Annotated in this window: 44 protein-coding genes and 2 tRNA genes (2 of these 46 only partly in view); 13 read left to right on the top strand and 33 right to left on the bottom strand. The window is 56.2% G+C overall.

Features of this window, described 5'->3' with window-relative positions; genetic code table 11:
* Positions 1 to 355, bottom strand: partial view of a DUF4442 domain-containing protein gene (locus N2M06_RS06755; RefSeq protein WP_026344918.1) — the 5' portion only. Its footprint begins 119 nt before the window's first position; 355 of the gene's 474 nt are visible here — the first part of the coding sequence; the start codon lies at positions 353 to 355; the stop codon falls past the left edge of the window.
* A 146-nt stretch (positions 356 to 501) separates the two neighbouring features.
* On the opposite strand from N2M06_RS06755, the gene fur reads away from it, so the two are divergent.
* Positions 502 to 933, top strand: a complete 432-nt coding sequence (gene fur / locus N2M06_RS06750; protein WP_019935705.1) for a ferric iron uptake transcriptional regulator — start codon at positions 502 to 504, stop codon at positions 931 to 933.
* A gap of 37 nt (positions 934 to 970) precedes the next feature.
* Here fur and glnS read toward each other — a convergent pair whose 3' ends face one another.
* From glnS to phbB, 5 genes are all read right to left on the bottom strand, one after another.
* The gene (gene glnS, locus N2M06_RS06745; protein ID WP_346352007.1) at positions 971 to 2,635 is read right to left on the bottom strand and encodes a glutamine--tRNA ligase; all 1,665 of its coding nucleotides are present in this window, start codon (positions 2,633 to 2,635) and stop codon (positions 971 to 973) included.
* Between the two features lie 155 nt (positions 2,636 to 2,790).
* A complete protein-coding gene (phaC, locus tag N2M06_RS06740) occupies positions 2,791 to 4,569 on the bottom strand; it encodes a class I poly(R)-hydroxyalkanoic acid synthase (protein WP_346352006.1) in 1,779 nt (592 codons plus the stop codon).
* Between the two features lie 103 nt (positions 4,570 to 4,672).
* Positions 4,673 to 5,008: a phasin family protein gene (locus tag N2M06_RS06735; protein WP_346352005.1), complete on the bottom strand. Its 336-nt coding sequence runs from the start codon at positions 5,006 to 5,008 to the stop codon at positions 4,673 to 4,675.
* Positions 5,009 to 5,021: 13 nt separating this feature from the next.
* Positions 5,022 to 6,236 carry an acetyl-CoA C-acetyltransferase gene (locus tag N2M06_RS06730; protein WP_317075372.1) on the bottom strand — a complete coding sequence of 405 codons (1,215 nt, stop codon included), beginning with the start codon at positions 6,234 to 6,236 and terminating at the stop codon, positions 5,022 to 5,024.
* A gap of 30 nt (positions 6,237 to 6,266) precedes the next feature.
* Positions 6,267 to 7,013: an acetoacetyl-CoA reductase gene (gene phbB / locus N2M06_RS06725; RefSeq protein WP_019935700.1), complete on the bottom strand. Its 747-nt coding sequence runs from the start codon at positions 7,011 to 7,013 to the stop codon at positions 6,267 to 6,269.
* A 638-nt stretch (positions 7,014 to 7,651) separates the two neighbouring features.
* On the opposite strand from phbB, the gene N2M06_RS06720 reads away from it, so the two are divergent.
* From N2M06_RS06720 to N2M06_RS06710, 3 genes are all read left to right on the top strand, one after another.
* Positions 7,652 to 7,727, top strand: a tRNA-Asn gene (locus tag N2M06_RS06720).
* 15 nt (positions 7,728 to 7,742) lie between these two features.
* Positions 7,743 to 7,818 (top strand) — tRNA-Asn (locus N2M06_RS06715).
* 159 nt (positions 7,819 to 7,977) lie between these two features.
* Positions 7,978 to 9,603 carry a GGDEF domain-containing protein gene (locus tag N2M06_RS06710; protein WP_019933918.1) on the top strand — a complete coding sequence of 542 codons (1,626 nt, stop codon included), beginning with the start codon at positions 7,978 to 7,980 and terminating at the stop codon, positions 9,601 to 9,603.
* On the opposite strand, the gene N2M06_RS06705 is transcribed toward N2M06_RS06710, so the two are convergent.
* On the bottom strand, positions 9,578 to 10,072 hold the full coding sequence (locus N2M06_RS06705; protein WP_346352004.1) for a hypothetical protein: 495 nt from the start codon (positions 10,070 to 10,072) through the stop codon (positions 9,578 to 9,580). The genes N2M06_RS06710 and N2M06_RS06705 overlap by 26 nt on opposite strands.
* A 137-nt stretch (positions 10,073 to 10,209) precedes the next feature.
* Here N2M06_RS06705 and N2M06_RS06700 point away from each other — a divergent pair, with 137 nt between their 5' ends.
* Complete coding sequence (locus N2M06_RS06700; RefSeq protein WP_019933920.1) at positions 10,210 to 10,605, top strand: MerR family DNA-binding transcriptional regulator; 396 nt, start codon at positions 10,210 to 10,212, stop codon at positions 10,603 to 10,605.
* A 149-nt stretch (positions 10,606 to 10,754) separates the two neighbouring features.
* Here the strand turns inward: N2M06_RS06700 and aroA are convergent, their stop codons facing one another.
* The 4 genes from aroA to gyrA all read right to left on the bottom strand — a co-directional run bounded on the left by aroA (position 10,755) and on the right by gyrA (position 17,452).
* A complete protein-coding gene (aroA, locus tag N2M06_RS06695; RefSeq protein WP_346352003.1) occupies positions 10,755 to 12,035 on the bottom strand; it encodes a 3-phosphoshikimate 1-carboxyvinyltransferase in 1,281 nt (426 codons plus the stop codon).
* A gap of 82 nt (positions 12,036 to 12,117) precedes the next feature.
* The gene (hisC, locus tag N2M06_RS06690) at positions 12,118 to 13,218 is read right to left on the bottom strand and encodes a histidinol-phosphate transaminase (RefSeq protein WP_317074248.1); all 1,101 of its coding nucleotides are present in this window, start codon (positions 13,216 to 13,218) and stop codon (positions 12,118 to 12,120) included.
* Between the two features lie 408 nt (positions 13,219 to 13,626).
* Entirely contained in the window at positions 13,627 to 14,712 is a 1,086-nt protein-coding gene (gene serC, locus N2M06_RS06685; protein ID WP_346352002.1) for a 3-phosphoserine/phosphohydroxythreonine transaminase, read from the bottom strand.
* 133 nt (positions 14,713 to 14,845) lie between these two features.
* Positions 14,846 to 17,452, bottom strand: coding sequence for a DNA topoisomerase (ATP-hydrolyzing) subunit A (gyrA, locus tag N2M06_RS06680; protein WP_346352001.1), 2,607 nt, complete (start codon positions 17,450 to 17,452; stop codon positions 14,846 to 14,848).
* Between the two features lie 177 nt (positions 17,453 to 17,629).
* Here gyrA and ubiG point away from each other — a divergent pair, with 177 nt between their 5' ends.
* The 4 genes from ubiG (at position 17,630) to yfaE (ending at position 22,530) form a co-directional block, all read left to right on the top strand.
* Positions 17,630 to 18,328 carry a bifunctional 2-polyprenyl-6-hydroxyphenol methylase/3-demethylubiquinol 3-O-methyltransferase UbiG gene (gene ubiG / locus N2M06_RS06675; protein ID WP_346352000.1) on the top strand — a complete coding sequence of 233 codons (699 nt, stop codon included), beginning with the start codon at positions 17,630 to 17,632 and terminating at the stop codon, positions 18,326 to 18,328.
* Positions 18,329 to 18,766: 438 nt separating this feature from the next.
* Positions 18,767 to 21,040 carry a class 1a ribonucleoside-diphosphate reductase subunit alpha gene (gene nrdA, locus N2M06_RS06670; protein ID WP_019933926.1) on the top strand — a complete coding sequence of 758 codons (2,274 nt, stop codon included), beginning with the start codon at positions 18,767 to 18,769 and terminating at the stop codon, positions 21,038 to 21,040.
* Between the two features lie 87 nt (positions 21,041 to 21,127).
* Positions 21,128 to 22,261, top strand: a complete 1,134-nt coding sequence (nrdB, locus tag N2M06_RS06665) for a class Ia ribonucleoside-diphosphate reductase subunit beta (protein ID WP_019933927.1) — start codon at positions 21,128 to 21,130, stop codon at positions 22,259 to 22,261.
* Positions 22,258 to 22,530, top strand: coding sequence for a class I ribonucleotide reductase maintenance protein YfaE (gene yfaE, locus N2M06_RS06660; RefSeq protein WP_019933928.1), 273 nt, complete (start codon positions 22,258 to 22,260; stop codon positions 22,528 to 22,530). The genes nrdB and yfaE overlap by 4 nt, the downstream gene beginning before the upstream one ends.
* A 1-nt stretch (position 22,531) precedes the next feature.
* Here the strand turns inward: yfaE and N2M06_RS06655 are convergent, their stop codons facing one another.
* Positions 22,532 to 22,792, bottom strand: a complete 261-nt coding sequence (locus tag N2M06_RS06655; RefSeq protein WP_245541378.1) for a DUF1496 domain-containing protein — start codon at positions 22,790 to 22,792, stop codon at positions 22,532 to 22,534.
* 410 nt (positions 22,793 to 23,202) lie between these two features.
* A complete protein-coding gene (locus N2M06_RS06650) occupies positions 23,203 to 23,676 on the bottom strand; it encodes a hypothetical protein (protein ID WP_019933931.1) in 474 nt (157 codons plus the stop codon).
* 90 nt (positions 23,677 to 23,766) lie between these two features.
* On the opposite strand from N2M06_RS06650, the gene N2M06_RS06645 reads away from it, so the two are divergent.
* Together N2M06_RS06645 and N2M06_RS06640 are read left to right on the top strand one after the other, a co-directional pair.
* The gene (locus N2M06_RS06645) at positions 23,767 to 25,071 is read left to right on the top strand and encodes an AarF/ABC1/UbiB kinase family protein (protein WP_346351999.1); all 1,305 of its coding nucleotides are present in this window, start codon (positions 23,767 to 23,769) and stop codon (positions 25,069 to 25,071) included.
* 121 nt (positions 25,072 to 25,192) lie between these two features.
* Positions 25,193 to 27,664 carry an EAL domain-containing protein gene (locus tag N2M06_RS06640; RefSeq protein ID WP_346351998.1) on the top strand — a complete coding sequence of 824 codons (2,472 nt, stop codon included), beginning with the start codon at positions 25,193 to 25,195 and terminating at the stop codon, positions 27,662 to 27,664.
* A gap of 8 nt (positions 27,665 to 27,672) precedes the next feature.
* Here N2M06_RS06640 and N2M06_RS06635 read toward each other — a convergent pair whose 3' ends face one another.
* From N2M06_RS06635 to recC, 4 genes are read right to left on the bottom strand one after another with little or no spacing between them, the layout of a single operon-like run.
* The gene (locus N2M06_RS06635; RefSeq protein WP_346351997.1) at positions 27,673 to 28,338 is read right to left on the bottom strand and encodes an anti-sigma factor; all 666 of its coding nucleotides are present in this window, start codon (positions 28,336 to 28,338) and stop codon (positions 27,673 to 27,675) included.
* A gap of 43 nt (positions 28,339 to 28,381) precedes the next feature.
* Positions 28,382 to 30,379, bottom strand: coding sequence for an exodeoxyribonuclease V subunit alpha (recD, locus tag N2M06_RS06630; protein ID WP_346351996.1), 1,998 nt, complete (start codon positions 30,377 to 30,379; stop codon positions 28,382 to 28,384).
* Positions 30,376 to 33,990, bottom strand: a complete 3,615-nt coding sequence (recB, locus tag N2M06_RS06625; protein WP_019933938.1) for an exodeoxyribonuclease V subunit beta — start codon at positions 33,988 to 33,990, stop codon at positions 30,376 to 30,378. Before recB ends, recD begins: the two co-directional genes overlap by 4 nt.
* Positions 33,987 to 37,394: an exodeoxyribonuclease V subunit gamma gene (gene recC, locus N2M06_RS06620; RefSeq protein WP_346351995.1), complete on the bottom strand. Its 3,408-nt coding sequence runs from the start codon at positions 37,392 to 37,394 to the stop codon at positions 33,987 to 33,989. The genes recB and recC overlap by 4 nt, the downstream gene beginning before the upstream one ends.
* A gap of 211 nt (positions 37,395 to 37,605) precedes the next feature.
* On the opposite strand from recC, the gene N2M06_RS06615 reads away from it, so the two are divergent.
* Positions 37,606 to 39,390, top strand: coding sequence for a BCCT family transporter (locus N2M06_RS06615; protein ID WP_346351994.1), 1,785 nt, complete (start codon positions 37,606 to 37,608; stop codon positions 39,388 to 39,390).
* Between the two features lie 4 nt (positions 39,391 to 39,394).
* On the opposite strand, the gene N2M06_RS06610 is transcribed toward N2M06_RS06615, so the two are convergent.
* From N2M06_RS06610 to N2M06_RS06595, 4 genes are all read right to left on the bottom strand, one after another.
* Entirely contained in the window at positions 39,395 to 40,216 is an 822-nt protein-coding gene (locus N2M06_RS06610) for a mechanosensitive ion channel domain-containing protein (protein ID WP_346351993.1), read from the bottom strand.
* A gap of 13 nt (positions 40,217 to 40,229) precedes the next feature.
* Entirely contained in the window at positions 40,230 to 41,207 is a 978-nt protein-coding gene (locus N2M06_RS06605) for a hypothetical protein (RefSeq protein WP_346351992.1), read from the bottom strand.
* 72 nt (positions 41,208 to 41,279) lie between these two features.
* Positions 41,280 to 41,630, bottom strand: a complete 351-nt coding sequence (locus N2M06_RS06600; RefSeq protein ID WP_019933943.1) for a GlpM family protein — start codon at positions 41,628 to 41,630, stop codon at positions 41,280 to 41,282.
* 36 nt (positions 41,631 to 41,666) lie between these two features.
* Complete coding sequence (locus N2M06_RS06595; protein WP_019933944.1) at positions 41,667 to 42,173, bottom strand: DUF3087 domain-containing protein; 507 nt, start codon at positions 42,171 to 42,173, stop codon at positions 41,667 to 41,669.
* A gap of 128 nt (positions 42,174 to 42,301) precedes the next feature.
* Between N2M06_RS06595 and yegD the strand changes: the two genes are divergently transcribed.
* The gene (yegD, locus tag N2M06_RS06590; RefSeq protein WP_346351991.1) at positions 42,302 to 43,660 is read left to right on the top strand and encodes a molecular chaperone; all 1,359 of its coding nucleotides are present in this window, start codon (positions 42,302 to 42,304) and stop codon (positions 43,658 to 43,660) included.
* A gap of 13 nt (positions 43,661 to 43,673) precedes the next feature.
* On the opposite strand, the gene N2M06_RS06585 is transcribed toward yegD, so the two are convergent.
* From N2M06_RS06585 to ectB, 12 genes are all read right to left on the bottom strand, one after another.
* Positions 43,674 to 44,399, bottom strand: a complete 726-nt coding sequence (locus N2M06_RS06585) for a methyl-accepting chemotaxis protein (protein ID WP_346351990.1) — start codon at positions 44,397 to 44,399, stop codon at positions 43,674 to 43,676.
* A gap of 10 nt (positions 44,400 to 44,409) precedes the next feature.
* A complete protein-coding gene (locus tag N2M06_RS06580) occupies positions 44,410 to 44,616 on the bottom strand; it encodes a hypothetical protein (RefSeq protein ID WP_346351989.1) in 207 nt (68 codons plus the stop codon).
* Positions 44,617 to 44,763: 147 nt separating this feature from the next.
* Entirely contained in the window at positions 44,764 to 45,051 is a 288-nt protein-coding gene (gene rplY / locus N2M06_RS06575) for a 50S ribosomal protein L25 (protein WP_317052883.1), read from the bottom strand.
* A gap of 373 nt (positions 45,052 to 45,424) precedes the next feature.
* A complete protein-coding gene (gene hrpA / locus N2M06_RS06570; RefSeq protein WP_346351988.1) occupies positions 45,425 to 49,300 on the bottom strand; it encodes an ATP-dependent RNA helicase HrpA in 3,876 nt (1,291 codons plus the stop codon).
* 681 nt (positions 49,301 to 49,981) lie between these two features.
* The gene (locus tag N2M06_RS06565; RefSeq protein WP_019933949.1) at positions 49,982 to 50,455 is read right to left on the bottom strand and encodes a glycine zipper 2TM domain-containing protein; all 474 of its coding nucleotides are present in this window, start codon (positions 50,453 to 50,455) and stop codon (positions 49,982 to 49,984) included.
* A 73-nt stretch (positions 50,456 to 50,528) separates the two neighbouring features.
* Positions 50,529 to 51,668: an MFS transporter gene (locus tag N2M06_RS06560; RefSeq protein WP_317074664.1), complete on the bottom strand. Its 1,140-nt coding sequence runs from the start codon at positions 51,666 to 51,668 to the stop codon at positions 50,529 to 50,531.
* A gap of 93 nt (positions 51,669 to 51,761) precedes the next feature.
* Positions 51,762 to 52,490: a hypothetical protein gene (locus tag N2M06_RS06555; RefSeq protein WP_346351987.1), complete on the bottom strand. Its 729-nt coding sequence runs from the start codon at positions 52,488 to 52,490 to the stop codon at positions 51,762 to 51,764.
* Between the two features lie 31 nt (positions 52,491 to 52,521).
* Positions 52,522 to 54,144: a DUF2813 domain-containing protein gene (locus N2M06_RS06550; RefSeq protein ID WP_019933952.1), complete on the bottom strand. Its 1,623-nt coding sequence runs from the start codon at positions 54,142 to 54,144 to the stop codon at positions 52,522 to 52,524.
* 27 nt (positions 54,145 to 54,171) lie between these two features.
* Complete coding sequence (gene ppiC / locus N2M06_RS06545) at positions 54,172 to 54,453, bottom strand: peptidylprolyl isomerase PpiC (protein ID WP_346351986.1); 282 nt, start codon at positions 54,451 to 54,453, stop codon at positions 54,172 to 54,174.
* 108 nt (positions 54,454 to 54,561) lie between these two features.
* Positions 54,562 to 55,998: an aspartate kinase gene (locus N2M06_RS06540; RefSeq protein WP_346351985.1), complete on the bottom strand. Its 1,437-nt coding sequence runs from the start codon at positions 55,996 to 55,998 to the stop codon at positions 54,562 to 54,564.
* A gap of 200 nt (positions 55,999 to 56,198) precedes the next feature.
* Entirely contained in the window at positions 56,199 to 56,606 is a 408-nt protein-coding gene (locus tag N2M06_RS06535; protein ID WP_019933955.1) for an ectoine synthase, read from the bottom strand.
* Between the two features lie 93 nt (positions 56,607 to 56,699).
* On the bottom strand, positions 56,700 to 57,671 hold the 3' portion of the coding sequence (gene ectB / locus N2M06_RS06530; protein WP_346351984.1) for a diaminobutyrate--2-oxoglutarate transaminase. Its footprint extends 300 nt past the window's final position; only the last 972 of its 1,272 coding nucleotides appear in the window; its start codon lies beyond the right edge, outside the window — the gene reads right to left on this strand; the stop codon is at positions 56,700 to 56,702.

Here is a 57,671-nt window from a genome sequence, read left to right as displayed (position 1 = left end):
CCGTGCTACGTCGGATTTCGTCGAGTCTGTCACGATTCAGATAAACTTCTGCATAAACACGACCTCGTCCGGGCTTTAAAAACGTAATACGAGACGCCCTGTCCCATACCTGATAACCAGGCCCCAGCGTGGCCATCAGCATCATGGAGTACAGCGGATCTGTCATCGAAAACAGACTGCCGCCATACTGAGTCCCGTTGGCATTTTTATTCCACCAGCGTAAAACCAGTGACGCACGGCAGTAACTGTAGTCACGACTGATATGCTCAAGCCGAATGCCCGCCCCCCAAAAAGGGGGCCACAGATTCATTAAGCGGCGCAATAGCCAGGGCCGGGAAAGGATAACCGTTACCATTTACTGTTACTCCGCGCCGTAAAAGTACTCAAATGATAACCCTTACATGACGGTTTTGTCACCGCCCGGGAATTCGGGTTGCCTTTGAAGGCAGGAAGACGCAGAATTAACACTAATACCCAAATGAAATGTGAATCGTTGATTTTATGGCCGATAACAATCAAGCACTGAAGAAAGCAGGACTCAAGGTCACACTCCCCCGGATCAAGATTCTGGAGTTGTTACAGCAACCGGATACCCAGCATGTCAGTGCGGAAGAACTCTACAAATTGCTCATCGACCAGGGCGAAGAAATTGGTCTGGCTACCGTTTATCGGGTACTGAACCAGTTTGACGATGCCGGCATCGTTACTCGGCATCATTTTGAGGGTGGCAAGTCTGTTTTTGAGCTGGCTACCCAGGAACATCACGATCATCTGGTCTGCCTTGACTGCGGCAAGGTTATTGAATTTCATGATGAAGTCATTGAAGAACGGCAGCGCGTTATTGCCGGCCAGTTTAATATCAAGCTGACCAATCACAGCCTTTATTTATATGGTCACTGCAATAATGACGAATGTAACCATAACGATGAATAATTAAAAAAAGCCGCAGTGACTGCGGCTTTTTTTGTTGTTATGCGCCTTCCTTGCTACCCCAGGAATCACGCAATGCAACAGTCAGGTTAAATACCAGCGCGTCAGACTCGCTGTCACGGCAGAAGTACCCTTCACGCTCAAACTGATACGCATGTTCGGCACTCGCACTGGCCAGAGAGGCTTCAACCACAGCGTGTTTGAGCACCTGCAACGAGTCCGGATTGAGAGCTGCCTCAAAAGACTCAGCGGCTCCGGGGTTGGGAATGCTGAACAAACGATCGTACAGGCGAACCTCCGCCGGTACACCGCGAGCAGCAGAAACCCAGTGGATCACGCCTTTGACCTTTCGCCCGTCTGCCGGATCCTTGCCCAGAGTATCGGGATCGTAGCTGCAGTAAATGGTGGTGATGTTACCGTTGTTGTCTTTTTCCACACGTTCGGCCTTGATCACATAGGCATTGCGCAGACGCACTTCCTTGCCCAGTACCAGCCGTTTGTATTTCTTGTTGGCCTCTTCACGAAAGTCTGCCTCATCAATGAAGATTTCACGAGTAAACGCCAGCTCACGCTCCCCCATTTCAGGTTTGCTGGGATGATTGGGGGCTTTCAGTGTTTCTTCATGGCCTTCAGGCAGATTTTCAATGATTAATCGTACCGGACGCAGCACTGCCATGGCACGAGGTGCATTTTCATTGAGATCATCACGAATACAGGCCTCAAGCATCCCCATCTCTACCGTATTGTCTTGTTTGGTCACGCCAATACGACGACAAAACTCACGAATGGCAGCGGGTGTGTAACCGCGGCGGCGCAGACCGGAAATGGTGGGCATACGCGGATCATTCCAGCCTTCCACATGGCCGTCGGTCACCAGCTGGTTAAGCTTTCGCTTGGACATGACGGTGTATTCCAGATTAAGCCGGGAAAACTCATACTGGCGCGGATGACAGTCAATGCTGATGTTATCGAGCACCCAGTCATAGAGGCGGCGGTTGTCCTGAAACTCAAGGGTACAAAGAGAGTGGGTAATGCCTTCCAGCGCATCGGAAATGCAGTGGGTGAAGTCGTACATGGGGTAAATGCACCACTGCTCACCGGTCTGGTGGTGGTGGGCAAAACGCACCCGGTAGATGACGGGATCACGCATCACCATAAAGGAAGACGCCATATCGATTTTGGCCCGCAGGCAGGCAGTGCCTTCCTTGAACTCACCGTTGCGCATGCGCGCGAACAACGCCAGGTTTTCTGCTACCGGCCGGTCCCGGTACGGGCTGTTGTGGCCCGGACTGGTCAGGGTGCCACGGTATTCGCGGATCTGCTCGGGGGTAAGCTCATCCACATAGGCCAGGCCTTTTTCAATCAGCTCAACGGCATAACCATACAATTTTTCAAAGTAGTCGGAGGAGTAACGAATATCGCCGCTCCACTCAAAACCCAGCCATTGTACGTCGCGCTTGATGGACTCGACATATTCCACGCTTTCCTTTTCGGGGTTGGTATCATCAAAGCGCAGATTACATTTGCCCTGATAGTCTTTGGCAATGCCAAAGTTCAGACAAATGGATTTCGCATGGCCAATGTGCAGATAGCCGTTGGGCTCCGGTGGAAAACGGGTCTGCACCGCCTGATGCTTGCCGCTGGCCAGATCTTCATCAATGATCTGACGAATGAAATTGCTGGGACTGTGGTCCGCCTGACTCATTCAATGCACCTCGAAAGTGGAAAATGGTGAAATAGCGTAAAGTCTCCATGATCCATGATTCCGGCACAGTGCTCAATAGCACCGCCACTATATTGCTGCCAAAAGTAAAAAAGCCGCTCGAAAGCGGCGTTAACTGATGATAAAGCAGACAGGCATTATCCTTCTACCGGCAGCGTTTGCTGTACATAGCGGCCCGGTGCCGGCATCAGCGGCGGGCATTCCTCATTGCCAACATCACGGGCCGGCACCGGTTTGCCCAGATGCGGAGTGACCCACTGCTGCCAATGCGGCCACCAGGAGCCACTTTCCCGTCGGGCCGCAGCCAGCCATTGATCAGCAGACTCAAAACCCTGCTCGTTTAGCCAGTAGCCGTACTTATTCCTGTCAGGCGGATTAACCACACCGGCCACATGACCAGACTCACCCAATACCAGAGTTTTGTCTCCGCCCAGCAGACCAGCGCCTTTAAAGGTAGCATCCCACAGCGCAATATGATCGTCTTTGGTAGACAGAAAATAACTGGGCGTCTCAACCTTGGACAAGTCTACGCCAAAGTTACCGACTTTTACTTCACCCTTGCCGAGCTTGTTATCAAGATAGAGATCCCGCAGCAGAAAACTGGCACAGGTAGCACTGAGGTTGGTGCTGTCACTGTTCCAGTACAGAATATCAAACTCGGTGGGCTCTTCGCCTTTCAGATAGTTATCAATGTAATAGTTCCAGTAGAGACTGTTTTCTCGCAGCAAACTGAAGGTCACTGCCATCTGGCGGCCGTCAAAATATCCCTGAGCATCGTTCATCTGCTCCATGGCACTGACCACGGGGTCGTTAATGAAAACCCCTACTTCTCCCGGCTGAGTAAAGTCGAGCAGTGTGGTCAGGAAGGTAGCACTTTTGACTCTGGGCTTCATGCGCCGGGCTGCATACAGCGCCATGGTGCTGGCCAGCAGAGTACCGCCAATACAATAACCGATAGCATTGACTTCCTTTTCGCCGGTGATGCGCTCCATTACCCGTATGGCTTCCATGGTGCCTGAATTGATCAGGTCCTGAAAACCAATACTGGCCTGCTCTTTGCCCGGATTTCGCCAGGACATCAGGAAGACCGTATGCCCCTGATCCCGCAACCAGCGCACAAAGGAATTTTGCTCTCGCAAATCAAGAATATAGAACTTGTTGATAAAGGGCGGTATCACCAGCAAGGGGGTTTTGTGCACCTGACTGGTCGTGGCCTGATACTGGATCAGTTCGAAAATATCGTTACGAAATACCACCTCACCGGGTGTGGTGGCCAGATCCTTGCCAAGCTCAAACGCCGACTGACGGGTCATGCGAATTTTAAGCAGGTTGGCACTGTTGGCCAGATCTTCCTGAAACAGATGAATCCCCTTGACCAGGTTGGCACCTTTTTCCTCCAGGGTACGGTGCAGCAACTCCGGGTTACTCCAGATAAAATTGCTGGGTGACAAGGCGTTAATGGTCTGGCGAAAAAAGAAGATAAGACGCTGGCGCACCGGATCAGGCAGTCCTTCCACTACCTCCAGGGTCTGCATTAATGAATTGGAAAAATGCAGATATGACTGGCGTAGAAAATCAAAATTAGGATCTTCCTTCCAGCCCGCATATTTAAAACGGCGATCGCCGGGCGGATCGGCAATCACACTGTCAGCACTGCGGTCAATCGCCCGTACCATGCTGTTCTGACAGATGGCCAGCTGGCCCTGCCACCACTGCATCTGCATTTCCATCAGCCGTACAGGGTTACTGGCCACCACATCATAAAAAACCTTCAGATCCTCTGCGTTCACCCGGGACAGCGCCTGAGTAACAAGGTTATCTCCCAGGCTGGACTTCTGAATATCGGACCAGACAGTTTCGTTCCAGGCAAAAAACTGACGAACCGGATCACTGCCTTCAAATATATTCTGCTGCATTATTTCCCCTCCCTGCATGAAAAGGCCACAGCCGTATTGTACAAACAGAAAGGGGCCGCCATGGCCCCTTTCCCTTGTTAAACAAGCACGGTCAAGATAGGGCTCAGGCTTTGTTGGCCTTGGCAGCCAGTTCATCCAGACCCGCTTTAAACTCCTGGGCCAGCTCAGACAGCTTTTTACCGTCTTCCATCATTTGCTGACTGATGCGGGTCATGGTTTCCAGCTGTTTGGCACCGCAGGTAACCAGGCCCTGAACGTCTTTAATCTGGCTGTTAATCTGCAGCTGCGCCAGACCAATGTCAGCATACTGACGAGCGGCTTCCAGCTGCAGGTTGGTAAGCGCAGTGAAGTTTTTGGCGACCAGCTGATTGTACTGATACAGAGGACCAAAGGTTTTTTCGGTCTGATCGTTAAAGGTTTTGAAAATGTCCGTGTACATAATGATGTCCTTATTAAGAAACTGACTTCAGAATTACCGCTGTACCCATGCCGCCGCCCACGCAAAGGGACGCCAGCCCCAACTTGCTGTTGCTGCGCTGCAGCTCATACAGCAGAGTGACCATAATACGGTTGCCGGAGGCTCCCAGCGGGTGACCCAATGCAATGGCACCACCGTTCTTATTGGTTTTTTCAAGCAGCACCTGCTCGGCGATGTCGTGCCGGGCTGACAGCTGACGCACCACGCCCAGTGCCTGGCCGGCAAAGGCTTCATTCAGCTCAAAACGCTCAATGTCAGCCAGCTTAAGGCCGGCTTTGTCCAGCGCCTGAGCAATGGCAGGCACCGGGCCCAACCCCATGATCTCGGGATCGATACCGCCCTGGCCGTAACTGACAACCTCTGCCAGTGGCGTCAGGCCCAGGCGCTCAACAGCAGACTTGCTGGCCACGATAATGGCACTGCCGCCGTCATTGATGCCGGACGCATTACCGGCGGTGACCGAGCCACCATCACGCTTGAATGCCGGGCGCAGCTTGGCCAGCGCGTCGGTGGTTGTGCCGGCCTTGGGATATTCATCGGTATCAATGCTCAGCACTTCTTTACGGGTTTTCACTTCCACCGGCACAATTTCATCTTTAAAGAAGCCTGCTTCAATGGCTGCTACCGCTTTTGACTGGCTGGCAGCGGCCAGTGCGTCCTGCTGTTCACGGCTGATATTTTCCTGTGCCACCACATTTTCGGCGGTGACTCCCATATGATACTGATTGAATACGTCGGTCAGACCGTCGCTCAGCAACAGATCGGACAGTGTCATGTCACCCATCTTCTGACCATTGCGCAGATCGCCTTTCACTACATGAGGAATCTGCGACATGTTTTCACAGCCGGCAGCCACCACCACCTCAGCGTCACCGGCTTTAATATGAGCACAGGCATCCATCAGGGTTTTCATGCCGCTGCCACACACCATGTTCAGGGTGTAGGCAGGAATACCGGCGGGAATGCCCGCTGCCATGGCAGCCTGACGTCCGACCCCCATGCCCTGACCTGCGCTAATCACGTTGCCAACGATTACTTCATTAACATCATTACCGGACAGCTGCGCCTGCTCCAGCGCACCTTTAATGGCGGCCGCTGCCAGATCGGCAGGAGAGACGGTTTTAAGTGAGCCCAAAAAGGCACCGATGGGCGTGCGCTTGGCGGCAACAATATATACTGGTTCAGACATGACTTTTTCTCCGTAAATAAAAATACAGCATTACTGCATGTACAGGCCGCCGTTAACAGACAGGGTTTCACCGGTAACATAACCGCCATATTCGCCAGCCAGATAAAGTACAGCCCCGGCCACTTCTTCGGTGGTGGCAAGACGTTTAAGCGGAATAGTGGCTTTAATGGAGTCCAGTACGTCTTCACGAATGGCAGTTACCATGGGCGTGGCAGTATAACCGGGGGCCACGGCATTAACGGTCACACCAAAACGGGCTCCCTCAGCGGCAAGCGCCTTGGTAAAGCCGATCATGCCGGCCTTGGCCGCAGAATAGTTGGCCTGACCAAACTGACCTTTAAGACCATTTACAGAAGAAATATTAATAATGCGGCCACTGCCTTGTTCGCACATATTGTTGAAAATTGGCTGTGTTACGCTGAACAGACTGTTCAGGTTAGTGTCCATTACCTCTTTCCATTGATCCCACGACATTCTCTTGAAGGTGGCATCACGGGTAATGCCGGCATTGTTGACCAGCACATCAATGTGACCCATTTCGCGTAAGGTATCAGCAAGTACTGTCGCAGTGGCTTCATGATCGGCCACATTCAGCGCCAGCAACTTGATATCCTGACCGGCCAGGCCTTCATCCTGCAGCCATGCAGCAGCTTGCTGCTCTTTGCCCGGACGGTGAGTAGCCAGTACTTTATAGTCATTATTTAAAAATAAACGACATACTTCTGTACCAATTCCGCCAGCTGCACCGGTTACCAACGCGATTTTTTTGTCGGTCATGAACACTCTACTCCATGTATATACAATAAAAAGAAAGCAAAAATTAAAATTGTGTACATTAACGGTCAGCTTTGCCGACAATGACATCAACACATTCGTTTTCCAGGTACCGCACCTGAACCAGCTCCATGCTCAGGTATTCACACTATACCCTTATTGTTATGACAAATGCATTAAAATAATGGCTGCCAGCAAATGCAATCAGCAAAAAGGATAAGTCACAGCGGCAAGTTTATCTGCAGGCATCAAATTTATAACTTTAAAGTCAGAATAATAAAACGTTAAATAGATGCATGATGATTTTTATGACAATTTTATTACTCACTGCCTGTCAGGCCGGTTATTTTCTGGTTTTTTTTATTTATTAAAACAGGAATGTAAAATTTACATAAATTTTACATTCAAAAGGTTCGTAGCGTTAATACTCTCTTCCGGGCCTGCCGCCTGGCGCTGCCAAGCCGCTGCCTTCTGTTTGGTCTGCTTTAAACTCGAACAGCCATTGCCCCACGCCGTTGACTTTTAAGCCGTTTCGATCACATTTTCAGCAAACAAACTGATTACTCAGGGAAATTGCGTTTCGGTGTTGACAGCTTTCAGAGCAGCCTTTAACATGCGCCTCGCATTGAAGAGATGCCTCTTCCCCCTTAGTTCAGTCGGTAGAACGGCGGACTGTTAATCCGTATGTCGCTGGTTCAAGTCCAGCAGGGGGAGCCAGTTTCAAAAAGTTGTTCCCCCTTAGTTCAGTCGGTAGAACGGCGGACTGTTAATCCGTATGTCGCTGGTTCAAGTCCAGCAGGGGGAGCCAGTTTCAAAAAGCCGGCCTTGTGCCGGCTTTTTTGTATCTAATCTTCTCTTGTCCCGTTATTGCCTTGTGGCCAGTCTTGTTATTGCTGCGCGCTTGAATCATGATAGTAATCAAGTATGTAGCATCAGCTACTGGTTCCGTTTAACAAGGATGCCAATCATGCGGGGAACCCCTTCCTTTACTACTGCCCTGCTGTCTGTCGCTGTGGTGTTAATCCTGCTGAGCTTCATATTGCCATGGCAATGGGCCCACTGGTCTCTGGCTCAGCAATTGCCCTATCCCTGGCTGATGATAGCAGTGCCGTTCGCTTTGCTCAGTTTGTTGTCTTGTGGCTGGCTGTATATTCGCTACCGCCGGCAACAACACGCATTTCAGCAACATGTGCAGTCATTGCTGCATGCTCCTGAAGAGATCATGCCTGATAGTACTGAGCTGCTGGCTCAGGATGTGCTGGCGCTTTTTCAGCGACTGCAGGCGCAACAGACAGAGCTTCAGCAAAAACTGGAAGAAGCCAGACTGCAGAGCCAGCGCGACAGCCTGACCACCCTGGGAAATCGCTTTGCGTTCCGACACCAGCTAAGTGAGCTGCTGGCCAGTGATAACCGTCTGGCGACGACAACATTAATGCTGATCCGTGCCAGCGCACTTCAGGATATCAACAGCCGTCATGGCTTTCAGGCCGGTGATCAATACCTGCAGGATATCTCCCGGCTGATCCGTAAAGTCATTCAGTCGCGCATGGGTGCGCAGGCTTATCGTATCAGTGGCAGTGATATCGCTGTGCTTGTTCCCGGACAGTGTGAGCCCCTGGCCCATACCATGGGCAATGAGTTACGCCAGGAGCTGTTCCACTATCAGGATGTACATGAGCTGGACTGTGTCGCTTATATTGGCTTTACTCAGCTGTTGCCGGGTCAGTCCCCGGAAAGCATTCTCATTCGTGCCGACTCCGCGCTGGCGCAGGCGCAAAGCGGTGAACCCAATAGCTGGCGTATGGTGCTGAAAAACAGTGACGACGAAGACATGGGTGAAAGTCAGTGGCGACAGCGTCTGCAGAGCATGCTGGATAACGATCGCATTCTGCTGGTGGTACAGCCGGCCAGACTGTTGAAACCGGCGCTGCCTGGTTATAACGAAATTTTTACCCACTTTCCAAATGAAAGTGGTGGTGTCTATCCGGCTTCTACCGTCTTTGCCATGTTACAGCGACTGGGCATGTCCATGCTGTTTGAACAAAAAATCATTGAGATGATTCTGGATCAGGTAGCAAAATGCGATCTTTCCGGACAACGCTGGGCCATTAATCTGACACCCGCAAGCCTGCAACAGGGTGCTTTTATCATCTGGCTGGAACGAGTATTGATGCGTCATCAGCACATCACCGCCAACCTGGTTTTTGAGCTGGATGAACATGTACTGGAACATCAGTTGGGCAATGGCAAGCGGCTGCTTGAAATGATCCGTCGCAGTGGGGCCCGCTCGGCCATCAGCCGTTTCGGTCATGGCTATGGCTCTTTCCGGCTGTTAAAAGACATTAAGCCTGACTATGTCAAACTGGATCCGGAGCTGGTACGTCAGCTGAAAGATGACAATGCCAACCAGCAATTCGTGCGAATGATCATCGATCTGGCTCAGCGACTGGGCTGCCATGTGGTGGCAGAAGGGGTAGAAACCGAAGAGCAGAAGCAGATCCTGGAAACCATGTATGTAGACGGAGTTCAGGGCTACCTGGTAAGCAAGCCCCTGCCCCTTGCAGAGTTTAAAGGTCTGGTGTCTTCAGTTTAAGCAGGTAATTAATCAGCTCACCCAAATGACGGTAGCGGGTGAGCTCTTCTGCACTGTAGCGAGTAGACATGGTAGACGGATTATTGCGGTGTTTCAGGTAGCGCATTATCTGCAGGCGGTTAAAACCACCTACTTTATATACCAACTGTAACAACTCCTGTACCTGTTCACTATCAAGTCCGCTCAGGGTGCCATAACCCTGCTCCAGCGGCGTATGAACTGTCACCTCCACTTCCTTCAGCTGGCCCTGCTCCTGCAGATAGTCCAGCCATTGCTCCACATCCATGGGCTTGGCACCGGAAAGCAGCTCAAAGTGCCCGCGCCCGCTACGGCAATCGGACAGCAGGATCACGGCCAGCGCGTCATTATCGGCGCTGAATGTCACCTCACCCTGTTCGCTCCAGTCCAACGCCTGTATACGAATATGGGCTTGATGACCCTCGCCGTCCCTGACCTTAAAATTAAACACGCCGTCTCCGCCGGTTGCCTTAAAACATCAATCTTGGCGTAATAGCCTGTGTGAGTCAAAGCCGGACTTCACAGCCCGCCGCCATGGGTGTAAGGTTCGCCGCTCAGACTTGTTTTTATGTTGTAGCAGGAGTTGTCATGATGCCCAATAAGGAAGTTACCTACACTATCTCCGAGCTGGCTGACGAGTTTGATATCACCCCCCGTACTCTTCGTCATTATGAAGAACTGGGCCTGATTATGCCCAAGCGCAAAGGTAATACCCGCATATACAGTCATAAGGATCGTATTCGTCTCACTCTGACTCTGCGCGGCCGGCGTTTGGGCTTCAGTCTGGCGGAAATGGGTGAGTTGTTTGAACTCTATGATGCCGAGCACAGTACCCGGCCCCAGCTGCATTCCATGGTGGCCATGATCGCAGAAAAACGCATTATGCTGCAGCAACAGCAGGACGATATTGAAAAGGTGCTGGCCGAGCTCGACGCCGCCGATATCAAGGCCAAGGAAGCGCTGGAGAAAATGAAACACCACTAACTAAAAGACAGCTGTAAGTGGTGTGCTCTGAAGATGCTGAGCTGTGCCTGCAGGTATGGCCTCGTGCCTGCAGGCAACGCAGAATAACTTACCGCTGACAGCTTATGGCTTACAGCTCAAAAGCGCCCCGCTTTTGCAGGGCGCTTTGATTAGTGGCTGATACTGTCGAGCTTGTCAAAGTAATCCGGAAACGTCTTGGAGGTACAGCCCGGGTCAAGAATGATCACCGGCGTGTCACTCAGCGCCACCAGCGAGAAACACATGGCAATGCGGTGATCGTTATAAGTGGCAATCTCCGCTTCCTGCAGCTGAGCAGCCGGATTGACCACCAGGTAATCTTCACCTTCTTCCACCTCTACCCCCAGCTTTTTCAGCTCGGTGGCCATGGCATACAGCCTATCGGTTTCCTTTACCCGCCAGTTGTAAATATTACGAATACGGGTGGTCCCTTCGGCAAACAGCGCGGCGGTGGCAATGGTCATGGCCGCATCGGGAATATGGTTCATGTCCATGTCTACCGCCTGCAGCGCACCGGCATGCTCGGCCTCGATAAAGTCATCACCCCAGGTGATTTTCGCGCCCATGGCTTCCAGCACATCGGCAAAGCGAATATCACCCTGAATGCTGTCGCGGCCGATACCGGTTACCCGCACTTTGCCCTTGATGGCACCGGCGGCCAGGAAGTAAGACGCAGAAGACGCATCCCCTTCCACCAGAAAGTCACCCGGTGACACATAGGTCTGGTTACCGGTGATGTAAAAGGTCTGGTAGTTATCGTGCTCTATCACCACCCCGAATTGTTTCATGATGTGAAGGGTAATATCGATATAGGGCTTGGAAACCAGCTCACCTTTAATATGAATGCGGGTATCACCGGAGGCCATGGGAGCCGCCATTAAGAAGGCAGTCAGAAACTGGCTGGAGACGGAGCCGTCAATGTGCACATCCCCCCCCCACAGGCCCTTGCCGTTAATGAATACCGGCGGATAACCATCGGTTTTGAGGTAGCTGATATCAGCACCGGCTTCCCGCAATGCATCCACCAGATGACCAATGGGACGCTCCCACATGCGCGGCTCCCCGGTGAGGGTAAATTCACCTGAACCAAGACACAAGGCGGCACAGAGCGGTCGCATGGCGGTGCCGGCATTGCCCAGAAACAGCGACAAGGGCTCATTGGCACTGAAGGCCCGGCCCAGACCGTGTACCACACATTTGGTCTTGTCGTCCGACAGCTCATACTGCACACCCAGTTGTTTAAGGGCATCCAGCATGTGACGAATGTCATCACTGTCGAGCAGGTTGGTCAGGCGGGTAGTACCTTGCGCCAGCGCGGCCAGCAACAGGGCCCGGTTGGATACCGACTTGGAGCCGGGCAGGTTAACCGTGCCCTCCACCCGGGCAATGGGGAATAGTTTAAGGCGTTCCATAATCTTCCTGAAGATGGGATAAAACATTAGAGGCTGTCCTGACGTTATCAGGACAGCGTCATCAGGGCAAGCAGCGTGCCTGTCAGCCCAGTACCTTGCTGAGCGCTGCTATACAGCGCCGGTTTTCGGCTTCAAGACCAATGCTGATACGCAGACAGGTGGGCAAGCCGTAGCCGGCAATGGGCCGCACTATCACGCCTTCCCGCAGCAGGGCTTCATACACGGGGCCGGCATTGCGTTCCAGATCCAGGGTAATAAAGTTGCCTTTTGAGGGAATATACTTAAGACCACGTTCGTTAAAGAAAGCTTCATACATGGCCATGCCCTGATTATTAAGAGCAACTGCTTCGGCCAGATAAGCCTCATCAGCCAGGGCTGCTTCCGCCGCCGCCAGCGCCAGACTGTTGCAGTTAAAGGGCTCACGCACCCGGTTCAGTACCGACACCAGCTCGGGATGACACACCATGTAACCGACCCGCAGCCCCGCCAGACCATAGGCCTTGGAGAAGGTACGGGACACAATCAGGTTCGGATATGCACTCAGCCAGTCAATGGACGGCAGCCGCTCTTCCTCGGCCACATATTCGGTATAGGCCTCATCCAGTACCACCAGTACCGTTTCCGGCACGCGGTCCATAAAGGCTTTCACCTCATCCTTGGAAAGAAAGGTGCCTGTGGGGTTGTTGGGATTGGTAATGCACACCAGCCGGGTGGCCGGGGTAATGGCCGCTGCCATGGCGTCGAGATCGTGACCGCAGTTCACCGCCGGCACTTCCACCGCTTTGGCACCATGAGCCTGAGTGGCCATGGCATACACAATAAAGGTGTACTGGGAATAAATCACTTCCTGCTCTCGCCCCACAAAGGTGTGGAACAGCAGATCAATCAGCTCGTTCGAGCCGTTGCCCAAAATAAGTTGATCGGTGTTTACCTTCAGCTTGTGGGCCAGCGCCGTTTTCAGGGCAAAGCCGTTGGCATCGGGGTAACGGGCCAGCTCCGGCAGCGCTTTCTGAATGGCAGCAATGGCCTTGGGGCCCGGACCCAGCGGGTTTTCGTTCGAGGCCAGCTTGACGCTATGACTGATGCCAAGCTCCCGCTCCAGCTCTTCTACCGGCTTGCCCGGCTGATAAGGATGCAGACCCGGCACCCCCGGGTTGGCCAGGGCCAGAAAATCAATACTCACGTTGGCTCCTTGTATGTGCTCTGATGACCTGTTTCTTGGTCAGAATTTTTTGCCGCTTGCTGAACCGTGCACTTCCGTCGGACAAAGCGCACTGCTTCTCCGGCACGCCGTGAATACCTCCCTGTAGGCTCCACTGCGCCATCCATGGCGCAGAGGGCGCGGCGAAGCAGACACCCTTTGCCCTCCTGGGTTCAGCACGGTGTTGTCTGCCGATTTTAAACAGCCAACACCGAAGCTTCACGAAGCAGCAGTGGGGATTGCCGGAGCCGACCATAAAATGCCATGGATGGCATTTTCGAGCGCCCCATGGATGGGCTTGAAGCGTGTCGGCGGAGCGCAACCGCGCTGCTGCTTCGCATTACGAGTTCACAGCAATTCGTGACTTAAAGACTGCTTAAGACTTAACGCTTATTTCGCGTGCTGCTTGGCGAAGTCGTCCATAAAGTCGACCAGCGCCTGTACGCCCTCAATGGGCATGGCGTTGTATACGCTGGCACGCATGCCGCCCACAATGCGGTGACCCTTGAGCGCCAGCAGGCCGGCTTCCTTTGATTCCTTCAGGAAGGCCTCGTTCAGTGACTCATCCTTCAGCTGGAACGGAATGTTCATCCAGGAACGGGCACTGGGGTGAACCCGGTTCTCATAAAAGTCGCTGGCATCCACATAGCCGTACAGCAGTTCGGCCTTGGCCTGATTCTGCTTGCCAATGGCTTCCACACCACCTTTTTCCTTCAGCCACTGGAATACCAGACCAGCCAGGTACCAAGCATAGGTAGGCGGCGTGTTAAGCATGGAATCGGCCTTGGCCATGGCGGCGTAGTCCATAATGGCCGGCACATTCGGGCATGCCTGGCTGAGCAAGTCATCACGTACGATCACCACCGCCAGGCCGGACGGGCCTATGTTCTTCTGAGCGCCGGCATAGATGATGCCGAACTTGCTCACGTCCACCGGGCGGGAAAGAATGGTAGAGGACATGTCCGCCACCAGGGGCACGTCACCGGTGTCGGGAATAAAGTCATACTCTATGCCTTCCACGGTTTCGTTCGGGCAGTAGTGCACATAGGCAGCGGTGGGATCCAGATCCCAGCTTTTGGCCAGTTTGCGCGGGCCTTCACCGGCCTCAAAGCCGTCCAGCACCCGTACGGTTCCCACTTTTTCCGCCTCGGCCACTGCCGAGCGGGACCACTGACCGGTCACGATATAGTCGGCTTTGGCGTTTTTGCCCATCAGGTTCAGCGCTACAGCGGCAAACTGGCCGCGACCACCGCCCTGCAGAAACAGTACCTTGTAATTGTCGGGGATGCGCATCAGCTCACGCAGATCCCGTTCGGCCTGCTCCGCTACTGCAATATAGTCGGCACCCCGGTGGCTTAGCTCCATCACCGACACACCCAGGCCGTTAAAGTCGCGAAACTCGGCCTGTGCCTTTTGCATCACCTCAACCGGCAGCATGGCCGGACCTGCGCTGAAGTTGTAAACCATCTTTCCCATTTTCCCTGAATTAACCTGCTAATGTTGAGCGTCTGAATCTTGACGCCTATTCGTTTTACACGCCACCACAGCGCCAAGTCAAAACCAAATATGACTCTGCGCACAAAAAAGAGGCCCGCAGGCCTCATTCTGATTACTCTTCACTGGCCGGCTCAGCATCACTGGCGTCACCGGATTCCTGACCTTCTTCCCCTTCTATGGGCTCGTCGTCTTCCGGCTCTTCAATGCGCTGCAGACCTACTACCTGCTCGTCTTCTCCGGTACGGATCAAACGCACGCCGGCGGTGTTACGTCCTACCAGGCTGACTTCCGACACCCGGGTGCGCACCAGAATGCCACCATTGGTGATCAGCATAATTTCATTACTGTCATCCACCTGAATGGCCCCCACCACGGCACCGTTGCGGTCGCTCACCTTGATGGACACTACACCCAGTGTAGCCCGGCTCTTGGTCGGATATTCCTCAAGGGAAGTGCGCTTGCCGTAGCCGTTGGCGGTGGCGGTCAGAATGGCACCCTCGCCGCGGGGCACTATCAGTGATACCACACTGTCCTGCTCGCCCAGACGAATACCGCGCACCCCGGTGGCGGTGCGGCCCATGGAGCGCACCTGATCTTCATGGAAGCGCACCACCTTGCCCGCATCAGAGAACAACATGATTTCGTTGTCACCATCGGTAATGTCCACGCCAATCAGTTCATCCCCTTCGGTCAGATTGATGGCGCGAATGCCCGAGGCCAGCGGCCGGCTGAAGGCAGTCAGCTCGGTTTTCTTCACAGTGCCGTGGCGGGTGGCAAAGAATACCGCCTTGTCATCGGCATATTCCTTCACCGGCAAAATGGCGGTAATACGCTCATGCTCACCCAGCGGCAGCAGATTGACGATGGGCCGTCCGCGGGCGGTGCGGCTGGCTTCCGGCAGCTGATAGACCTTGAGCCAGTACACCTTGCCAGCAGTAGAGAAGCACAGAATGGTGTCGTGAGTGTTGGCCACCAGCAGCCGCTCGACGAAGTCTTCTTCCTTCATGCGGGTGGCCGACTTGCCACGGCCACCGCGACGCTGGGCCTCGTAGTCGGTCAGCGGCTGATACTTGACGTAGCCCTGATGCGACAGGGTCACCACCACATCTTCCTGGGTGATCAGGTCTTCCAGGTTGATCTCGGCGCTGGAAGTGGTGATCTCGGTGCGGCGCTGATCGCCAAACTGCTCCTTGATCGCTTCCAGCTCTTCGCGGATCACTTCCATCAGGCGGGACGGGCTGTTCAGAATGTGCAGCAGCTCGGCAATCTGCTCCAGCAGCGCCTGGTATTCTTCCAGGATCTTCTCATGCTCAAGACCGGTCAGACGGTGCAGACGCAGCTCCAGAATGGCCTGAGCCTGCTGCTCGGTCAGGTAGTACTGGCCATCGCGAATACCGAATTCCGGCTCCAGCCATTCAGGGCGGGCGGCGTCGTCACCGGCACGTTCCAGCATGCTGGCCACATTACCCAGCTCCCAGCCCTGAGCCAGCAGGCCGGCTTTGGCTTCCGCCGGAGTCGGTGAGCGACGGATCAGCTCAATCACAGGATCAATATTGGCCAGCGCAATGGCCAGACCTTCCAGGATATGGGCCCGGTCCCGCGCCTTGCGCAATTCAAACACGGTGCGGCGGGTAACCACTTCGCGCCGGTGCTGAATAAAGCATTCCAGCATGTCTTTCAGATTGAAGGTGCGCGGCTGGTTGTTGTCCAGCGCCACCATGTTGATGCCGAACACAGTCTGCATCTGGGTCTGGGCATACAGGTTGTTGAGGATCACCTCGCCCACTTCGCCCCGGCGTACTTCAATTACAATACGCATGCCGTCTTTATCGGACTCATCACGCAGGGCGGAGATGCCCTCAATGCGCTTTTCCTTGACCAGCTCGGCGATTTTTTCAATCAGGCGCGCCTTGTTTACCTGGTAAGGCAGCTCGGAGACGATAATGGTCTCACGATTGGTTTTTTCGTCTACTTCTATATCAGCCAGGGCGCGCACGTAGATCTTGCCACGGCCGGTGCGGTAGGCATCGAGAATGCCCGATTTGCCGTTAATGATGCCGCCGGTAGGAAAGTCCGGACCGGGGATCAGCTCAATCAGCTGATCAATGCTGATGTGCTCATCGTCAATCAGTGCCAGGCAGCCATCCACCACTTCATTGAGGTTATGGGGCGGAATATTGGTGGCCATGCCCACAGCAATACCGGAAGAGCCGTTCACCAGCAGGTTAGGCACCTTGGTGGGCATCACCGCCGGAATCATTTCGGTACCGTCGTAGTTGGCTACCCAGTCAACGGTCTCTTTATCGAGATCCGCCAGCAGCTCATGAGCAATTTTATCCATGCGTACTTCGGTATAACGCATGGCGGCAGCAGAGTCGCCGTCTACCGAGCCGAAGTTACCCTGGCCGTCGACCAGGGTATAACGCATGGAAAAATCCTGAGCCATGCGCACTATGGTGTCATAAACCGCGATGTCGCCGTGGGGGTGATATTTACCTATTACGTCACCCACTACACGGGCCGACTTTTTATAGGGTTTGTTCCAGTCGTTGCCGAGCTCGTTCATAGCGAACAGCACGCGGCGATGCACCGGCTTCAGGCCGTCTCTAACATCAGGAAGCGCACGCCCCACGATCACGCTCATGGCGTAATCGAGGTAGGAGCGTTTCAGCTCTTCCTCAATGTTGATCGGCATGATTTCTCGGGCCAAATCGGTCATAGCAAGCCTTGTCCCCAGGTTATTGATTATATGGCTTTAAAAAGCGTGCCATTCTAGCACAGTTCCGGCCCGACGGGAGCACGTCATCGTGACGCCGGCTTTTTCACGGCTGGCGGCTGCCCGCTGCTTGGTTATAATGGCGGCCTTAATACCTTCGGCATGTAAGGCAGCTAGCTCATGAATGTAGATCAACAGGAAATCGAAAAATTTGAGGCCATGGCGTCCCGCTGGTGGGATCTGGACGGCGACTTCAAGCCCCTGCATCAAATCAATCCCCTGCGCCTGGGCTGGATTGCCGACAAGGCAGATGGCCTGTTTGGCAAACAGGTGATCGACATTGGCTGTGGTGGCGGCATTCTCAGCGAAAGCATGGCGCAGGAAGGGGCCGAAGTGACCGGTGTTGATATGGGGCAGGAGCCGCTGGCGGTGGCCCGGCTGCACGCGCTGGAAAGCGGCGTCAGCGTTAACTATCGCCAGGCCACCGCCGAGCAGATGGCGGGCGAGCAACCCGGCCAGTTTGATGTGGTTACCTGTATGGAAATGCTGGAACACGTGCCCGAACCCGCTTCAGTGGTGGCCGCCTGCGCGCAACTGGCCAAACCCGGTGCCAACCTGGTGTTTTCCACCATCAACCGCAACCCCAAGGCCTGGCTGCTGATGATAGCGGCGGCAGAAAACCTGTTCAAAATGGTACCCAAGGGCACCCATGATCACCGCAAGTTTATTCGCCCCGCCGAGCTGTGCCGCTTTATTGAGGCCGCCGGCCTGGTAGTCAAGGACATTCAGGGGGTGGTGTACCAGCCGCTGCTGGGCGATTTCAAACTCAGCCCCGACGCCGGCGTAAACTATATGGTTCACGCCATCAAACCGGTGTAACGAGACGCTGCCGCTCTCAATGCCTTGCTTTTTGTTCGGTCACATCGGGCGCTGTCAGGCATTGACTCCTGAGTTAAAATCGGCCTTCGTAGCCTGCTGCTGAAAGATCCTGCGGATCCCAACACGGGCTGTTTTTGCAAGCCAAATATTTAAAAAAAGTTTTTTTGCAGGCCATAAAAAGACCACTGTTTTGCTAACGCCAGAATGCCAACGGCACAGAAGTTAGTGAACACACACATAAGACTTGTGCCCACAGATTATCCACAAGGCAGTGGTCTTTTTCATGGGTTGAGAATACCGCCTCAACCCACTATATTGTGCCCATTCCAACGACGACAACTATATGTTGTGTTTTTCTGGTCAGGTAACCACACTATATAGTGTGGCCTGCCGGCACGAAAAATTGCGCCACAACATCACCGGGAGAAGGTTCACCTTATGAACAAACATTTGCTGGTTACCAAACGCGACGGCAACAAGGAGCCTATTGATCTGGACAAGATCCATAGAGTGATCACCTGGGCTGCCGAAGGCCTCGATAATGTTTCTGTTTCTCAGGTGGAGCTGCGCTCTCATATTCAGTTTTACGATGGTATTCGCACCGAAGACATTCATGAAACCATCATCAAAGCGGCAGCCGATCTGATCTCCGAGCAGACTCCCGATTACCAGTATCTGGCGGCCCGCCTGGCCATGTTCCATCTGCGCAAGAAGGCTTATGGCCGTTTTGAGCCGCCCCACTTTTACGATCATGTGGTGCGCCTGACCGAAATGGGAAAATACGACCAGCATATTCTGGCAGACTACAGCCGGGCCGAGCTGGAAACCCTGAACGATCGCCTGCATCACGATCGGGACATGAACTTCTCCTATGCCGCCATCAAGCAGCTGGAAGGCAAATACCTGGTACAGAACCGGGTAACCGGCGATATCTATGAAAGCCCCCAGTTCCTGTACATGCTGGTGGCCGCCTGCCTGTTCTCCAAATACCCGAAAGAGACCAGGCTGGACTATGTGACCCGCTTCTATGATGCCGTGTCCACCTTCAAGATTTCTCTGCCCACGCCCATTATGTCCGGGGTGCGCACCCCTACCCGCCAGTTCAGCTCCTGCGTGCTGATCGAGTGCGGTGACAGCCTCGACTCCATCAACGCCACTTCCGGTGCCATAGTGCGTTATGTGTCCCAGCGTGCCGGCATCGGCATCAACGCCGGTCGTATTCGCGCCCTGGGCAGCCCCATTCGTGGTGGTGAGGCTTTTCATACCGGCTGCATTCCCTTCTACAAGCACTTTCAGACTGCGGTTAAATGCTGCTCTCAGGGCGGTGTGCGCGGTGGTGCCGCGACTTTGTTCTACCCCATGTGGCACCTGGAAGTGGAATCGCTGCTGGTACTGAAAAACAACCGCGGCGTGGAAGAAAACCGCGTACGGCACATGGACTATGGCGTGCAGATTAACCGCCTGATGTATCAGCGCCTGATCAAGGGCGGTGATATCACCCTGTTCAGCCCGTCTGACGTGCCCGGCCTGTATGATGCCTTCTTTGAAGATCAGGCAAAATTTGAACAGCTCTATGTTAAATATGAAGCCGATGACAGCATTCGCAAACGTACCGTCAAGGCCATTGAGCTGTTTTCGCTGATGATGCAGGAGCGTGCCGGCACCGGTCGTATCTACATACAAAACGTGGATCACTGTAATACCCACAGCCCGTTCGATCCTGCCGTGGCACCGGTACGTCAGAGCAACCTGTGTCTGGAAATTGCGCTGCCCACCAAGCCGCTCACCGACATCAACGACGAAGAGGGTGAAATTGCCCTCTGTACCCTGTCAGCCTTTAACCTGGGTGCCATCGACAAGCTGGACGATCTGGAAGGCCTGGCCGATCTGGCCGTGCGTGCCCTTGACGCCCTGCTCGATTATCAGGACTACCCTCTGCTGGCAGCACAGAAAGGCTCCATGAACCGCCGTACTCTGGGCATTGGCGTGATCAACTATGCCTATTACCTGGCAAAAAACGGCGTAAAATACTCAGACGGCAGTGCCATCGGCCTGACTCACAAAACCTTTGAAGCCATTCAGTACTATCTGCTGAAAGCGTCGGTACAGCTGGCCAAAGAGTTTGGCCCCTGCCCGGCCTTTAATGAAACCACCTATGCTCAGGGCATTTTACCCATCGATACCTATAAGAAGGATCTCGATGTCATCTGCCAGGAGCCGCTGCATCTGGACTGGGAGGCGCTGCGGGAAGAGATCAAAACCACAGGCCTGCGCAACAGTACCCTGACAGCCCTGATGCCGTCCGAGACCTCCAGCCAGATCTCCAATGCCACCAACGGCATAGAGCCGCCCCGTGGTCTGGTGTCGGTCAAGGCGTCCAAAGACGGTATTCTCAAGCAGGTGGTGCCGGAATATGAGCGCCTCAAGGGTCAGTATGAGCTGCTGTGGCAGATGCCCGCCAACGACGGCTACCTGCAACTGGTGGGCGTGATGCAAAAGTTTGTGGATCAGGCCATTTCTGCCAATACCAACTATGATCCGTCGCGCTTTGAGGGCGGCCGTGTGCCCATGAAGCAACTGCTTAAAGATCTGCTCACGGCTTATAAATTTGGCCTCAAGACCCTGTATTACCATAACACCCGTGATGGTGCCGCTGACGCCCAGAACGATATGCAGGAAGATGATTGTGCCGGTGGTGCCTGCAAGATTTAAGGCGTCATCACTGTCAACTTATCAAGGCGGGAATCATTCCCGCCTCTTGTGCGCAGCCTGTGCGCCTTGGATTGCGGAACGAGAAAAATGTCTTACACCACTTTCAGTCAAATTCAGAATGATCATATGAAAGAGCCCATGTTCTTCGGTAACCCGGTGAACGTGGCCCGTTATGATCAACAAAAATATGAAATTTTTGAAAAGCTGATCGAAAAACAGCTGTCTTTTTTCTGGCGTCCGGAAGAAGTGGATGTATCTCAGGACAGAATCGACTACCAGGCACTGCCGGATCATGAGAAACATATTTTTATCAGCAACCTGAAATATCAGACGCTGCTTGACTCCATTCAGGGCCGCAGCCCTAACGTGGCCATGTTGCCACTGGTATCTATTCCTGAGCTTGAGACCTGGATTGAAACCTGGGCTTTCTCCGAAACCATTCACTCCCGCTCTTACACCCATATTATTCGTAATATCGTTAACGATCCGGCCAAGGTGTTTGATGATATCGTTGCCAACGAACACATTCAGAAACGTGCCAAAGATATTGCCCGCTATTACGACGAGCTGATTGAGTACACCAACTTTTACCATCTTTATGGTGAAGGCGAGCACGAGATTAAAGGCCAGAAAGTACAGGTTAACTTGTATGAGCTGAAGAAAAAGCTCTATCTGTGTCTGATGTGCGTCAATGCCCTGGAAGCCATTCGCTTTTACGTCAGCTTTGCCTGTTCGTTTGCCTTTGCCGAGCGTGAGCTGATGGAAGGCAACGCCAAAATCATCAAGCTGATTGCACGGGACGAAGCGCTGCACCTGACCGGCACTCAGCATATGCTCAATATTCTGCGCAGCGGCGATGACGATCCTGACATGGCGCAGGTAGCCAAAGACTGCGAGCAGGAGTGTTTTGATCTGTTCAAGGCTGCCGCCATTCAGGAAAAGGAATGGGCCGCCTATTTGTTTAAAGATGGCTCCATGATAGGCCTGAACAAAGACATTCTGTGCCAGTATGTGGAATACATCACCAACCTGCGCATGCAGGCGGTAGGACTGGAGCCGGCCTTTGAGGGTGCCAAGCAAAACCCTATTCCCTGGATTAATGCCTGGTTGTCGTCTGATAACGTACAGGTGGCTCCTCAGGAGGTAGAAGTCAGCTCCTATCTGGTGGGTCAGATTGACTCACACGTCAGCCATGACGATCTGGGTGATTTTGAGCTGTGAGCAAGGTACACACTCAAGACATCTGTTTTGAACTGCAAGCAGGGGAAACCCTGCTTGACGGCCTTGAGCGCACCGGTCACGCCATTGAATATCAGTGTCGGGGTGGTTATTGCGGCTCCTGCCGTACTTCTCTGATCACAGGCCGGGTGCGCTATCAGCAAACACCGCTGGCTTTTGTGGCCAGTGGTGAAATACTGCCCTGCTGCTGCCGGCCTGAAGGCGAAATTCAGCTGGATGTTGCCTTGGCCTGTGTTAAAAAACAGGCCTGACTCAGTTCTGCTGCGAACGCTCTTGCGGCGCAAATGGATGCCAGCTCAGCCGGCCGTTCTGTTCAAAGGACTTTTCCCGTTCACACACAAACCAGTGCCCGCCCATTTCAATCACAGCGCCCTTTGAATAGCGCTTGTCTTCAAAATAACACACCGGCTCGGTGCCCGTGGCCAGATTCAGCTCCACCGGTACGCTGGTGGTTGAAATAGTATTGGCCAGCGCCATTACCGGCAGCAGCGCACTCAGTATCATCCATTTCATGATGTTTTCCCCGTTACTGTATCACGGCTTTTATTCTAACATTGCTTTCCGGGCCAACGCTTGCTTTTCCGGTTTGCCTTGGCTAGGGTACTGAATATTATATTTTTTCACTTTGGGTTGGTTTGTTTTGTTGGTACTGCCGGTGGCAGCTGATAAAGGAGACATTGCCTTGAAGTAATTTTTTCGCCGTGACCATGTTGTAACTCTCGTCATCACGACATGTTTGCGCCGGCAAAAGGGAAAACGGCACCTTTTTGCAGGCGGGAATTAACGGAGCCAAATCATGAGCAAGGAAAAAGTAAAAAAGAAGGCCCAGAAAACCCTGAAAGAGAAACGTCAGGAAAAACGCGATAAGCGCAATAACGCAGAATAATATCAGTAAAGGGCACTTACAGTGCCCTTTTTACCTTTCAGTCAAAATACCACTCCCAACGCAGCGTCTTGATCAGCCCTTGCTGCCATTCCACGGTCACTGTCTCGGTTGTTTCCACTGAACCATATTGCCAGCGCCGGTGATCACGACTGGCCGGCTTGCCTAAATGCTGTGTCATGCCGTGACCATCGGAGCCGGGCTGCAAAAATTCAGGTAACGCGGGATGCGGTTTGCTTACCAGCAAATAAATGGGCATGCCATCAGGACGCGACGCTTTACTGGATAAATAAACCTGAGCTTCAAGCCCCGGGCAAGACACTGTTTCAATCTCGTCAATCAGTCCGGGAACATGCGGATTTTCCAGCTGCCGGTAAGTCAATACCGGCTGTGCACAGGGTAAGCTGAGCACTCTGCCGGCCACCTCATCCAACCGGCTTAACGCGCGCTCCTGAGAGCTGGCGCAACCGGTCAGCAACAGTACAAAAACTGTGCCGCAGCAGAATGCATGCATAAGTCTGTCTCCTCGAAAATAAAGGGGCTGATCTGAATATAAATGTCTTTTTAGCGGTCTGTGTGGCCATTATAGAAAGAGGGTGCATCCATGAGTAATGACAAAGGGCATAAAGTGCCCGGACACCGCCTGGCCCGAATCGGCCACCTGGCATCTCTGGCAACCCGGGTAGCCGGTGGCATGTTGGGTGAAGGGGCGAGGCAATGGTCCCGGGGTCAGCGCCCCAGTGCCCGGGATCTGCTGCTTACGCCGGCCAATGCCCGCCGGGTAGGTGATCAGCTGGCCCGGCTGAGGGGAGCTGCCATGAAAGTGGGACAGCTGCTGTCGATGGATGCCGGCGATCTGCTGCCACCGGAGCTGGCCGATATTCTGGCCCGGCTGCGGGCTGAGGGCACTCCCATGCCTGCATCACAGCTGGCACAGGTACTTAAGCATGAGCTGGGAGAGGACTGGCAACGCCATTTCAGTCACTTTGAATTTCGCCCCATGGCTGCTGCATCCATTGGTCAGGTGCATCAGGCCTGGGCTGATGACGGCGAACATCTGGCGGTAAAAATTCAGTATCCGGGCATTGCCGGCAGCATTGACAGTGATGTGAGTAATGTCGCAACCTTGCTGCGCATCAGTGGTCTGGTGCCCGAGGGAGTAAATTATCAGCAACTGCTTGATGAAGCCAGACAGCAGCTGCATGCTGAAGCCGACTATGTTCTTGAAGCTCGTCAGCTTGAGCGCTTTAATCAGCTGCTGGCGGGTGATGAACGTTTCATTCTGCCCAGGGCTCGTACTGATATCAGCACAGAGCGGCTGCTGGCCATGAGCTTTGTGGATGGTAAACCTGTTGAGTCTCTCGGGAATGAACCGTTAGAAAGACGCAACCATATTATGGCATTGCTGTTTGAGTTGCTGTTTCGCGAATTATTTGAATTTAACCTGGTGCAAACCGATCCCAACTTTGCCAATTTTCAATATCAGGATGAACGCCTGGTACTGCTCGATTTCGGTGCAACCCGTGAATATGCCCCGTCATTTGGTGACGGCTACCGCCGTCTGTTCTGTGCTGCCCTTGACCATAATGAGCAGGCCATGACAGCCGCGCTTACCGATATCGGTTTTTTCAGTCAGCAGATTATTCCCGAACAGAAACAGGCGATCATTCACATGGTGCAGCTGGCCTGCGAACCCTTGCAGCAGAACGCGCCTTTTGATTTTGGCAACAGCACCCTGGCCCAGCGACTGCGTGATGCAGGCACAGCCATCAGCATGCAGCAAAACTACTGGCACAGCCCCCCTGCCGATGCATTGTTCTTGCATCGCAAGATTGGCGGCCTCTATTTACTGGCGGCCAGACTGGGAGCCAAAGTGAATGTAAGGCAACAATTACAATCCTGGCTATAAATGCATAACAAGATAATTGCCAAGTACTATATCCACAGATAGAGTGAGAAATTAAATGCTTTACCTGGTCTGAACATAAGTGACGGATATCTCGCCAAACCCAGTACTGATAGAAAGGCTGATGCATACCGGCCTGCTTACCTGCAGCCCGGACACTCCCCTGCGTGAGGCAGCAGAGCGAATGGCATCCCGTCGCTGCAGCTCCATTCTGGTACTGGAGCACAATGTTGCCGTGGGCATCTGGACCGAACGGGACAGCCTCAAGCTGGATTTAAGCACCTCTGCCAGTCTGGATGTGCCCATTCGCAAAGTCATGAGTCAGCCAGTGCGCAGCCTGCCCCAGACCACGCCGGTAAAAGAAGTTGAGCAGTGGTTCAGAAATCATCAGTGCCGGCACTTATTAATTACCGACGACAGTGGCCTGCCGGCCGGCATGGTGTCACAAACCGATATAGCCCTGAAACAGGGTCTTGAGCCTTATCTTGGTTTACGCCGGGTAAACGATGCCATGAATACCACCCCGCTGGTATTGCCGGGCATCATGTCTTTGGCAGCTGCTGCCGGTGAGTTACTCAGACACCAGCAGGACGCCGCCGTCATCACCTGCTCGGCGGTGCAACTGGGTATTATTACCGAGCGTGATATGGTGAGGGTCATTGCTCGCCATGCCGGTAATACACCGGTGGGAGAACTGGCCAGTAAACCGCTGTTTTCTGTTGCTCCGGGTGATACGCTGCTGCACGCACGGGACCTGATGATAGATAATCAGGTACGGCATCTGGCAGTACTGGAAAACAATAAAGTAGTGGGGCTGCTGGGTTTTCGGGAAATCATAAATGGGGTTGAATACCGCTACCTCAAAGAAATGCAGCAATTGTTGCAGGAGCGGGATCAGGCGCTTAATACCTCGCGGCTGAATTTGCAGCTGGCGGAACGAGTGATAGAAGCGTCGCTGGAAAGCATAGTGATTACCGACGCTGAAAACCGCATCGTGTTTGTCAACCCCTCCTTTACTCACACCACTGGCTACAGCGCCGAAGAAGTAATAGGCCGTACCCCGGCCATGCTGTCTTCCGGCCGGCACGATGCTGCTTTTTATCGTGACATGTGGAAAACCATTAATGAGCGCGGGTACTGGCGCGGTGAAATCTGGAACCGGCGCAAGAGCGGCCAGCTCTATCTTGAGCTGCTGACCATTACCGCCATTCACGATGATGACGGTCATACCACACATTTTGCCGCCCTGTTTACCGATATTACTCATATCAGGGAAAACGAAGACAAGATCCGGCGTCTGGCCTATTACGATCCGCTTACTGGTCTGCCCAACCGGCGTTTGCTGGAAGACAGGCTGGAGCTGGCTATTCGCCATGCAAACCGTAACAAGCAGCACCTGGCGCTTATCTTTCTTGATCTTGATCACTTCAAGCAGGTTAACGATACATTGGGCCATGCTGCCGGTGACGAGCTGCTGCTCGATGTTTCCCGGCGCATTCGCATCCGCCTGCGGGAAGACGATACTCTGGCGCGACTGGGCGGGGACGAATTCATTGTGCTGCTGCCCGAGCTGAATGAGCCGGAAGAAGCCAGCCGTGTCGCTCAGCGCCTGATCGATACCATTGCCGAGCCTTTCAAAATAGGCCCCCATGAATTTCGTATCGGCTGTAGTCTGGGAGTCAGCCTGTATCCTGATGACGCCGGCTCTGCCGAGCAGCTGTTACATCAGGCCGATGCGGCTATGTATCAGGCCAAACAGGAAGGCCGTAACGATTATCGTCTGTTCAGTAAACATATGAATCACCAGCAGCACAAGCTGCTGGCCATGGAAACGGCACTGCGCTACGCCGTGGAAACCGGCGAAGGCTTGAGTGTGCATTATCAGCCACAGGTGCGCCGTGACGATCGCAGTCTGGCCGGAGCCGAGGCACTGGCCCGCTGGCATCATCCCGACTTTGGTCCGGTTTCTCCGGCAGAATTTGTTCCTCTGGCAGAGCGTGCCGGCCTGATGGTACCACTTGGCATGACGCTGCTGAACAATGTTGCCAGCCAGCAACGACGCTGGCTGGATCAAGGATTAATACCGGTGCCGGTATCGGTCAACCTGTCGGCACAGCAGTTCTGGCAGCATAACCTGCTGGTGCAGTTCCGGCTGCTGCTGGCGGAGCACCGGCTGCCGGCCGGGCTTATTGGCATAGAGCTGACCGAAAGCGTGCTGCTCGACAAGCAGCAGCAGGCCATTCCTCTGCTTTATGGCCTGCGCGAGCTGGGATTCAGCATTGCCATCGACGACTTTGGCACCGGCTACTCCTCATTAAGTTATTTACAGGATCTGCCTGTGGATACGTTAAAAATTGATCGCAGCTTTATTCAGCGCCAGGAATCCCGCAGCAGTAATGCCATTCTGGCAGCGGTCACAGGCCTTGCCCGGGAGCTGGACTATAAAGTGGTGGCGGAAGGGGTGGAAACTGAAGCACAGATGGAGACACTGACGCGTTACCCCGTGGATTTAATTCAAGGATATCTCACCGGCCGGCCCGTGACTGCTGATGAGTTTGCCGAGCGCTGGCTCAGCAAACAAACCTGCCGGAACTGAGATGATGGTTACAGGGCAACAGCACGGCCAATAAATTGAACCGGCCCGGTAAGCAGCCCCGTGGGCGAGCCACCCGGCTGCTCAAGGGTCAACTCAAACAACTGATTCGGTGCCAGCGGCGGCAGCTCATCCAGTGTGGTGTGCAGCGGCTGCCCCGGCTCCACCAGTCCCAGAGATACCGGTGCCGGCCAGTCTGCTCCCTTGGTCCAGAATTGCAGCACCCTGTTTGCCGGTATGCTGGTGACTGCCAGCGGAAGCAGCTGAACCTCCCGCCTGTTGCTGGCTCGCACCAGCCAGCCCGGTGTCTGCTGCTCGGGGGCAATCAGTACCACCACGTAAGCCGGCTGTGGCGCAGGCTGAAACAGTAACAGCACCGCCACCAAAGCACAGGCCGCCATACTCACGCCCTGCCAGAGCAATATGTGCTGCCACCAGCGACGCTTTGGTTCAGCCGGGCGTAATGATTCCAGCATATCAATACTGCGCCTGATCCTGGGCCAGAGCAGAGATGAGGGAGCCACCGGCTCAGCAAGTGCTGCCAGGGGATGCAGCCGCTCTTCCCATTGCGCCACCACATGCTGCAGGCGTTCATCCGTCTGCAGCCGCTGCTCCAGTTGCTGCCGCTCTTCTGCAGACAAGGTGCCCAGCACATACTCACCGGCCAGAGCATACATTGCAGCATCAATTGGATGCACCTAAGCAAAAAAATATTTTGTACTAGCGCTGCAGGCTTTCAAGCAGGCCGCTGCGCCGCTCAACACGGCGGGCAATAGCCTGTTCAAATACGTTCCGGCCCGGCTCCAGCAAGGTAAAATGCTGGCTGGCCCGGGTAATGCCGGTATAAAGCAGCTCCTTGGTCAGCACCGGATTCAGCGCCTCGGGCAGGATCAGCGCCGTATGTTCAAACTCCGAGCCCTGAGACTTGTGCACTGTCATGGCAAACACGGTTTCCACCTCGCTCAGCCGGCTTGGCAGCACAAAACGCAGCTCGTTACTGCCGTCGTTGCGGGCAAACGCTACCCTGAGCACGGCGTGACCGTCTTGTTCCGGCAGCCGCAGAGCAATGCCGATGTCGCCGTTCATCAGCCCCAGGCTGTAATCATTGCGGGTCACCAGCACGGGCCGGCCTTCATACCAGCCTTCAGCAGCGCTGAGCAGACCGCGCCGGTGCAACAGACCGGCAATGCGCAGGTTCAGCCCTTCCACCCCCCAGGGGCCGCGGCGCACCGCACACAAAAGGCGAAAACGATCAAAGGCCGTCAGCACACTGTCGGCCCAGTCATGCCAGGCGTTATCATCAAAGGCGGTATTCACAGCCGGGCGGGTGTTGTTCAATACTTCCAGATAATGGCCGTAGCCCAGCGCCTTACCTCTGCCACCATAAAGCAAACGGTTCAGGCTGCTGTCCTGCTCGCCCTTTATGCGTACCGAGGCAATATCGTCATACTGGCCCAGCAAGGTCCGGGCCAGCGTCGCCTGCTGGCTGTTTACTGCCTCCGCCAGCCGGCCAATGCCGGAGCCACCGGCAAAGCGGCGGGAATAGCGCAACATCAGCACCCGCTGGGCCAGCGCGTGGCGCTCTGAATCTCCGGCCAGCAGTGACGGATGAGCCACCTGTTCACCACTGACCGCTTCCAGCCAGGCTTTGCGCTCCGGAGTATAGAGTCCCTGCTCGGCCTGACTGCACAAGTCTCCCAACAGCGCTCCCGCTTCCACTGAAGCCAGCTGATCCTTGTCTCCCAGCAACAACAGACGGGCATGCGCCGGCAGGGCCATCAGCAGGCTGTGCATCATTTCCAGATCAATCATGGACGCCTCATCCACCACCAGCACATCCAGCGGCAGCGGATTCCCTCCATGATGACGAAAATGCCGGCTGCCAGGCACACTGCCCAGCAGGCGATGCAGGGTGCTCACTTCCGTGGGAATATGAGCGCGTACCGTTTCATTCACCGGCAGCCTGACTACCTGATTACCAATAGACTCGGTCAGCCGGGCCGCCGCCTTGCCGGTGGGTGCCGCCAGCCTGATGCGCAACGGCTGGCTGGCGGTGCCCTGCAACAACGCCAGCAGCCGCACCACAGTGGTGGTTTTGCCGGTACCGGGGCCGCCGGTGATCAGGGTAAAACCACTGCTGGCGGCCAGGGCACAGGCCAGCTTCTGCCAGTCGGTCTGGCGCTCGCCATTAATTCTGAGCGGCTCGGGAAACAGCCGCTCAAGCCAGACGGGCAGATCATCGGGCACGTCCCTGTCATCTCGAATACGGGCCGCCAGCGCTTCAGCAACTCCCTGCTCATAACTCCAGTAGCGGCGCAGATAAAGCCGTTCACCACTGAGCACCAGCGGTCGCTCCGCTTCTCCCTTGGCCGCTATAAGCGGACTTTGTGCCAGCGCCTGCTGCCAGTCACTCAGGGTCAGTCCGGCCAGCCACAAAGACGGCAGCCAGGCATCCGCCAGGCCTTCTTCTCCTTCCGGTGGCAACGACAGGGCAAAGTCCGGCTCGGCCAGGGTGGCCGCCAGGTCCAGACACACATGGCCATGACCAAGCTGGTGGCTGGCCAATGCCGCCGCCAGCAGGACACGCGGATCTGCGCCTGGCACCTGCTCAGCCAGAAAGCCCGCCAGGGCGCTGTCCAGGGCTCTGAGCCAGCCAAGTTCCACCCATTGCTGCAGCAGGGACTGCAGCTCCTGTATTGACGTTTTGGTGGTGATCATGACCCGCTCTCCTCGTTCTGCTCGCCGTAAAACAGCTGGTTTAAGGTTTCAATCAGCACCTTGGGTGGGCGCTCGAACCAGCCGGCACCGGGGCTGCGCACAAAGGCATACAGGGCTCCCCCCATGTGGGTGTCATAGTCATAATCAGGCAAACGCAGCAGCAGCTGGCGGTGCAGCGCCAGCACATAAAGCACCGCCTGCAGATCGTAACGGTGGCGAATCACCTGGTTTTCCATGGCCGCCCGTGTGTAATCACCGTCGTCGGATCCCAGCCAGTTCGACTTGTAATCCACCACGTAATAACGCCCCTCATGCTCAAACACCAGATCGATAAAGCCCTTGAGCATGCCGTTCAGCCGGCCGGGGGCCAGCTCGGGCCGCTCCCGCTCAGGCAGAACATGCTGACGTATCAGGCCGTCAAGGGCCGGAATGTGCACATGGCTCACTTCCAGCCAGAATTCCAGCTCAGGCTGACACTGCTCCAGTTGCTGCAGCGCCGGCCCGCCGGCAAACAGGGGCGTGCTCATCAGCCCCAGCAACCAGTCAGTGAGTGGTGTGGTCCATTCCGTCATGCCTCTCAGCTGACAGCGCCGCGCCAGCTGGGTGGCCAACTCCTCGGGCCGGGCCGCCAGTCCCTCATTCAGCGCCAGCTCCAGCAAACCGTGTAAAAAGGTGCCCGCCGCCGGTCCGCGAGGAAAGCGGTGCAGCCCGGGCGTTTCACCGGGGCGCAGCGGCACAAAGGGGCGTTCGGTGTCGTCATCACCGCTTTTTTCTGCTTCGGGCCGCTCCGGTGAGGCATCGTCAAAACGCCGGCCGGCATCGTTACGGCTTAATAAAGCGCTGTAGGAGGCTATCCACCAGTGCTCCGCTGCCGGCCGTCCTGGCTCGGCCCATACCGGCTCAGCCACATCGTCATCACAAGCCTGCAAGAGCGTCTTATTGGCCTCGGGAGCGGCGCACAGGGCGGTATCGGCGCTTTCCAGCGGCTGCAGCCACTGGCTCAAGTTACCCGCAAGTGTGGCACCGCCGCCCAGCAGCCGGCCAATGGCCGAGTCATGCAGGCGCGAGTGTTTGCTGTTGCCCACACCAATATCGGCCAGCCCCAGCCAGCAGGCGTGGCGGGCCCGGGTGAGCGCCACATAGAGCAGGCGCAGGTCTTCTCCCAGCCGCTCCCGCTCGGCCCGGGCCTTTTGCTCATCGGTGGGGCTCAGCACCAGCCGCTTGCGGCCGTTTTCATGCAGCTGCACCGCGCTGCCTCTGGCCCCGCTTTCACGAAAACTGCAGATAAAGGGCAGAAATACCAGCGGATATTCCAGTCCCTTGGACTTGTGAATGGTCACCACCCGCACCAGGGCGGCATCGCTTTCCAGCCGCAGCACCTGCTCATCGGCGGCTTCCCGCTCACCGTTAATGCACTCGGCCAGATGGCGGATCAGCGCCTGCTCGCCATCCAGGGTGGCGGCGGCCTGCTGCATCAGCTCCGCCAGATGCAACAGATTGGTCAGCCGGCGCTCTCCTTCCGTGTCCTGCAGCAGCCGGGCCGGCAGCTCAAAGTCGTGCAGCAGCCGGTGCACCATGGGCAGCACGCCCTGGCGCTGCCACAGCCGGCGATAATCCCGAAACTGCATGACCCTGGCTTCCCAGTGGCGCTCGTCCTGATTCAGCCGCTCCAGCTCCGCCAGACTCAGCCCCAGGCTGGCGGTGGCCAGCGCGGCTCTGAGTTTGCCGTCCTGCTCCGGCGCGGCGCAGGCCTGCAGCCAGTGCAGCACATCACCGGCCTCGGGGCTGGCAAACACCGAATCCTTGTCGGACAGATACACACTGCGCACGCCCCGCTCCGCCAGTGCCCGGCGAATGGCCTGGGCTTCACGAAAGCTGCGCACCAGCACGGCCATGTCGCTGGGTCTGACCGGCGTAAAACCGTCTTCGCCGGCAAAACCGGCCCGGCCTTCACCGCCCAGATTCAGCAAGTGCGTCATATGGCTGGCACAGCGGGCCGCCATGTCATTCACATAGGCACCGCCGGAAAAGGGCTTGTCGTCCTCGTTATCGAGCTGCCACAACACCAGCGCCGGCCAGGGATTATCATCACACTGCCACTGCTCACTGCGGCCTCTGGCCTTGACCGGCATAAAAGGCAGCGGATTCTGACCGTTCTCACGAAACAGAAACGCCCCCTGCTCATGGGCTTCGGCTCGCTCGAACAAGCGGTTCACCGCCGACACCATGGTGCGGGAGGATCGAAAGTTGGTGTCCAGGGTGTAGTGCCGGTCTTTGGTGGCTGCACGGGCGTCCAGATAGGTATAAATATCCGCCCCACGAAAGGCATAAATAGCCTGTTTGGGATCGCCAATCATAAAGAGGCCGCTGTCGGCATCGTTATCGGCCACACGGTAAATGGTGTTGAAAATACGATATTGCAGGGGGTCTGTGTCCTGAAATTCGTCGATCAGTGCCACCGGAAACTGCCGCCGAATCACCTCGGCCAGTCGCGGGCCGTTTTCGCCGGCAAGCGCATCATCCAGCCGGGTGAGCATGTCATCAAAGCCCATTTCCGCCCGCCGGCGTTTTTCCAGCTCAAAGCGCGCCCGCACATGCCCGGCGGCATGGCGCAGCGGGGCTTCCAAAGGCGCGGCCAGCGCCGTCAGCTCGGCGGGCAAAGTTTCCATGGCGGCAAAAGCCGGGTGCTCGGGCGCGGCGGCCGTGTCTTTCCAGGCTTCGGTAATGCCGCTCTGGCTCAGGCGATAAAACGCCGCCTCCGTTAACGGCAGCACCAGCTCGTCGCTGCTCAGCCAGTCCCGAATAACACTCAGCCAGCCGTCGGTACGTTTGGCCTGCAGCCACTTGCCCTGCACCTGCTTGGCGGCAATGGCGGTTTGCAGCAGCTGCTCTATCTCGTTCACCCACACTTGCCAGGGCGCTTTTATCGCTCTGAGCCTGGCCTCACGCTCATTCAGCCGGGTGGTGAGCAGCTCTCCCAGCTCGCCTGGCACCTGCTCCGGCTCGGCTAACAGCGGGCGTACCTTATGCAGCAGGGTATCAGGGGTTTGCCAGTGGGCTATCACCCAGTCTAGTGCCGCACCGCTCAGGTCATAACAGTGTTGTCGCCAGTAATCCCGCACCACTCCGGCCAGCAGCTCGCTGTGATCGGTCTGCAGGGTCTGGGTAAAAAGGCTGCCGCTGTCAAAGGCATGCTCACGCAGCATGCGCTGACACCAGCCATGAATGGTGGACACCGCCGCCTCGTCCATCCACTGGGCGGCAATGTCCAGACGGTGAGCGCAGCCCGGCCACTGCCCGGGAGCAAAGTCGTCTCTCAGTGTGCGCAGCAGATCGTCGCCATCGGTTTCCTTGCGAAAGACCGCAGCCGCTTCCACCAGCCGGCTGCGAATGCGATCGCGCAGCTCCTGAGTGGCAGCCTCGGTAAAGGTGACCACCAGAATTTCCGGCGGCAGCAGCTCCCGTTTAAACCCCTGCTCACCGCCATGGCCCAGCACCAGCCGCAGATAAAGAGCCGAAATGGTAAAGGTTTTTCCGGTGCCGGCACTGGCTTCAATCAGCCGGCTGCCGTGCAGGGGAAACGTCAGCGCCAGCGGACGCGATGCATTCATGATGAAGTCTCCTGTGGCTGAGGGCCATATTCCAGCAGCGGCCGGTACAGCTGCTCGCTGATGCGGATAAAACGGCCATCGGCCTGCAGAGCGTCAAAGTCGGGAAACTGGCGCGCCAGAACACCGCTCTCGGCCCGCTCGCCGGCATAATGAAAATCGTCGCCGTTATAGGTTTTGCTGGCAGCCAGCTCCGCTTTGGCGGGGTCTTTTTGCTCAAGGGCACTCATGGCGGTTTTCAATGCCACCGGCAGCGGGGCCGTCATGCCCGCCTGCAGGGCGTCAAGCCACTGCTGCACCAGGGTGAGTGCCGTGCTCTGTGGCAGTGGCGGTGCCTGCAGGGTGACGTCTTCACCCACCAGATACAGACTCAGTTCAATGCCGCTGGCACAGGCCACTGTCTGGGCCACAAAGGCGTGTAACAGCCGGTGCCAGCGCACACTTTTACCACTTTTCAGATCGCCCGGCTGCAGTTCAATCAGCACCAGTTGTTCACCTTGCCGGCGCAAGCCCCCCAGCCAGCCTTCCAGCTGCAGCGCGCCATGGCTGACCGACAGCGGCAACGGGGATTCCAGCAAGTCAGGCCAGGCATGACAAAGGGCCTGGTAGCGGCTTAGTTGCTCCGGCAATGATTCCAGCATCTCGGCCCGCAGCCGCTCACCAAAACCCGCCAGCGGCAAACGCCCCTGCCCCTGCAGCCGGCGGGCGGCGGTATTCAGGGCGTCATTCACTTCATCGGCCACGGCGGCGGCGTTCAGCAACTCCCGTTTGATCATGTAGCGCTCCAGGCCGTCGAGACCGAAGGGCTCTTCGTCCTGACGGGCGGCGGCGTCCTGCTCCAGTATCACCTTGAGCCGGCGGGCAAAAAAAGTGGCCACGGGCTGGCGCAAAAATTGCTGCAGCTGCTCCAGCGTGACCGGGCCATCGGGTTGCCATATTGGCAAGGCACTTTCAATGCCAGCCGCTGCAGGCTGTGCCACCCACTCACGGGCATAGCTTTGCAGGTCACTGCCCTGGGTAAAATAGCGCCGGCTGAAGGGCTGCAGCGGATGCTCGGTGGTCATGGCCTCCAGCAGGGGGCCGCCGTTTTCCAGCTGCCAGCCGCTCAGGTGATCCCGCAGCTGCCCCACCAGCACAGACGGCGGCCGCTCGGTATTGTCGCGGATACTGCGTCCTACCCAGCTGATATAAAGCCCGTCCCGGGCCGACAACAGGGCTTCCAGCATCAGGTAGCGATCGTCTTCCCGGCGGGAACGATCCCCGGGCCGGTAGTCTTGCCCCATTAAATCAAAGTCGAGCGGGGTCACGCTACGCGGGTAGTCGCCGTCATTCATGCCCAGCAGACACACTCGCTTAAAGGGAATGGCGCGCATCGGCATCAGGGTACAGAAGTTAACGGCACCAGCCAGAAAACGCTGACTGAGCCGACCCTGATCCAGCGCTCCCAGCCAGGCTTCCCGCACCACGGTTAAGGGCAGTGGCTCGCTCAGCGCTACCCCGTCACAGAGTTCATGCCAGTGCTCCAGCGCCTCGGTCAGGCCGGCCAGCAGGCTCTGCTCCCGCTCGTTTTCCGGCTCAAAAAATTGTGCCAGCAGGCCATGCAGCACCACCGCCCAGTCGTCAGCAGCCATGGCATCACTCAGGTTATGATGCAGGTGGTCAATGGCATTCAGCAAGTTGGCCAGAGGCCCTATTATGGCCGCATCCAGGCCGCCGATTTCATCATAGGGCTCTATGCCGGCCCAGGCATCCCCGGCACCCACCGCATAACCCAGCAACATACGCCGCAGGCCAAAGCGCCAGGTGTTCTGCTCCAGACCATCGGGCAGCCCCAGTCCGGCCCGGCGCTGAGCATCCAGGCCCCAGCGCACACCGGCACCTTCAATCCAGCGGCGCAACACCGGCAGGTCGGCATCGGCAATGCCAAAACGCCGGCGCAGGGCCGCCACCTCCAGCAGATCGAGTACTTCACTTACCTGCAGCCGGCTTTCCGGCAGGCGCAGCAAATGCTCCAGGGCAATCAGCAGCGGCTCACAGCCCCGGCTGCCCTGATCCGCCAGGGTAAAGGGAATAAAGCGATCATCGTCGCGCTCATACTGGCCAAACACCGCCTGAATATGAGGAGCATACACATTAATGTCGGGCACCATCACAATAATGTCTCGCGGGCGCAAGGCCTTGTCCTGCGAGAAACGGGCCAGCAGTTGATCGTGCAGAATTTCCACTTCCCGCTGGGGGCTGTGGCCGATATGAAACTCGATACTGAGCTGTTCTTGCGTCAGCGGCGACCAGTATTCACGGCTTTCTGCCGGCGGGCGCAAATTAAGAATGTCGTCCTGCAGCTGGCCCAGCAGGTGACTGGTATCGCCGTTATCAAACAAATCAATACGGCTGCCAATGGCATTAAAACGGGCACGGTAGCTGTCGGGATCATCCAGGCTGTCGAGCAGGTTGATATAGTCCCGCCCCTGCTTGCCCCAGGCCGCCAGCAGCGGGTGCGCATGCTGATGCAGCTCGGTGTCGTTCAGCCCCGGCGACTGGCCGGCCTTGCGGGCATGGCGGCGGTACTGGTGCCGCAGCAAGTCCTGATCCGGCACTATGTCGCCCCAGTGATGCTGGCAGGGGTTGTGTACGCACAGCAATACCTGAGTAAAGCGGGCCATGGCTGCCAGCGCTTCCAGGGTTTGTGCTGGCAATGAGGAAATGCCAAATACCACCACCCGGCGCGGCAAACCGGCAGGCCTTTGTTCGCAGCGGCGCAGCTGCGCCACAAAGCGCGGGTGCACCCCGGCCCGGCTGCCCGCCAGCTCCTGCTCGCCCACATCGGCAAGCAGGGCCCGCCACAGCGCCGGCTGCCAGCGCACGGCGTCGTCCAGCGGCTGCTCGCCCCGGCGGCCGTGGATCATGATGTCCCGGCCCTCAGCCCAGGCCGCCAGCCAGTCGGCTCTGTAAACCTGATACTGATCAAACAAGTCCGCCAGCCGCTCCGCCAGCTGATAGCGCTTGCGGCCGTCACCGTCGTCATGCAAAAAACGTTCAAGGGGTGCAAACACAGCCTCGCTGCACAGCCCGGGCAAGAGCCGCATCAGCCGCCAGGTGAGCGGGGCTTTGTCCAGCGGCGACAAGCGCGGAATGGTGTCGCTGCCCAGCACAGCGCGATAGCTCTGCCACAGAAAACGAGCCGGCAGGTCAACCTGCACCGCAGCGGCAATGCCGCCACTGTCGCGGGCGGCCAGGGCCAGCTTAAGCCACTGAGCGATACCATTGCTCTGCACCAGTACCACTTCGTTTTCCAGCGGGGCCAGGGGGTAGCGCCGCATCCAGGTGACGGCCAGCGCTCTCAGCTCCTCCAGGTGGTTGCCATGTACCACCATCAGCCCCGGGCTGAGGCCGTTTTCATTCTGCATTGCGAGTCCTTGTTTCCCGTGCGTGACACCTATCATAGTGCCGAATGAGCGCGACATTAAGCGTCGTCCGCCACCATGGTTAAAAATGCCGCCCGGTGGCCATCAATTGCCAATGGCCGGCAAATGGTTACAATCCTAATCTTTTGCGCTCACGAAAAAGACGGTCCGATAATTTTCAGGCCCATGGAATAACAATAACAAGGAGTCACTTATGACAACAAAACCGCAGCACAGCGTGCATTTGGGCGACGTTGACCGAAGTTTGCCTCAACATCCACTGCAGCCAAATAAAGTGCCGGACACCCGCATCGACCGCTTCACTTTCTTTTCGGTTTTGTTCATTCTCGCTGCGGTCACCCTGCCTCTGGTGCTGTTTCCGGAGCAAGGCGCCAGCTGGGTGGCACAGGCCAAAACCTGGATCACAGACACTTTTGGCGTCTTTTATCTGGCACTGGGACTGACCGCCGTGCTGTTTGTGATTTACATTTCGTTTTCGGATATTGGCAGTATCAAGCTCGGCAAGCCCGAAGACGAAATGGAATTCAAAAACAGCTCCTGGGCAGCCATGATGTTTTGCGGCGGCATTGGTGCCAGCATTCTGTACTGGGGCATTATTGAATGGGCCTATTATTATCAGGGACCGCCTTTTGGTTTGCAGCCGGGCACACCCGACGCCATTCGCTGGGCGGCCACCTACGGAATTTTTCACTGGGGGCCGGTGGCCTGGTCCATTTATCTGATCCCGGCCATTCCCATTGCTTATTTTGCCCATGTGCGCAACTCGCCCCGCCTGAAGGTGAGCCAGAGTCTGGCCCCCCTGTTTGGTGAAAGCTTTGCCTGCAGCAACTGGGGCAAGCTGGTGGATGTGTTTTTTGTCTTTGGCATGATTGGCGGTGGTGCCACCACTCTGGGGCTGGCCTCACCCATGGTCACCGAAGGCCTGCATGAGCTGTTTGGCCTGCCGGTAAATAACTGGAGCCGGGTCATGGTGCTGCTGGGCACCACGGCACTCTTTGCCTGGAGTGCATGGCGCGGCCTGAAAAGCGGTATTCAGCTCTTTTCCAACATCAACTTTTATCTGGCGCTGGCATTTTTGGTGGTAGTACTGTTTGCCGGCCCCACTGGTTTTATTCTGAATACCGGACTGGAAAGCATTGGCCGTTCACTGACTCAGATGATTACCATGATGACCTGGACCGAGTCGTTTGGTCCCTTTGCTGAGCATGGCTTTAACGAAACCCGCTTTGCCAAGGACTGGACCATTTTTTACTGGGCCTGGTGGCTGGTATTTGCCCCTACTGTGGGGCTGTTTATTGCCAAGATATCCAGAGGCCGTACCATTCGCCAGATGGTGGTAGGCTCCATTTTCTTCGGGTCTTTGGGCTGTGCTGTTTTTTTTATGATCCTGGGCAACTATGGCCTGTATATGCAGCTGTCCGGTGAACTGGATATTGTCGCCATTCTGAATCAGCAAAGCCCGACCGCGGCCATTTTTGCAGTACTGAACACCCTGCCGATGAGCTGGCTGATGGTGGCCGTGTTTACCCTGCTGGCCATTATTTTTACCGCCACTACCTTTGATTCCATTTCCTTTATTCTGGCCTCTGTGGTGCAGCGGGAAGTGGACGGCGAGCCGCACCGCTGGAACCGGCTGTTCTGGGCCTTTACCCTGTGCTTTATGCCAGCGGTATTAATGTTCCTGGGTGGTTTGTCGACCCTGCAGACCGCGTCCATTTTTGCCGGCGCACCGCTTATCGTCATCATGGCCATGATGATGATCTCCATTATCAAGGCGGCCAAATACGATCTGCACTATCAGCCGGATTATTCCCTGAAGACCATTCACATTGAGGAGCTGCCCGAAACTGCCCCCTGGGAGCAGGGTGAAACCTCGGAAGCACCGGAAGGCTCTGTGCTGGCCCAGCAGGCAGAATATGATGAAATGCGTCAGCAGCAGGAAGAAGATGCTGAAAAGATCACACCGCTGAAAACCTGATTAATCAGCCGGCGTTGCTGTCGCTGGTCTGGGCCATGGCTTCCACCCGGGCAAATTCCACGCCCATGGTTTGCAGCTGCGCCTTGCCTCTGGCGGTGAGATCCGAGATAAACAAAAACTGCTGGCGAGGATCCATGGGGTAGGCCTTGATGCGATAACGGCTGCCCCAGGGATGATCTTCCATCACCACCACAACGGGCCGGCTCAGCTTGAGATAAGGGCTGGACAGCGCCACCTCATGCAATATCCGGCGCACCTGGTAAGCATCGTGCGCCGTGGCCAGATAAAAGCTGGCCACGCACATCAGGCTGGCACCGCCGTTATTGGCATTGCGGATCAGTCCGTTCCACAGTTTTAAATGGGGCACCACCACGACGGTGTCGTCGGGGGTCACCATTTCTACTGCCCGCAGGCCAATATGGCGCACCTCGCCATAACAGCCATCCACTTCAATCCAGTCCCCGGGCCGGTAAGGCCGTTCATAGGCAGCCACCACACCGGCAAACAGACTGCTGACATAATCCTTGAGGGCAAAACCCAGCGCCAGCCCCACGGCCCCGAGAATAGCCACCATATTACGCAAAGAAGGCTCAATCAGCAGGCTGACTATCCAGCCAATGGCCACCGCCACCACCAGAATACGCAACGTGGGGATCAGCGCCAGCACCCAGTGCCGCCGCCGGCCGTGCAAACGGGCTGCCAGCATGGGCAACAGGCGTTGAATAAGCCAGGCCAGCAGCAGCACCACTGCCACCACAAGAGCCAGCTCAATCAGCAGTCCGGGGGTTATACTACGAAATAAATTACGGACTTTTTCCGCATCCAAAACGCGCTCCTTGCTAAAATTCGTCGAGACAATGATCCCGGCCGGCCAGAAACTCCCGCACTTCACCATACGCCACCGGACTGATATGCCAGCGGGTTTGCTCTCTCGCTACCAGCCCGGCCGCCAGCATTCTGAGCAAGCTGGCGGCCAGCTGCTCCGGTGCCAGCATGGGCAGCACCTGTTGCAATGCCGCCTCATTCAGCCCGCCATGCAACAGCAGAGCATAGAGCACAAAACCTTCGTTATCGTGCATGCTGGCCGGAATATGAGGCAGCGGCGGCTGTTCAAGCTCGGCTTTCCACAGCGCCAGCGCCACACCGGCGTTGCCCCGGGCGCGGGCGGCCAGCCGGGTGAGCTGACGCTCAGCGCCTTTGATGCCAAGTTCACGCAACAGACCGGGCGTCGCCGGAGCAAAGCAATAAACGGCGCTCAGGCCCGGATCAAAACCCTGGGTGATAAAACGGTAAGTCCAGCTGTTACACACCACCAGGCCGGTGCCAAAGGCTCCCTGTACCAGCTGCATCAACAGGCAGCGTAAAAACCTCATGCCAGTGGCGGTACGCAGAAAGTAGCGGCTGATATCATCAATCAGCCAGGGACCGCGTACCTGCTGGCTTTGCCACCAAGCTTCCACATCAGCGCTGACCAGCTGAGTGATAGTAGGCGGCTGCAGACAAGGCCATTGTCGCCATTCTGCCCAGTCCCGGGCAATGTCGGCGGTGGCACTGAAAGGAGGATCCAGTAAAAAACGCACTTCCCGGGTTTGGCCCGGCCAGCCTTTAAGACCATGATCCAGCGCTTTTACTGCGGGCGTGCGGTTAAAACCGGCATAGTCTGGCAGCGTGCTGCCATTGTTGGTATCGGACTCGTCGGTTATGCCAAACACCCGCTGCAACTTGTGCCAGCTGCGCTGCAGCCGGGTGCTGGCCGGCGGCTCCGGACACTGAAAGTCACTCAGTAATATTAATCGCCAGTGGCCATTGGCAGCCATAATTCAGTCTCCTTACCAGTGTGATCATCTGCCTTGAATATGGGCTGACCGCTTTTAGTATAAGAGCGATACTCAGGCCGCCACGGAATAATATTTCATCCAGCCCAGCAACAGACCTGCAGCACCCAGGCCCCAGACCAGCGTTGCGCCTGCCAGCGTAGTAAATAAACTAAAACGATAGCTGAACCAGTATACCGCCAGCAAATAAGCGGCATAAGGCAGCAAGGAATACAGACCAAACAGCGCCGTTACCCTTAAATCCGCCATGGTTCGTTCTGTGCCCACCAGATAATGAGCAATCAGTGCAAAGGTGGGAAACAAAGGCACCAGCCCGGCAATAAAAAAGCTTTTGGACCGGGACAGCAGCGCAATCAGCAGTACCGCCAGCGCCCCCAGTAACGATTTCAAAAACAGTGATAACACTCTCTTCCTCCGGTCAGCCGTGCCTGGGCTGCTGCATTAAAACTGTTTCAGCATGCTTTCATCATACTGTTCGGCATTCAGGGTCACCCCGTGCTGTTCAGCCAGCGTGTTCAGCTCAGCCTGCTTGTCTGCCAGCTCATCCATGACAATGGTATTGTCATCCAGCTGCCACAGCTGGCGCGAGCCGGCATAACAAAACTGCAGTATCTGCATGGCGGTTTCATTGCCTTCGCGGGCAGCCGCTTCCACCTGCCGCCGTTTGCGGGCAATCTTGTTCAGCCGCTGTTTCAGATCCCACACATACACAACCTCGGTCATAAAAGGGTGCTGACGAAACCGGCTGAGCCCGGCCCCCACCAGCAGCGCTGCAAACACCACTCCCAGCAGGTTCCAGTGAAAGTGACTGCCATCGGCATCGGGGAAAAACGCTATCAGCAGCTGAGAAATAGCCAGACTGAGCACGGCCAGTACCAGTGCAGACCCGATAAACACTTTATTAAGATGCCCTCGGTAGCGCTTTTTATCTATCTGTTTAAGTTTCATAACCACCTGAAAAATTAATTAAAACCGGCTGCATTATAAGCGCGCCCGGCCCTTCTTGCTAATGCGCCGGGCCTTGCTCCAGCACGGCAATAGCAGTAACATTCGCGCCTTTTTGCAAAGGCGCTGCCATGATCGGATTTGACTACGGTACATCAAACTGCGCTGTTGGTGTCATGGACGGCAATCGCCCAATGATATTGCCGCTGGGTAAACACGGCCGCTATATCGCCTCCAGTTTGTATGCCCCCAGCCGTGAGGTGATCGTCAACTGGCTGCATCGTCAGCTGCCAGCAGCCGAACAACATCACTTCGCCCAACAGCGCCGGCTGCAGCTGCAAAAAGGTCAGGCCGAGCTGAACGAGCTGGCGCTGGACGGTATTTCCGGTGAACTGTTCTTTGGCCGCGATGCCCTGAACAGCTATCTGCAGGAGCCCGATGAAGGCTACTACATCAAATCACCCAAGTCGTTTCTGGGGGCCAGTGGCCTGCTGCCGGCGCAGATTGAGCTGTTTGAAGACATAGTCGCAGCCATGATGAGCAATGTGAAAACCCTGACCGAGGCCAGCCTGGGCAGAGCCGTGACGCAAACCGTCATTGGCCGGCCGGTTAACTTTCAGGGCCTGCGCGGCGAAGAAAGCAACGATCAGGCATTGGCCATATTGACCCGGGCCGCCAAACGGGTGGGCTTTAAGGAGGTCGAATTTCAGTTTGAACCGGTGGCGGCAGGATTTGAATATGAAGCCAGCCTGAACAAGGAAACCCGGGTTCTGGTGGTGGACATTGGCGGCGGCACCACCGACTGCTCCATGATACTGATGGGGCCACAGCAGGCACAGCGTGAAGATCGCAGCCGGGATCTGCTCAGCCACAGTGGTGAACGGGTGGGCGGCAATGACTTTGATATTGCCTTTGCCCTCAAGGGAATCATGCCGGCCTTTGGCCTGAACAGCCTGCTTGCCAGCGGAAAAACCATGCCCGCCAACAGCTACTGGCAGGCGGTGGCCATTAACGATATTCATCAGCAAACCGGGTTTTACAGCGCCGCCAACCGCCGCCTGCTGCAACAACTGGAGCGGGACGCGGCCGAGCCCGCGCTGGTAAGCCGCCTGCTCAGGGTGCAAAAACACAAGCTCAGTTACCGGGTGGTTAACGCCGCCGAGCAGAGCAAAATTGCCTTTACCGAGCAGACCCGCCAACGGATTGAACTGTGCGATATCGATAATAATTTAAGCCTTGAACTAAGCCGTGATGACTTTGCCCAGGCCTGCCAGCGCGAGCTTGGCCGTATTACCAGCCTGATGCAAAGTGCCATTACAGAGGCAGGCACTCAGCCTGAAGTGGTGTTTGTTACCGGCGGCACGGCCAAATCGCCGGTGCTGAAGCGTTTTTTACAGCGGGCGTTTCCCCACACTCCCATTGTGGTTGGCGATCATTTTGGCAGTGTTACCGCAGGGTTAACCCGCTGGGCCAGGCGAATTTATTGCTGACAGAGTATAAAAGTTACAAATTTAGCCGGAACTGCCCTACCGCATCCACTATCTGCCGGGCACCCTGCTGTATATCTCGCATGACATTACCCGAGTCACTGGACAGGGTGAGAGCCTGCTGTGCCCGGCTCATGCTTTCTTCTATCAGAATAACCACCTGCTCGGTCAGCTTGCGGTTCTCCGAGACCATGGTAATGATTTCTTCGGTGACCGAACTGGTGCGGGCCGCCAGATTGCGTACTTCGTCAGCCACCACGGCAAACCCTCTGCCCTGCTCGCCGGCACGAGCCGCTTCTATGGCGGCATTCAGTGCCAGCAGATTGGTCTGATCGGCAATACCGCGAATACTGCTGACCAGCTCGGCCACACGCTGCGACTGGCTGTCCAGCTCTGAAATACCGGCACTGGCGCTGCTCATCTGGCTTGAGAGCTCATTCATGATACTGATGGTGGCATCGATCACCTGCATGCCCTTGCGCGTATTTTCATCGGTGGCTTTGGAAATATCATAGGCAATATCAGATGTTTCGGCGGTAGCCAGCTCGCGGTTCACCTGTTCGGTTATCACAGTGGCAAACTTTACTACCTTATAAAGCTCACCGGCTTCGTCGTGAATGGGGTTATAAGAGGCTTCCAGCCAGACCACATTGCCCCGGCTGTCAAGACGGCGAAACCGATCCGATACGTATTCGCCCGAACGCAGCTGCTGCCAGAATTGGCGGTAAGCATCACTGTGCACCTCCTGCTCGTCACAGAACAGCTGATGATGTTTGCCGATGATTGGCTTGATATCCCAGTGACTGGTGCAGATTCTGATTACTGTAGGTGATCATCCCTTTGCAGTTCAGGGTGAAGTAAATCATTTGAGCACCCAGATCTCGCCGCATGTTATGAAAAATATTCAGCTCTGCCTCAAGCTCACTGATGCGTTTTTGCAACCTTTTACTGTTAAACATGCTTTGCCGCCATGATAGCCCTCTCATTGTAAGCCGCTGTTCTATTTGAACAGAAAGTCAAAGATTTTTGTTTCTGGATCAAAAGCGTATAAAAAAGGGACAAAAAAACCGCCCGAAGGCGGTTCTTTTGTGAACAATGTGTATCGCTTAGGCGCGAACAAAGTCCAGGTGAGCCAGCTTGGGCTTGAAGGGATGACGCTGAACGTCCTGAACCTTCACTTTTACTTCCTGACCGTCGATAACCAGGGTCAGCACTTCGTTGTAGAAGGCGTCTTCCTGCTGAGCGATGATGGCCTTTTTGTGGTCCAGAGCAACCGCTACCGGCTCCTGGTTGCCGCCATAGATGATGGCAGGCACTTTGTCAGCGTGACGCAGGCGGCGGCTCGCACCTTTCCCCAGGTCAGTACGCACTTCGGCTTCAAATACAAATGACATAATCTTCTCTCTTTGAGGTTAATGACAAAGGCTGCGACCGGCCTTTGCCTTGATAAAAGCGCGCGGATGGTAACACGCGGCCCCTGTCGGGGCAAGCGGGAAGCCTGTCGCAGTCAAAAAGTAACCAAAGACGATCGCAACGCGAAGCATCAATGCGGTTGCGCTCCGCCGACACGCTTCAAGCCCATCCATGGGACGCTCGGCGCATGCCTTCCTTGGCATGCGACGGTCGGCTTCGGCAATCCCCACTGCTGCTTCGAGCAATATCGGCGTTGTCTGTTTACTAACGATCAGCACCTTGGTCTCCCAAAGAAAACAAAGGGTATCAAAGCGCCTTTTTTTGCTTCCAGCTTCTGGCTTCCCGCCTCAAGCTTTAGAGTGCTTCAATCTGCTGCAATACGCGTTTGTCCGAGACCGGATAGGCGGTGCCCAGGGTCTGGGCAAAGTACGACACCCGCAGCTCTTCTATCATCCAACGTACTTCCTTCACCTCAGGGGCCAGGGGTTTTCCTTTGGGCTGCTTTTTCAGCAGGGCCTGATAGGCAGACTGCACATTCTGAATTTTCAGCAGGTGGGCGCGGTCCCGGTGCGGATCAATACCCAGCTTGTCGAGCCGGCGGCTTAAGGCCTCAAGGTAGCGGCAGACGTCTTTCAGCCGTCCGGCACCGGTATCAGTCACAAAGCCGCGATAAATCAGGCCGTCGAGCTGAGCCTGAATGTCCGACATGGCCATGGCCATGGACAAGTCAATCTTGCCCTTGAGTCGTTTTTTAATACCTTGCGCCCGGCTCAGCACCTCTTCCACCTGCAGGGCAATGGCCGCTACCGTCGGGTTGAGCTCGCCGGCGACCTTGTCTTTTAACGACTCAAAGTCTTGCGGAGTCCAGGCCGGCGCACCGTACTCACGCATCAGCACATGAATGCCGGCGCGAATGCAGTCGTCCACCAGATCCAGCACCTTGCCGTAAGGGTTGAAATACAGCCCCAGCTTGGCCTTGTTGGGCAGTTTGTCCTGCAGATATTTGATGGGCGACGGCAGTTGCAGCAGCAGCAGCTTGCACTGGCCGTCCCACATGGTCTGGGCCTGGCTGGTTTCATCTTCGCACAATTGCAGCGCCACGCTGTCGCCCTGATCAGCCAGTGCCGGATAAGCTTTTACCTCAAACCCGGCCCGTTTGGTGGCAAAGGTATGCGGAATGGCGCTGGCGGGAAATTCCCGCAGCCCTTCCTGCTCAAAGCGATCGTCGTCCACCGCCTGTGTCAGCGCTGTCTGCACCTGGCCCTGCAAACTGAGCTTGATGCTTTCCAGATCCCGGCCGGTGGCCAGCTCCTTACCATCGGCGTCCATTACCGCAAAGCGCATGATGAGATGCGCCGGCAATGCGCTCCAGTCCCAGTCTTCGTGAGGCACGGTCACACCGGTCATGCGCCGCAGGTGTTTTTCCATCTGATCCAGCAGCGGGCCCTCAAAGGGGGTCATGGCCGCCAGCAGCGCCTCGGCAAAGTTGGGCGCCGGCACAAAGTGCTTGCGCATGGGCTTGGGCAGGGATTTTATCAACGCCACCAGCAACTCCCGGCGCAGGCCCGGCACCTGCCACACAAAGGGCTCGGGCGCCACCTGGTTGAGCAGCGGCAGCGGAATGCGCACGGTCACGCCGTCTTCTTCCTTGCCCGGCTCAAACTGATAGTCGAGCGGCAGGTTCAGGCCGTCGTGCTGCCAGGCATCCGGGTAGTCACGGGTAGTCACGGCACCGGCGCGCTCGTTGAGCAACATCTCTTCGGTAAAGTGCAGCAGCTCGGGCTCGGCCTTGCGCGCCCCTTTCCACCACTTGTCGAAATGACGAATAGAGACAATATCGGCGGGCAGGCGCTCATCGTAAAAGCGGAACAGAGTCTCGTCGTCAATCACCAGATCCCGGCGGCGCGACTTGTGCTCCAGGGTCTCGGCCTGATCCAGCAGGGCTCTGTTGTGGTGAAAGAACTCGTGCCGGGTGCTAAGTTCCCCTTCCACCAGGGCCTGGCGAATAAACAGCTCCCGGCACAGTTTGGGGTCAACGGCAGAGTAGTTCACCCGGCGGCGCACCACCACCGGCAGGCCAAACAGGCTTTTGCTCACATAGCCCATCACAGCGCCCTGTTTTTTCGACCAGTGCGGCTCGCTGTAGCTGGACTTGAGCAAATGGGCCCCGGCTTCCTCCAGCCAGGCCTGATCAATGCGCGCGGCGGTGCGGCCGTAAAGCCGGTGGGTTTCGGTGAGCTCGGCCACCATCAGCCAGCGCGGCGGCTTTTTAGCAAGTTGAGAGCCCGGCACCAGCACAAAGCGGGCGTTGCGCGCCCCCAAAATGTCTTTTTTGTCACCATCGCGCAGTCCCACCTGGCTGAGCATGCCGGTCAGCAGGGCCCGGTGCAGGCTGTCAAAGCTGGCGGGCGTGCTGTTCAGGGCAAAGCCCAGCTCCCGCACCACCAGCCGCAGCTGGCTGTAAATGTCCTGCCATTCCCGCACCCGCAGGTAGTTGAGAAATTCACTCATGCACTGCTTGCGGAACTGGTTGCCGCTCAGCAATTTTTGCTGCTCTTTCAGGTAGTGCCACAGATTGATATAAGCCACAAAGTCCGAGTCTTTGTCGGCAAAGCGACGGTGCATTTCGGCAGCGGCCTGCTGTTTCTCCAGTGGTCGTTCACGGGGATCCTGAATGCTCAGCGCCGCAGTGATCACCATCACCTCGGTCACACAGCCATAATCGCGGGCGGCCAGCACCATGCGGCCCAGGCGCGGGTCTACCGGCAGCCGGGACAGGTCCCGCCCGAGCGGGGTAAGCATGAGCTGATTTTTCTCGTTTTGTACCGCCCCCAGCTCTTCCAGCAGGCGTATGCCGTCGGAGATATTTTTGTTTTCCGGCGCTTCTACAAAGGGAAAGGCGGAAATGTCCCCCAACCCCAGAGACAACATCTGTAAAATGACCGAGGCCAGGTTGGTACGCAGAATCTCGGGGTCGGTAAATTCCGGCCGGTTTAAAAAGTCTTCTTCGCTGTACAGGCGAATACAAATGCCTGCCTCGACCCGGCCACAGCGGCCCATGCGCTGGTTGGCGCTGGCCTGGGACACCGGCTCAATGGGCAGGCGCTGCACCTTGGTGCGGTAGGAGTAACGGCTGATGCGCGCCGTGCCGGGATCGATCACGTAGCGAATGCCGGGCACGGTGAGCGAGGTTTCCGCCACGTTGGTGGCCAGCACAATGCGCCGGCCGGAATGGGATTCAAAAATGCGGTTCTGCTCGGCGTTCGACAGCCTTGAGAACAGCGGCACTATCTCGGTATGGCGCAGCTCCAGCTTGCGCAGGGCGTCGGCGGTGTCGCGAATTTCCCGTTCGCCGTTCATGAAGATCAGAATGTCGCCGGGGCCTTCATTGCTGAGCTCGGTGACCGCATCAAAGATGCCCTGCAGCTGATCCCGCTCCCGGCTGTCGTCCACCAGCGGCCGGTAGCGCAGCTCCACCGGATAGGTGCGGCCCGACACCGAGATAATGGGGGCATCGTTAAAGTGCCTGGAGAAACGCTCGGGATCGATGGTGGCAGAAGTAATGATAATTTTGAGATCGGGCCGTTTGGGCAGCAGCTGGCGCAGGTAGCCGAGAATAAAGTCGATGTTGAGGCTGCGCTCGTGGGCTTCATCAATGATGATGGTGTCGTACTGACGCAACATGCGGTCCTGCTGAATCTCCGCCAGCAGAATGCCGTCTGTCATCAGCTTGACCTGCGTTTCCTGGCTTGCCTGATCACTGAAGCGCACCTTGAAACCGACACGCTCCCCCAGCTCACAGCCCAGCTCCTGGGCCAGACGGGTGGCCACGCTGCGGGCCGCCAGCCGACGGGGCTGAGTGTGACCAATGGTGCCGTCGATGCCAAGGCCCAGCTCCAGACACATTTTGGGGATCTGGGTGGTTTTGCCCGAGCCAGTTTCACCGGCAATGATCACCACCTGATGGTCCTGAATGGCTTGTTTGATGGTATCGCGCTTGTCGCTGACCGGCAGCTGGGGCGGATAGGCAATCGGGCTTTGCAGCAATGCCTGCCGCCGGCTACGCTCGGCCATGGAAGTGGCCATCTCCAGCGCTATTTTTTCCAGTACCTTTTGCTGCCGGGACTCAGCCAGCCTTGCCACCCCCTGTAACCGGCGGCGAAACCGTCCGCTCTCAGCGCCTCTGCACTCTTTCAGCCTTGCCTGCAACTGTTCAACCGACTGTGCCAAACCAAAACCCCTGTTTGTTTATAAACACATTTAGTGCCAAAAAATCTGGCGCGCAGTTTAGCAGAAACCAGCGTTTGAATGCAGGTGCCGCAGCCGGCCCGCAGCCACCATTCCAATGCTGAATTTACGGAGTTACTGCCTGTATTTTGAACCACCCTTACAGGCGGAAGCATTTTTTCCTTAAAAAAGCACATAAACGGACAGTGTTTTTTCCGTCACACCAGGAATAACGAGATACTCACCCCCATCATGACCACCACCAAGAAAAACATCTAATGCATTGAAATTAAAAACAAAAATATAAAGAAATATAAAACAGGCATTAAAAAATCTGATTGTTACGTCAGATTTGACTCATCATTACTGTCAAAAACAGACGTTACTCATCATTTACTACCCCAACAGCAAATAAAACACACTTTAACGGTTGAAAAGCAAACATCATGCCAGTATAGTGTGTTCACAGCCCACTGTTGAGGAAGGTAAACAATGAAAGAGTTAGTTATAACCGTCATTTTTACAGTCTGTGCAACCATGCTTGCCATTTCTGCACCTTCCTTGGCACAATTCTAACGAGCCCGGGAAGACAGGACTGTACTGCACGAAGAAATAACACTATTTCCTGTAAAACAAAAAAGGCACCTTTCGGTGCCTTTTTTGTTTGTTTATCAATAACCTGAGCTAGTAAGGAGCCACACTCATATTACTGCCGGAGCCAATCATGCGAACTCGCTGGCCCGGTTGCCAGCTTCTGTCCGCTTTTTGTACCACCACCAGACTTTCACCGCTGTCGGTGCGAATTTCAAGCTCCACGGCATTCACCTGATTGATTTTTTCTTCCGCCTTTGAGCCCACCATGGCACCGGCAATGGCACCGGCTGCGGTGGCCAGTGAGCGGCCCGTACCACCGCCAATGGCACTACCGGCAATACCACCCAGTACACCACCGCCCACTGTGCCCACCACATTGGGGTTTTGATCACCGGCCTGAATTTTTACCGGTCGCACCGATACCAAAGTACCATAGGTCACGCTCTGGGCCCGGCCGGCCGTGCTGCTGCCATACACATCACCGGAATAAACATCACTATTGGCACAACCACCCAACCCCAGTGCAGCCAGAATAACAACTGCTGATAAATGCTTGATTTTCATAACGTGCTCCTGTTGTAAAAAGCCGAAATATCCACCAAACAATATACCCTAAGCATTCGCACGTCACCCCAAACTAGACTGCATCGCCCACGGGTTTACTGAATAACAGGCGTGCCAGCAGCAGCCAGAGCCCCCAGCCCGATACCAGCAATACCAAAAACAGGAATAACCCCGCCTGAAACTTCTCCAGCATAATGCCGGCAATCACGGGGCCGGTCAGGGAGCCGATGCTGTAAGCAAACATCAGTTTTTGGGTCATGCGCACCAAAGCGCGGCCATTCATGTTGCCGCAGGCATAAGACATGGTGGTGGGATAAAGGGTAAAGGCTCCCGCCCCAATCAACACAAAAGCCGGGATCAACATATGAGTACCGTCAAATTCCCACAGCAGCAAACAACCACTGCCCACCATCAGGGTCTGCACTCCCATCATGGTTTTTTTACCCACTTTGTCTGCCAGACTGCCGTTGGGCAACTGAAACGCCATGCCACATAAAATCAGCCAGGCCATATACAGGCCAACCTCGTCGCCCAGCGCCAGCTGCTCCAGCTGAATGGGCATGAGTGCCGACAGCGCGCCCAGCAGCATGCCTGCCACCAGACAACCGGCCAGCCCCTGGGCTCTGTCCAGCCGGGGCGGCTTGCTGGGGGCGATGCCATCTGCTGTTATCTCGTCTTCCAGATTGGGTGAGCGGGCAAAACGCAGCGGCACCAGTGCCAGCGCACACAGGCCGGCCGCCAGCCAGAAGGCCGACGGGCTGTAAACCGTAAAGCCATCAATAAACAGCTGGCTGATGCCATAACTGAAGTAATACACCAGCATATAACGCGCCATGGCACTGGAACGACGGTTCAGCGGTGCCACCCCCAGCACCCAGCTTTCTACCGCCACAAAACTGATGGCGGCCGCCATGCCCGCCAGCATCCGCAGCACCAGCCATACCGGTAACAAACTGGTCCAGGTCAGCGCCACTGCTGCCAGTGCCAGGGTGGCACAGCACATCACCAGCGCACGCACATGCCCCAGCCGCTGTATGAATTTATCAGCAAAAAAACTGGCCCCCAGCATGCCTAGATAAAAAGCAGCACCTACCAGACCAATTTGTGCCGCCGGCGCACCCTGGCCATTCAGATAAACCGCCACCAGGGTCACCAGAAAGGCATTACCCAGTGTCAGCAGGATCAGATGTGTATAAAGTGGAACAAGGTGCATGAACGCCTCCGGATTTCGAGGCGCGCATTCTAGAAAGGGCCAAATCACAAGTACAACGAGAAAAATTTGTGATTTGGCGAGAAAATTTGATGTTTAACTAATGTTACCGGCCATATGCCAGATCATGCCCTGCCCGAGGGTGAGCGCACCCAATATTAACAGAGCGGCAACGGCAATCACCGGTGGCTTGGTTTGCTCTTTGCGCAACAGCGGCAAAAACCAGACCAGGGCTCCCGCCAGCACGGCACCACTTAGCTGCACAAAAGGCAGGGTCATGGCTGCCAGTGCCGGCTCACTGAGACCGGCCGCACGAATGGCCAGCGCCAGCAACCAGATCACCCCAAAGGCAGTGCCGGCCAGGGGCAACAGCACATTAAAGGCCTGCAGACGGTGTTTGGCGCGCACCATAATCAGATGAGCAAACACACAACCGCCGGCACCCGCGGCCAGCAAGGCCCAGCCTGCGCCCATGCGCCATCCCACCAGAGCACCATAAACTAGTGCCAGCACCAGCGCCGGATAATGCCAGCTGACATCCAGACTGCGTTTGCCCTGCATACGCGCCTGATACAGCACAGTGCCAAGCCCCGCTACCAGCGTCGCACCACCCAGCCAGAGCATAACCGGCGGTACACCGGCTTCCACCCCCAGCATCAGCGCCAGCCCAAACACCGCCCATACCGACATGGCTCCGTCACTGATACGACGCCGTTGCCCCGGGCAGAGATCGCCGTTTTTAAGTACCCATACCAAGAGGCCGAGAGCGGCCACTGCCGTGAGTGCCAGAGGCGCAAACAAGCGCGCCGGCAGTAATTCTGTCATTACTTTTCTCCGTTAATGCGTTGTGCCTATTTTAGCGTTGCCGGCGGGCCAGTACGACCATACGGGCAAACATACGGCGTAATTCAATGGGCACCCGCTCCGGGCCATGAGGCTCAATGGCCTCTACCAGCGCCAGTGCCATGCCTGGCTTGCTGCGCCGGCTCAGCGCTCGCTCAATAATACGTGAGGGAGGCGTATGTTTGTCGTGAATATTGGCTTCCTGACGAAACACCTGCTCAAGACCGTTAAAATACATATAGTGTTCAATATCGTTACGAGGCAATACAGTAAGGTGGTCGGTTTCCCGCTCACCCCGCAGCATGCCGCGCACCCCCTGTGCATATTTCTGACCGGCTTCATCACCATCGGTCAGCAAGTGCCAGCCAATGCCGAAATCCCGGGCTACCTTGATCAGCGGACTGTGCCCACACTGGGCAAACTCGATGATACGAATGCCCTCGGCAGGCAGCACATACCCACAAATTCGCGCCAGCTCCGACAGCAGCCAGATTTCTGTTTCCCCTTCCACCAGCAGCCAGTAGCGGGCAAATAACGACATGGGTCTGTTAATACGCACATGAAAGGCAATGCGGCGCATGTCTTCCGCACTGTAGCGTTCGTTGCCGATGGACATACAGCGGGTCTCGCCGTTCATGCGCACCAGACGGCGCAGATGATTAAGCGGAAAGGCCGACAACAAATCACCCGAGTTGGTGGTGACCAGCTTCTGGCCGGGAAAGCGCTCCAGAATACCCCAGGTGGCTGCCAGCATGGTGGGGTGCAGCCGGCTTTCGGGATCTTCAATCAGCAGCAAAGGCCGGGCTCCGGTTTCAATGGGACGGCCGCCCCGGGCCTGCAAAATAGTGCGGGCTACCGCCGCCAGTGCCAACGACAGGCCGCTGTCTTCTCCTAAAGGCTGCCAGTCGTTGAATTTACCAAGCTGGGTAAGCGTCACCGGGTGAATGGCAATGTCTTTTGCCCGCCGCGGTGCCCGGCTGGTGGCCCCCTGAGGCGTAAAATAATGCTCGAACAGCTGGCGCACCGCATCCAGACCGGCTTCAATTTCCTTGCGGCTAAGCTCGTCTTCTTCAGCCAGCTGGTCACTGAGCCGGCTCAGCAGCTGCTGATAATCGCCATTAAGATTCACAATGGGCAGATCCTGCGGCGCGCCCCGCGAGTCCCGCAGCCGGAATACCGGATTCATTTCTATCAGCCGGCATACCAGCGCCGACGCATGACCAAGCTCAATCACGGTGCCGGCACTGTTCAGAAACTCATGACGGCAGTGTATACCCTGCTTATCACGCCAGGCCCGGGCGCGATAATAGATGCGGTGAAAGCTGTCTTTGTGAGGCACCCATACCTGCTCAAGCCGGGCCAGCCGGTTGGAATGCTGGCTGACCCCGGGTCTGTGCTCACGATAGGTCAGGGTAATGGAAAGCTCCTGAGCCGGGTCACCGGCCTCGGTGCGGTAGAAATCTTCTTCGGCAAACTCATAGCAGCAGGCACCACGGCCCATCAGCCGCCACAGGGCACGAAACAGACTGGTTTTACCCCAGGCATTTTCTCCCATCAGCACTGTGCTTTGATCCAGCGGCAACGACAGCTGATTAATACCGAGAAAATTGCGGATGTGAACGTGCTCAAGATACATGGACGCTATCCGGGTTGGTGAGTGACATCAGCTGCGGTAAAGCACCTTGATCAGATGATAGCCAAAGCGGGTTTTAACCGGCCCCTGCACCTTAAGTTCGGGTCCGGTAAACACCGCTTTGTCAAAAGGACCGGCCATATCACCTTTTTTAAACTCGCCCAGATCACCGCCTTTTTTACCGGACGGACAAATGGAATATTTTTTGGCCAGCTGATGAAAGTCGGCCCCGTTATCAAGCCGGGCTTTGAGCTGGTTACACTCGGCTTCGGTTTTCACCAGAATATGAAGGGCACAGGCACGTTTTGCCATCAAAGGTTCTCATTGAAATAAAGCAATAACGTCAGTGTGCCAAAATGCGGAGGCGGACGAAAGCAGATAGAGCTCCCTCCCCTTTCCAAGGGGAGGGCTGAGGTGGGATTAGGCTACCGCCAGGGCGACGGTATCGGCGTGGGTCTGTACCAGTTCATCGTGCAGGGCCACCACGGCCTGCTCATAATACTCGTCATCCACAATAAACTGCATTTCCACCGCCCGCAGCGACTGATGCACGGCACGCACCGGCACATCGGCCTTGTTGAGCGCACCCACAGAGCGGGCCAGCAAACCGGGAATGCTCATATCACTGCCCACGGCCGACACCAGCGAGACTTTATGGGTAGTCACATCGGCGTTTTCAAACCGGCGCTGCAGCGACTCTACCAGGCGACGCACCTGCTTGCGGTTGCCCGCCACATAATAAGTGAGGGTGTTGGCATTCATGTCTTTCGCCACCAGGTTCAGGTGCATCTTGTCCAGCTCGTCGGTAAAGCCCTCAGCGTAGTGAGACACCCGGCCCACCATGTCCTGATCAAACAGCTCAACCGCAAACAGGTTACGGCGGCCCGCCACCATTTCCACACAGGGTGCCGGACTGCGGTAGTCGGTGGTGATCAGCGTCCCTTCGTGATCCGGTTCAAAGGTGTTACGCACTCTGAGCGGAATGCCCTGCTGGCGCAGCCCCTTGGCGGCCTGAGGGTGAATGGCTTCCATGCCGAGATTTGACAGCTGATCGGTCACATCATAATTGGTGCGGCCAATGGGGATTACCTCATCTTCGCCGGCCAGACGAGGATCGGCACTGCTCAGGTGGTATTCCTTGTGAATAATGGCTTCACGGGCACCACTGAGTACCGCCAGCCGGCTGAAGGTCATTTCACTGTAGCCACGATCAAAGCTGCTCATCAGGCCTTCTTTACAATGAGCGTAACCGGTGACCACCGGCAGCTGAGCAGACAGGTCTACCCGGGCCAGCGCCTGATTCAGCACTTCATCCAGCGGCAGCGCCTCGTCGGTGCGCCAGCCGGTCAGGTCCATCAGAATGGCGTTAACGCCGCTCTGGCGCAGGTACAGCACCATGTTATGAGCACTGTGGGCTTCGCCCATGGCTGCCAGCAGCTCCCGAATGGTCTGCAGCTGCTCGGCAAGCTGAAACTGACCAAAGGCGCACACTTTGCGTAAATGGTTCAGGCAGTCGCGAATGCCGGCCATGCGCTCACGGAGAAAGGCATCGGCCAGCGCCCGCTCGGGAGTGGCCCCGAACATTTCTTCGTTAATCTGAGACATACGCACGCTGACATTGTCCAGCGCCTGCTCCCAGGCCTGATCGTCTTCGGCATCGGCAAAGCTGGCATACACACCGGGGGCACCGGTGCGCTTGCACTCCAGCAGGCCATCGGTAATGCCGCCAAAGGCCGACACCACCAGCATGCGCTGGTAATAGCTGTGCTCATCTCGGTTATGCAGCACTATGTTGTCGCGGACCGCCTGATACTGGCTCATGGAGGTACCGCCGATTTTTTCTACTGTATGTGACACTCTGTAATTCTCCCGTTCCCTGACATTGAACATTCTGTTCTTGAGCGCACATTTTCAGTGGGCCTGGATTTGACCAACCCTGCCCAGTGAAAAGGTGCGGAGCGCAAGGCATAGCGAAGCAGCAGCGGGGATTGCCGTAGCCACAGCGTGTCGTGAAGTGCAACCGCGCTGATGCTTCGCCTTGCAGACAGACGCTGTACTCAGCCTTCCGCTTCTTCCGTTTCCAGCGGATACACGCCGTCGGCGTCGTGCACTTCCTTGCCGGTGAGCGGCGGGTTGAACACGCAGGCCAGTTTCATGTCTTCGCTGCCGCCGCGCAGCAGGTGCTCGTCGTGCTGATCAAGAATGTACAGGGTGCCCGGCTCGATGTTGTAGATGTTACCGGTGGCCAGATCTTCAATTTCACCGTTACCGCTCATGCAATACACAGACTCCAGATGGTTCTGATAGTGAATGTGGGTTTCGGTATTGGCAAAGATGGTGGTGATATGAAATGAAAAACCCATCTTGTCGTCTTTGAGCAGCATGCGGGTGCTTTCCCAGGTGCCGGTCTCGGACTGCACGCGGCGTTCGGAATTCTCACAGTCGGCAAGGGTACGTACTATCATGGTATTTCCTTTAACTATTCGATGTGCATTAGTTTTGTAGGCCCGGCTTTTAGCCGGGCATGGGTGCCCCAATAAATTGGGGCCTACCGCAGCTTAAGAGGCCTTTTTCAGGCGCTTGGCAGCTACGTCCACAATGGCCTGCTCCAGCCAGTCCAGCCCCTGGGTCAGCTCCGCTTCGGTGATGATCAGCGGGCACAGGCATTTGACCACTTCATCATCGGGGCCGGCGGTTTCAATCACCAGGCCCAGCTCAAAGGCGCGACTGGTGATTTCATCAGCGATATCACCGTTCAAACAGGCAATGCCCTGCATCAGACCACGGCCCTTCACCTTGTCGAACAGCTCGGGATATTTATCGGCCAGTTTCTGCAGACGAGCGGTAACCAGCTCCCCCTTGGCACGCACACCGGCGGCAAATTCATCGTCCTGCCAGAAGGTTTCCAGCGCTTTGCGGGCAGTAATAAAGGCATGATTGTTACCCCGGAAGGTGCCGTTATGCTCACCTGGCTCCCACTGATCCAGCTCGGGACGCAGCAGCACCAGTGCAAAGGGCAGGCCCATGCCGCTCAGCGATTTGGACAGAGTAATAATGTCGGGCTTGATGCCGGCTGGCTCAAAGCTGAAGAAGGTACCGGTACGGCCGCAGCCGGCCTGAATATCATCGGCAATCATCAGAATGTCGTGGGCTCGGCAGATTTTCTCCAGACGCTGCAGCCATTCAACGGAGGCTGCGTTCAGGCCCCCCTCGCCCTGTACCACTTCAAACAGCACGGCGGCAGGCTTGTCCAGGCCACTGGAGTTATCGTTCAGCATGGTTTCAAACAGCACCAGGCTGTCTTCACCGGTGCCGGCGTAACCGTCGTAGGGCAAACGAGTCACGTTGGCCAGCACGGTACCGGCACCACCGCGATGATGCTGGTTGCCGGTGGCGGCCAGCGCACCCAGGCTCACACCGTGAAAACCATTGGTAAAGGCCACGATGTTTTCCCGGCCGGTCACCTTGCGGGCCAGTTTCATCGCTGCTTCCACGGCGTTGGTGCCAGTGGGGCCGGTGAACTGGGCGAC

The sequence above is a fragment of the Oceanimonas sp. AH20CE76 genome (genome assembly GCF_039654065.1).
Classification (GTDB): Bacteria; Pseudomonadota; Gammaproteobacteria; order Enterobacterales; family Aeromonadaceae; genus Oceanimonas; species Oceanimonas smirnovii.
This window is presented reverse-complemented; position numbering and strand designations above follow the sequence as displayed.

Excerpts from the sequence above, each read along its gene's own strand:
- N2M06_RS06605 (WP_346351992.1), bottom strand. The coding sequence starts at position 41,207 with ATGGCTGCCAATGGCCACTGGCGATTAATATTACTGAGTGACTTTCAG.
- N2M06_RS06635 (WP_346351997.1), bottom strand. The coding sequence starts at position 28,338 with ATGTATGCTCTGGCCGGTGAGTATGTGCTGGGCACCTTGTCTGCAGAA.
- rplY (WP_317052883.1), bottom strand. The coding sequence starts at position 45,051 with ATGTCATTTGTATTTGAAGCCGAAGTGCGTACTGACCTGGGGAAAGGT.
- ppiC (WP_346351986.1), bottom strand. The coding sequence starts at position 54,453 with ATGGCAAAACGTGCCTGTGCCCTTCATATTCTGGTGAAAACCGAAGCC.
- gyrA (WP_346352001.1), bottom strand. The coding sequence starts at position 17,452 with ATGACCGATTTGGCCCGAGAAATCATGCCGATCAACATTGAGGAAGAG.
- N2M06_RS06735 (WP_346352005.1), bottom strand. The coding sequence starts at position 5,008 with ATGTACACGGACATTTTCAAAACCTTTAACGATCAGACCGAAAAAACC.
- serC (WP_346352002.1), bottom strand. The coding sequence starts at position 14,712 with ATGGGAAAGATGGTTTACAACTTCAGCGCAGGTCCGGCCATGCTGCCG.
- aroA (WP_346352003.1), bottom strand. The coding sequence starts at position 12,035 with ATGGAACGCCTTAAACTATTCCCCATTGCCCGGGTGGAGGGCACGGTT.
- N2M06_RS06645 (WP_346351999.1), top strand. The coding sequence starts at position 23,767 with ATGAGTAATGACAAAGGGCATAAAGTGCCCGGACACCGCCTGGCCCGA.
- N2M06_RS06535 (WP_019933955.1), bottom strand. The coding sequence starts at position 56,606 with ATGATAGTACGTACCCTTGCCGACTGTGAGAATTCCGAACGCCGCGTG.
- recD (WP_346351996.1), bottom strand. The coding sequence starts at position 30,379 with ATGATCACCACCAAAACGTCAATACAGGAGCTGCAGTCCCTGCTGCAG.
- phaC (WP_346352006.1), bottom strand. The coding sequence starts at position 4,569 with ATGCAGCAGAATATATTTGAAGGCAGTGATCCGGTTCGTCAGTTTTTT.
- recC (WP_346351995.1), bottom strand. The coding sequence starts at position 37,394 with ATGCAGAATGAAAACGGCCTCAGCCCGGGGCTGATGGTGGTACATGGC.
- N2M06_RS06700 (WP_019933920.1), top strand. The coding sequence starts at position 10,210 with ATGATGCCCAATAAGGAAGTTACCTACACTATCTCCGAGCTGGCTGAC.
- yegD (WP_346351991.1), top strand. The coding sequence starts at position 42,302 with ATGATCGGATTTGACTACGGTACATCAAACTGCGCTGTTGGTGTCATG.
- ubiG (WP_346352000.1), top strand. The coding sequence starts at position 17,630 with ATGAATGTAGATCAACAGGAAATCGAAAAATTTGAGGCCATGGCGTCC.
- nrdB (WP_019933927.1), top strand. The coding sequence starts at position 21,128 with ATGTCTTACACCACTTTCAGTCAAATTCAGAATGATCATATGAAAGAG.
- recB (WP_019933938.1), bottom strand. The coding sequence starts at position 33,990 with ATGAATGCATCGCGTCCGCTGGCGCTGACGTTTCCCCTGCACGGCAGC.
- N2M06_RS06550 (WP_019933952.1), bottom strand. The coding sequence starts at position 54,144 with ATGTATCTTGAGCACGTTCACATCCGCAATTTTCTCGGTATTAATCAG.
- N2M06_RS06580 (WP_346351989.1), bottom strand. The coding sequence starts at position 44,616 with ATGTTTAACAGTAAAAGGTTGCAAAAACGCATCAGTGAGCTTGAGGCA.
- N2M06_RS06615 (WP_346351994.1), top strand. The coding sequence starts at position 37,606 with ATGACAACAAAACCGCAGCACAGCGTGCATTTGGGCGACGTTGACCGA.
- fur (WP_019935705.1), top strand. The coding sequence starts at position 502 with ATGGCCGATAACAATCAAGCACTGAAGAAAGCAGGACTCAAGGTCACA.
- N2M06_RS06560 (WP_317074664.1), bottom strand. The coding sequence starts at position 51,668 with ATGCACCTTGTTCCACTTTATACACATCTGATCCTGCTGACACTGGGT.
- N2M06_RS06655 (WP_245541378.1), bottom strand. The coding sequence starts at position 22,792 with ATGAAATGGATGATACTGAGTGCGCTGCTGCCGGTAATGGCGCTGGCC.
- phbB (WP_019935700.1), bottom strand. The coding sequence starts at position 7,013 with ATGACCGACAAAAAAATCGCGTTGGTAACCGGTGCAGCTGGCGGAATT.
- nrdA (WP_019933926.1), top strand. The coding sequence starts at position 18,767 with ATGAACAAACATTTGCTGGTTACCAAACGCGACGGCAACAAGGAGCCT.
- N2M06_RS06730 (WP_317075372.1), bottom strand. The coding sequence starts at position 6,236 with ATGTCTGAACCAGTATATATTGTTGCCGCCAAGCGCACGCCCATCGGT.
- glnS (WP_346352007.1), bottom strand. The coding sequence starts at position 2,635 with ATGAGTCAGGCGGACCACAGTCCCAGCAATTTCATTCGTCAGATCATT.
- N2M06_RS06555 (WP_346351987.1), bottom strand. The coding sequence starts at position 52,490 with ATGACAGAATTACTGCCGGCGCGCTTGTTTGCGCCTCTGGCACTCACG.
- N2M06_RS06565 (WP_019933949.1), bottom strand. The coding sequence starts at position 50,455 with ATGAAAATCAAGCATTTATCAGCAGTTGTTATTCTGGCTGCACTGGGG.
- N2M06_RS06650 (WP_019933931.1), bottom strand. The coding sequence starts at position 23,676 with ATGCATGCATTCTGCTGCGGCACAGTTTTTGTACTGTTGCTGACCGGT.
- N2M06_RS06595 (WP_019933944.1), bottom strand. The coding sequence starts at position 42,173 with ATGAAACTTAAACAGATAGATAAAAAGCGCTACCGAGGGCATCTTAAT.
- N2M06_RS06640 (WP_346351998.1), top strand. The coding sequence starts at position 25,193 with ATGCATACCGGCCTGCTTACCTGCAGCCCGGACACTCCCCTGCGTGAG.
- N2M06_RS06710 (WP_019933918.1), top strand. The coding sequence starts at position 7,978 with ATGCGGGGAACCCCTTCCTTTACTACTGCCCTGCTGTCTGTCGCTGTG.